At 67.0% G+C, this 57,160-nt stretch carries 53 protein-coding genes and 3 tRNA genes (2 of these 56 running past the window's edge); 43 read left to right on the top strand and 13 right to left on the bottom strand.

The features are described from left to right. The 4 genes in view from ACIP5T_RS07540 to ACIP5T_RS07525 are tightly spaced (at most 14 nt apart) and all read left to right on the top strand, a layout consistent with a single transcriptional unit that may run on beyond the window. Positions 1–641: the 3' portion of a carbohydrate ABC transporter permease gene (locus ACIP5T_RS07540; RefSeq protein WP_042539064.1), read on the top strand. It extends 337 nt beyond the left edge of the window; only the last 641 of its 978 coding nucleotides appear in the window; its start codon lies beyond the left edge, outside the window; the stop codon is at positions 639–641. Beyond that, on the top strand, positions 638–1,471 hold the full coding sequence (locus tag ACIP5T_RS07535; protein WP_400861964.1) for a carbohydrate ABC transporter permease: 834 nt from the start codon (positions 638–640) through the stop codon (positions 1,469–1,471). The genes ACIP5T_RS07540 and ACIP5T_RS07535 overlap by 4 nt, the downstream gene beginning before the upstream one ends. Continuing rightward, entirely contained in the window at positions 1,468–2,979 is a 1,512-nt protein-coding gene (locus ACIP5T_RS07530) for a glycoside hydrolase family 3 protein (protein WP_400861963.1), read from the top strand. Before ACIP5T_RS07535 ends, ACIP5T_RS07530 begins: the two co-directional genes overlap by 4 nt. A 14-nt stretch (positions 2,980–2,993) precedes the next feature. Further along, the gene (locus ACIP5T_RS07525; protein WP_400861962.1) at positions 2,994–3,860 is read left to right on the top strand and encodes a MurR/RpiR family transcriptional regulator; all 867 of its coding nucleotides are present in this window, start codon (positions 2,994–2,996) and stop codon (positions 3,858–3,860) included. Positions 3,861–3,926: 66 nt separating this feature from the next. Here ACIP5T_RS07525 and ACIP5T_RS07520 read toward each other — a convergent pair whose 3' ends face one another. Then, complete coding sequence (locus ACIP5T_RS07520) at positions 3,927–4,847, bottom strand: sugar kinase (RefSeq protein WP_400861961.1); 921 nt, start codon at positions 4,845–4,847, stop codon at positions 3,927–3,929. Positions 4,848–5,013: 166 nt separating this feature from the next. On the opposite strand from ACIP5T_RS07520, the gene ACIP5T_RS07515 reads away from it, so the two are divergent. From ACIP5T_RS07515 to rpoC, 6 genes are all read left to right on the top strand, one after another. Beyond that, positions 5,014–6,687, top strand: coding sequence for an ABC transporter substrate-binding protein (locus ACIP5T_RS07515; RefSeq protein WP_400861960.1), 1,674 nt, complete (start codon positions 5,014–5,016; stop codon positions 6,685–6,687). 86 nt (positions 6,688–6,773) lie between these two features. After that, entirely contained in the window at positions 6,774–7,778 is a 1,005-nt protein-coding gene (locus tag ACIP5T_RS07510) for an ABC transporter permease (protein WP_079112336.1), read from the top strand. A 34-nt stretch (positions 7,779–7,812) separates the two neighbouring features. Further along, entirely contained in the window at positions 7,813–8,778 is a 966-nt protein-coding gene (locus ACIP5T_RS07505) for an ABC transporter permease (RefSeq protein ID WP_400861959.1), read from the top strand. Beyond that, positions 8,775–10,478, top strand: a complete 1,704-nt coding sequence (locus ACIP5T_RS07500; RefSeq protein ID WP_400861957.1) for an ABC transporter ATP-binding protein — start codon at positions 8,775–8,777, stop codon at positions 10,476–10,478. The genes ACIP5T_RS07505 and ACIP5T_RS07500 overlap by 4 nt, the downstream gene beginning before the upstream one ends. Before the next feature lie 230 nt (positions 10,479–10,708). Next, complete coding sequence (locus ACIP5T_RS07495; protein WP_400861956.1) at positions 10,709–14,212, top strand: DNA-directed RNA polymerase subunit beta; 3,504 nt, start codon at positions 10,709–10,711, stop codon at positions 14,210–14,212. 85 nt (positions 14,213–14,297) lie between these two features. After that, positions 14,298–18,173, top strand: coding sequence for a DNA-directed RNA polymerase subunit beta' (gene rpoC, locus ACIP5T_RS07490; RefSeq protein ID WP_400861955.1), 3,876 nt, complete (start codon positions 14,298–14,300; stop codon positions 18,171–18,173). A gap of 69 nt (positions 18,174–18,242) precedes the next feature. On the opposite strand, the gene ACIP5T_RS07485 is transcribed toward rpoC, so the two are convergent. Then, positions 18,243–18,830 (bottom strand): hypothetical protein, encoded by a 588-nt coding sequence (locus ACIP5T_RS07485; protein ID WP_400861954.1) that lies wholly within the window; start codon positions 18,828–18,830, stop codon positions 18,243–18,245. Positions 18,831–18,915: 85 nt separating this feature from the next. Here ACIP5T_RS07485 and ACIP5T_RS07480 point away from each other — a divergent pair, with 85 nt between their 5' ends. The 4 genes from ACIP5T_RS07480 to ACIP5T_RS07465 all read left to right on the top strand — a co-directional run bounded on the left by ACIP5T_RS07480 (position 18,916) and on the right by ACIP5T_RS07465 (position 21,019). After that, the gene (locus tag ACIP5T_RS07480) at positions 18,916–19,845 is read left to right on the top strand and encodes a carbohydrate kinase family protein (protein WP_400861953.1); all 930 of its coding nucleotides are present in this window, start codon (positions 18,916–18,918) and stop codon (positions 19,843–19,845) included. Between the two features lie 86 nt (positions 19,846–19,931). After that, a tRNA-Tyr gene (locus ACIP5T_RS07475) sits at positions 19,932–20,016 on the top strand. A 60-nt stretch (positions 20,017–20,076) separates the two neighbouring features. Next, positions 20,077–20,493 carry a hypothetical protein gene (locus ACIP5T_RS07470; RefSeq protein WP_400861952.1) on the top strand — a complete coding sequence of 139 codons (417 nt, stop codon included), beginning with the start codon at positions 20,077–20,079 and terminating at the stop codon, positions 20,491–20,493. A gap of 52 nt (positions 20,494–20,545) precedes the next feature. Further along, positions 20,546–21,019 (top strand): heme-binding protein, encoded by a 474-nt coding sequence (locus tag ACIP5T_RS07465; RefSeq protein ID WP_400861950.1) that lies wholly within the window; start codon positions 20,546–20,548, stop codon positions 21,017–21,019. A 28-nt stretch (positions 21,020–21,047) separates the two neighbouring features. Here ACIP5T_RS07465 and ACIP5T_RS07460 read toward each other — a convergent pair whose 3' ends face one another. From ACIP5T_RS07460 to ACIP5T_RS07445, 4 genes are read right to left on the bottom strand one after another with little or no spacing between them, the layout of a single operon-like run. Further along, entirely contained in the window at positions 21,048–22,025 is a 978-nt protein-coding gene (locus tag ACIP5T_RS07460; protein WP_400861949.1) for a GNAT family N-acetyltransferase, read from the bottom strand. Positions 22,026–22,082: 57 nt separating this feature from the next. Further along, positions 22,083–22,559 (bottom strand): hypothetical protein, encoded by a 477-nt coding sequence (locus tag ACIP5T_RS07455; protein ID WP_400861947.1) that lies wholly within the window; start codon positions 22,557–22,559, stop codon positions 22,083–22,085. 44 nt (positions 22,560–22,603) lie between these two features. Then, on the bottom strand, positions 22,604–23,122 hold the full coding sequence (locus ACIP5T_RS07450) for a gluconokinase (RefSeq protein ID WP_400861946.1): 519 nt from the start codon (positions 23,120–23,122) through the stop codon (positions 22,604–22,606). 7 nt (positions 23,123–23,129) lie between these two features. After that, entirely contained in the window at positions 23,130–24,539 is a 1,410-nt protein-coding gene (locus tag ACIP5T_RS07445) for a GntP family permease (protein ID WP_400861945.1), read from the bottom strand. A gap of 137 nt (positions 24,540–24,676) precedes the next feature. On the opposite strand from ACIP5T_RS07445, the gene ACIP5T_RS07440 reads away from it, so the two are divergent. The 9 genes from ACIP5T_RS07440 to ACIP5T_RS07400 all read left to right on the top strand — a co-directional run bounded on the left by ACIP5T_RS07440 (position 24,677) and on the right by ACIP5T_RS07400 (position 33,257). After that, the gene (locus ACIP5T_RS07440) at positions 24,677–25,384 is read left to right on the top strand and encodes a FadR/GntR family transcriptional regulator (protein ID WP_400861944.1); all 708 of its coding nucleotides are present in this window, start codon (positions 24,677–24,679) and stop codon (positions 25,382–25,384) included. A 176-nt stretch (positions 25,385–25,560) separates the two neighbouring features. Beyond that, positions 25,561–28,152 (top strand): LuxR C-terminal-related transcriptional regulator, encoded by a 2,592-nt coding sequence (locus ACIP5T_RS07435; protein ID WP_400861942.1) that lies wholly within the window; start codon positions 25,561–25,563, stop codon positions 28,150–28,152. Positions 28,153–28,408: 256 nt separating this feature from the next. Continuing rightward, positions 28,409–28,900, top strand: coding sequence for an FBP domain-containing protein (locus ACIP5T_RS07430; protein WP_400861941.1), 492 nt, complete (start codon positions 28,409–28,411; stop codon positions 28,898–28,900). 46 nt (positions 28,901–28,946) lie between these two features. Beyond that, entirely contained in the window at positions 28,947–29,741 is a 795-nt protein-coding gene (locus tag ACIP5T_RS07425) for an enoyl-CoA hydratase/isomerase family protein (RefSeq protein WP_400861939.1), read from the top strand. 112 nt (positions 29,742–29,853) lie between these two features. Beyond that, entirely contained in the window at positions 29,854–30,819 is a 966-nt protein-coding gene (locus ACIP5T_RS07420) for a hypothetical protein (protein ID WP_400861938.1), read from the top strand. After that, positions 30,816–31,610 (top strand): inositol monophosphatase family protein, encoded by a 795-nt coding sequence (locus ACIP5T_RS07415; RefSeq protein ID WP_400861937.1) that lies wholly within the window; start codon positions 30,816–30,818, stop codon positions 31,608–31,610. Before ACIP5T_RS07420 ends, ACIP5T_RS07415 begins: the two co-directional genes overlap by 4 nt. A gap of 122 nt (positions 31,611–31,732) precedes the next feature. Next, positions 31,733–33,010 carry a peptidoglycan DD-metalloendopeptidase family protein gene (locus ACIP5T_RS07410; protein WP_400861936.1) on the top strand — a complete coding sequence of 426 codons (1,278 nt, stop codon included), beginning with the start codon at positions 31,733–31,735 and terminating at the stop codon, positions 33,008–33,010. A 67-nt stretch (positions 33,011–33,077) separates the two neighbouring features. Next, a tRNA-Thr gene (locus tag ACIP5T_RS07405) sits at positions 33,078–33,149 on the top strand. A gap of 34 nt (positions 33,150–33,183) precedes the next feature. Next, positions 33,184–33,257 (top strand) — tRNA-Met (locus tag ACIP5T_RS07400). Between the two features lie 219 nt (positions 33,258–33,476). On the opposite strand, the gene ACIP5T_RS07395 is transcribed toward ACIP5T_RS07400, so the two are convergent. Beyond that, on the bottom strand, positions 33,477–34,013 hold the full coding sequence (locus tag ACIP5T_RS07395) for a hypothetical protein (protein ID WP_400861935.1): 537 nt from the start codon (positions 34,011–34,013) through the stop codon (positions 33,477–33,479). 89 nt (positions 34,014–34,102) lie between these two features. Continuing rightward, positions 34,103–34,651 (bottom strand): GNAT family N-acetyltransferase, encoded by a 549-nt coding sequence (locus tag ACIP5T_RS07390; protein ID WP_400861933.1) that lies wholly within the window; start codon positions 34,649–34,651, stop codon positions 34,103–34,105. Positions 34,652–34,778: 127 nt separating this feature from the next. On the opposite strand from ACIP5T_RS07390, the gene ACIP5T_RS07385 reads away from it, so the two are divergent. Then, a complete protein-coding gene (locus ACIP5T_RS07385) occupies positions 34,779–34,961 on the top strand; it encodes a hypothetical protein (RefSeq protein WP_400861931.1) in 183 nt (60 codons plus the stop codon). Between the two features lie 66 nt (positions 34,962–35,027). Here the strand turns inward: ACIP5T_RS07385 and ACIP5T_RS07380 are convergent, their stop codons facing one another. Continuing rightward, complete coding sequence (locus ACIP5T_RS07380) at positions 35,028–36,704, bottom strand: MDR family MFS transporter (protein WP_400861929.1); 1,677 nt, start codon at positions 36,702–36,704, stop codon at positions 35,028–35,030. Next, positions 36,705–37,316, bottom strand: coding sequence for a TetR/AcrR family transcriptional regulator (locus ACIP5T_RS07375; RefSeq protein ID WP_400861927.1), 612 nt, complete (start codon positions 37,314–37,316; stop codon positions 36,705–36,707). Between the two features lie 105 nt (positions 37,317–37,421). Between ACIP5T_RS07375 and ACIP5T_RS07370 the strand changes: the two genes are divergently transcribed. The 7 genes from ACIP5T_RS07370 (at position 37,422) to ACIP5T_RS07340 (ending at position 42,948) form a co-directional block, all read left to right on the top strand. Continuing rightward, the gene (locus ACIP5T_RS07370; protein ID WP_400861925.1) at positions 37,422–38,030 is read left to right on the top strand and encodes a TetR/AcrR family transcriptional regulator; all 609 of its coding nucleotides are present in this window, start codon (positions 37,422–37,424) and stop codon (positions 38,028–38,030) included. Continuing rightward, positions 38,027–39,463 carry an MFS transporter gene (locus tag ACIP5T_RS07365; protein WP_400861923.1) on the top strand — a complete coding sequence of 479 codons (1,437 nt, stop codon included), beginning with the start codon at positions 38,027–38,029 and terminating at the stop codon, positions 39,461–39,463. Before ACIP5T_RS07370 ends, ACIP5T_RS07365 begins: the two co-directional genes overlap by 4 nt. A 3-nt stretch (positions 39,464–39,466) precedes the next feature. Further along, positions 39,467–40,660 carry a M20 family metallopeptidase gene (locus tag ACIP5T_RS07360; RefSeq protein ID WP_400861921.1) on the top strand — a complete coding sequence of 398 codons (1,194 nt, stop codon included), beginning with the start codon at positions 39,467–39,469 and terminating at the stop codon, positions 40,658–40,660. A gap of 157 nt (positions 40,661–40,817) precedes the next feature. Then, positions 40,818–41,288, top strand: coding sequence for an Asp23/Gls24 family envelope stress response protein (locus ACIP5T_RS07355; RefSeq protein ID WP_400861920.1), 471 nt, complete (start codon positions 40,818–40,820; stop codon positions 41,286–41,288). Between the two features lie 123 nt (positions 41,289–41,411). Continuing rightward, positions 41,412–41,978 (top strand): RNA polymerase sigma factor, encoded by a 567-nt coding sequence (locus ACIP5T_RS07350; protein ID WP_400861918.1) that lies wholly within the window; start codon positions 41,412–41,414, stop codon positions 41,976–41,978. After that, positions 41,975–42,598 (top strand): Asp23/Gls24 family envelope stress response protein, encoded by a 624-nt coding sequence (locus ACIP5T_RS07345; protein WP_400861916.1) that lies wholly within the window; start codon positions 41,975–41,977, stop codon positions 42,596–42,598. The genes ACIP5T_RS07350 and ACIP5T_RS07345 overlap by 4 nt, the downstream gene beginning before the upstream one ends. Beyond that, positions 42,595–42,948, top strand: coding sequence for a hypothetical protein (locus ACIP5T_RS07340; protein ID WP_400861915.1), 354 nt, complete (start codon positions 42,595–42,597; stop codon positions 42,946–42,948). The genes ACIP5T_RS07345 and ACIP5T_RS07340 overlap by 4 nt, the downstream gene beginning before the upstream one ends. 72 nt (positions 42,949–43,020) lie before the next feature. On the opposite strand, the gene ACIP5T_RS07335 is transcribed toward ACIP5T_RS07340, so the two are convergent. Beyond that, a complete protein-coding gene (locus ACIP5T_RS07335; RefSeq protein ID WP_400861914.1) occupies positions 43,021–43,866 on the bottom strand; it encodes an SDR family oxidoreductase in 846 nt (281 codons plus the stop codon). A 94-nt stretch (positions 43,867–43,960) separates the two neighbouring features. On the opposite strand from ACIP5T_RS07335, the gene ACIP5T_RS07330 reads away from it, so the two are divergent. The 4 genes from ACIP5T_RS07330 to ACIP5T_RS07315 all read left to right on the top strand — a co-directional run bounded on the left by ACIP5T_RS07330 (position 43,961) and on the right by ACIP5T_RS07315 (position 47,857). After that, complete coding sequence (locus ACIP5T_RS07330; RefSeq protein ID WP_290159738.1) at positions 43,961–44,326, top strand: helix-turn-helix domain-containing protein; 366 nt, start codon at positions 43,961–43,963, stop codon at positions 44,324–44,326. Between the two features lie 99 nt (positions 44,327–44,425). Continuing rightward, positions 44,426–45,964, top strand: coding sequence for an APC family permease (locus tag ACIP5T_RS07325; protein WP_400861913.1), 1,539 nt, complete (start codon positions 44,426–44,428; stop codon positions 45,962–45,964). Between the two features lie 55 nt (positions 45,965–46,019). Continuing rightward, complete coding sequence (truA, locus tag ACIP5T_RS07320; protein WP_400861911.1) at positions 46,020–46,868, top strand: tRNA pseudouridine(38-40) synthase TruA; 849 nt, start codon at positions 46,020–46,022, stop codon at positions 46,866–46,868. Between the two features lie 95 nt (positions 46,869–46,963). After that, a complete protein-coding gene (locus ACIP5T_RS07315; protein WP_400861909.1) occupies positions 46,964–47,857 on the top strand; it encodes a hypothetical protein in 894 nt (297 codons plus the stop codon). Between the two features lie 16 nt (positions 47,858–47,873). Here the strand turns inward: ACIP5T_RS07315 and ACIP5T_RS07310 are convergent, their stop codons facing one another. After that, positions 47,874–49,187 carry a M20/M25/M40 family metallo-hydrolase gene (locus ACIP5T_RS07310; protein ID WP_400861907.1) on the bottom strand — a complete coding sequence of 438 codons (1,314 nt, stop codon included), beginning with the start codon at positions 49,185–49,187 and terminating at the stop codon, positions 47,874–47,876. 136 nt (positions 49,188–49,323) lie between these two features. Between ACIP5T_RS07310 and ACIP5T_RS07305 the strand changes: the two genes are divergently transcribed. The 7 genes from ACIP5T_RS07305 to glmM all read left to right on the top strand — a co-directional run bounded on the left by ACIP5T_RS07305 (position 49,324) and on the right by glmM (position 55,240). Beyond that, complete coding sequence (locus ACIP5T_RS07305) at positions 49,324–50,235, top strand: MetQ/NlpA family ABC transporter substrate-binding protein (protein WP_400861905.1); 912 nt, start codon at positions 49,324–49,326, stop codon at positions 50,233–50,235. A 17-nt stretch (positions 50,236–50,252) separates the two neighbouring features. Continuing rightward, the gene (locus ACIP5T_RS07300) at positions 50,253–51,311 is read left to right on the top strand and encodes a methionine ABC transporter ATP-binding protein (RefSeq protein WP_400861903.1); all 1,059 of its coding nucleotides are present in this window, start codon (positions 50,253–50,255) and stop codon (positions 51,309–51,311) included. A gap of 74 nt (positions 51,312–51,385) precedes the next feature. Next, positions 51,386–51,985 carry a methionine ABC transporter permease gene (locus ACIP5T_RS07295; protein ID WP_400864668.1) on the top strand — a complete coding sequence of 200 codons (600 nt, stop codon included), beginning with the start codon at positions 51,386–51,388 and terminating at the stop codon, positions 51,983–51,985. Positions 51,986–52,060: 75 nt separating this feature from the next. After that, entirely contained in the window at positions 52,061–52,729 is a 669-nt protein-coding gene (locus tag ACIP5T_RS07290) for an endonuclease/exonuclease/phosphatase family protein (RefSeq protein ID WP_400861901.1), read from the top strand. A gap of 178 nt (positions 52,730–52,907) precedes the next feature. Then, positions 52,908–53,354, top strand: a complete 447-nt coding sequence (gene rplM / locus ACIP5T_RS07285) for a 50S ribosomal protein L13 (RefSeq protein WP_042539156.1) — start codon at positions 52,908–52,910, stop codon at positions 53,352–53,354. A 27-nt stretch (positions 53,355–53,381) separates the two neighbouring features. Further along, the gene (gene rpsI / locus ACIP5T_RS07280) at positions 53,382–53,867 is read left to right on the top strand and encodes a 30S ribosomal protein S9 (protein WP_042539158.1); all 486 of its coding nucleotides are present in this window, start codon (positions 53,382–53,384) and stop codon (positions 53,865–53,867) included. Between the two features lie 14 nt (positions 53,868–53,881). After that, the gene (gene glmM, locus ACIP5T_RS07275; RefSeq protein ID WP_400861899.1) at positions 53,882–55,240 is read left to right on the top strand and encodes a phosphoglucosamine mutase; all 1,359 of its coding nucleotides are present in this window, start codon (positions 53,882–53,884) and stop codon (positions 55,238–55,240) included. A gap of 35 nt (positions 55,241–55,275) precedes the next feature. Here glmM and ACIP5T_RS07270 read toward each other — a convergent pair whose 3' ends face one another. Continuing rightward, complete coding sequence (locus ACIP5T_RS07270; protein ID WP_400861897.1) at positions 55,276–56,220, bottom strand: Ppx/GppA phosphatase family protein; 945 nt, start codon at positions 56,218–56,220, stop codon at positions 55,276–55,278. A 36-nt stretch (positions 56,221–56,256) separates the two neighbouring features. Between ACIP5T_RS07270 and coaA the strand changes: the two genes are divergently transcribed. Next, positions 56,257–57,160: the 5' portion of a type I pantothenate kinase gene (gene coaA, locus ACIP5T_RS07265; RefSeq protein WP_042539164.1), read on the top strand. Its footprint extends 41 nt past the window's final position; only the first 904 of its 945 coding nucleotides appear in the window; the start codon lies at positions 56,257–56,259; its stop codon lies beyond the right edge, outside the window.

Below are 57,160 nucleotides of genomic sequence, written 5' to 3'. Positions count from 1 at the left end.
CGGTGGCGGTCGGCACGCTGGTCGCTCTCCTGCTCGCGAAGCTGGGCACGGTCTGGCGCACCATCGTCTCGAGCTGCATCATGGTCGCGTGGGCCATGCCCGCCGTCACCGGCACCTACGTCTGGACGTTCATCTTCGACGCCGACCGCGGCATCTTCAACACCACGCTGCAGAACCTCGGTCTGATGGACGAGCCGGTCAACTGGTTCACCAACCAGTGGTCGTTCTACGCGATCGTGCTGCTGAACGTCGTGCACCACGGATTCCCGTTCGTGGCGATCACGGTGCTCGCCGGTCTTCTCGGCGTCTCGAAGGAGATGCTCGAGGCGGCGGCACTCGACGGAGCGAACGCCTGGATGCGCTTCTGGAAGATCATCTTCCCGACGCTCAAGCCCGTCTTCTCGGTCGTCATCATCCTGTCGACGATCTGGGACTTCAAGGTCTTCGCGCAGGTCTATCTGATGCCGGGCGGAGGAGGCGGCAACCGATCGGTGCTCAACCTCGGCGTCTGGTCGTACGTCGAGTCCTTCGGTCAGAACCGCTACGGGTTCGGTGCCGCCCTCGCCGTGCTGCTCACCCTCGTCCTGATCGGAATCACGATCGTGTACATCCGCTCCCTCATGAAGGAGGACGAGCTGTGAACCCCCGCCCGTCCGCCATGTCGCGCCTCGGCACCGGCATCGCGATCGCCGCCGTCCTGATCTTCACGCTGTTCCCCGTGTACTGGATGGTCTCCAGCGCGTTCGACGGCAAGGCCTCCAGCGGCGGCCAGTCGCTGCTGCCTCAGGAGTTCACGTTCGACAACTTCGCCTTCGTCCTCACGGACGGCGGCTTCGGCACCTACCTGCGCAACTCGGCGATCGTCGCGCTGGTCACGGTGCTCGTCAGTGCGCTGGTGTGCCTGCTCGCGGCCGTCGCCGTCGCGCGCTTCCGCTTCAAGTTCCGCACGACCGTCCTCATGATGATCCTCGTCGTGCAGATGGTGCCGCTCGAGGCTCTCGTCATCCCCCTCTTCCTGCAGGTCAAGAGCCTGGGGCTGCTCAACAGCATCCTCGGTCTGATGGTCGTCTACGTCGCGCTCTCGCTCGCCTTCGGGATCTGGATGCTGCGCGGCTTCGTCGCCGCAGTGCCGGTCGAGCTCGAAGAGGCCGCGTACATCGACGGCGCCAGCTGGTGGCGGATGTTCCGCTCGATCCTGCTGCCGCTCGTGATGCCCGGCCTCGTGGCGACGAGCATCTTCAGCTTCATCACCGCATGGAACGAGTTCATCTTCGCCATGACGATCCTCGGCAGCGAGACCGACCAGTACACGGTCTCGATCGGTCTGAAGTCGTTCTTCGGTCTGCACTCCAACGACTGGGGCAGCATCATGGCCGCGTCGACGATCATCACGATCCCCGTCATGGTCTTCTTCGTGATCGTGCAGCGTCGCCTCTCGGCAGGCATGGTCGCCGGAGCGGTGAAGGGATGACGGACGAGCTCGTCCGCCTCGCCAACGGGGTGCTGTGGCCAGGGTTCCTCGGCACCGAGGCGCCGGACTGGCTGCTCGCCGAGCTGCGCGACGGCCTGGCGGGTGCGGTGTACTTCAGCCAGAACGTCGGCGAGGGGCTGTCTGCGCTGAGCGACGAGATCCTCCGCGCGAACCCCGACGCCCTGATCGGCATCGACGAGGAGGGCGGCAACGTCACGCGTCTCGAGTCCACGGCCGGTTCCACGCTCCCGGGGGCGGCGCAGCTCGGAATCGTCGACGACATCGAGGCGACGAGGGAGTCCGGAGCCGAGCTGGCTCGACGAGTCGCCTCGGTCGGCGCCAACGTGGTGCTCGGGCCCGTCGCCGATGTGAACACGGATCCCCGAAATCCTGTGATCGGCGTCCGGTCCTTCGGCAGCGATGCAGAGCTCGTCGCCCGACACGTGCAGGCGGCGGTCGACGGCCTCCAGAGCAACGCGGTCGCCGCGTGCGTCAAGCACTTCCCCGGCCACGGTGACACGCATCTCGATTCGCACCACGCGCTTCCCGAGATCTCGCTCGGCATCGAGGAGTTCGAACGCGTGCACCTCGAGCCGTTCCGCGCGGCGATCGCCGCGGGAGTCGATGCCATCATGACCGCGCACATCGTCGTTCCGGAGTGGGGGGCAGAGCCGGCGACGCTGAATCCGCGCGTGCTCGGAATGCTGCGCGACTGGGGCTTCGACGGTGTCATCATCTCGGACGCCCTCGATATGGCGGCGATCCGCGAGACCGTCGGCATCGGCCGAGGCGCCGCACGGGCTCTGGCCGCCGGCACCGATCTGCTGTGCATCGGCAACCCGACGAACCGCGGCGAAGCCACGCTCCCGGACCAGGACCGGCAGGACTTCCTCGCCGCGCGCGACGGCATCATCGCGGCGGTGGGCGACGGCTCGCTGTCACGCGAACGCCTCGCCGCTGCGGCCCAGCGCGTCGCCCGCCTGGCCGAGACCCTGCGCACCCGTGCCACGACCGAGACTTCCGTCGAGTACGACGGATTGGAGATCGTCCGACGTGCGATCACCGGAGCGACCGCGGATGCCGAGGTGCTCGCGGTGGTCGATGCCCGCCGTCGTTCGACCCTCGCTGTCGACAGTGCCTCTGCGTACGTGGCCGCGACACTCGCCGCGGACGGTCACCGTGAACGTGTCGACGTCGCGCGCGCGTCGATCGAAGAGCAGGACGCCGCTCTCGAGCGAGCCGTTCTGGCCGAGGGGCTGACGGTGATCCTGCTGGATCGACCTGATGCCGACGAGGCGCAGCGCTCATTGGTCGAGCGCGCTGCGGTGCGCGATCCGGAGGCGGTCGTCGTCAACGTCGGGCTCACGGGCCAGCGACCTCTGCCGCTTCCCGTCGTGGAGGTCGGATCTGCGAGCAGAATCGGTGCGCGGGCCGCCAGAGACCGACTGACCGGCGGGTCCTCGCGCCGCGCCGATCAGTCGCCCGCCAGCGCAGATCCGCCCGACTGAGGCAGGATGACACCGTGGACGACGATGTTCTCGCGCTGGTGCGCCGATCCGTTCCTCGACTGAGTGCTGCAGAAGCACGGGTCGCGGAGACGATCCTCGGCGACCCCACGCTCGTCGTCGATCTCGCCATCAACGACCTCGCCCAGCTCTGCCACACGTCTCTGTCGACCGTGGCCCGATTCGCTCAGTCGCTCGGCTTCAGCGGGTATCGGGAACTGCGGGTGGCGGTGGCTCGCACGGTCACGCTCGCGCAGGCGCAACGGGCGCGTTTCGGTCTCGACACCACCGCGATCGACCCGGACGACGAGCCGTCGGCGATCGCCGCGAAGCTCGCCGCTCAGGAGATCGACGCGATCGAGAAGACGGCGCTCGGGCTCGACGCGGACGCACTCGATCGGGTCGCGAGGGCCGTCGTGGCCGCCCGCCACGTCGATCTGTTCGGCCAGGCGGCCTCGTCGCTGACCGCGCAGGACCTGCAGCAGAAGCTCGCGCGCATCGGCTGCTCCGTCGCGCACTCCGCTGATCCGCATCTGGCTCTGACGACGGCGTCGTTGCGGACCTCGGACGACGTCGTCATCGCGTTCTCGCACGGAGGCGAGACCCAGGAGGTCGTCCGCGCCGTCGAGATCGCCCGAGACGCGGGCGCGCTGTCAGTGGCCATCACGAGCGCCCCCGACTCGACGCTCGCGCTCGCTGCCGACATCGCGCTGATCACGTATGCACAGGAGTCGCCGTTCCGGATGGCCGCGATGTCGAGCCGCATCGCGCAGCTGGCCCTGGTCGACATCCTGTTCGTGCGCGTCGTCCAGCACCGGGGTGAACCCGTGGTCATCCCCCTGCAGCTCACGCACGATGCTGCAGCGTCTCGTCGCCGCCGTTAGCAGGAACCGGGCTGGCGCTCGCGCCGGCGGATGGCGTCCTCGTCATAGGCGGGATCCGACGGGGGATCAGTCGATGTGATCGCGGGTGCTGACCAGCGCTCGTGTGGCGATCCTGTGCGCGCGGGCGAGGCTGCCCGTGAGGGAGAGCCCGGTCAGCACGCCGGCGAGGAAGCCGGCGGCGAATGCGTCTCCTGCGCCGATCGATTCCACGACCGGCACGTCGAGCGACCTGCTGTCGGTGCGCTCGGCACCGTCGAACGCGACGGCGCCGTCCGGGCTCGTGGCGAGCAGATAGCGCGGCTCGGGGAACAGCTCGCGCAGTCGGTCGGGCTCGGCGGTGCCGAACACCGACTCTGCGTCGGGTCGAGTGCAGAATGCGATGTCGGCGCGACGCACGTAGTCCGAGATCACTGCGCGTCCCTCGTCCTCGCGTCCGCGCCAGAGCGCAGGGCGCCAGTTCACGTCGAAGCTGAGCAGCCGACCGTCGCGGGGCGCGTCGAACAGCGCATCCTGCGCTGCACGAGCGGACTCGGAGAGGGCAGGAGTGATCCCCGAGGTGTGCACGAGCGCCGCCTGGGCGAGAAGAGCGGATGCTGCGGGGGAGCCGAGTGTCGCGGGCGACAGCGCCGCGGCCGCCGAGCCCGAGCGGTAGTAGTGCATCGTCCCGTCGATCGAGCCGTCCGGGCGCGGCGACAGCTCCTTGACGTAGAGACCGGTGGGCGCCTCCGCGTCGACGTCGACGGCTGAATCGTCGACGTCGTGCCTGCGCAGCTCGGCCGTGAGGAATCGTCCGAAGCCGTCGTCGCCCACACGGGACACGACAGCAGTGCGGATGCCTGCCGAGGTCAGTGCGATCGCGGTGTTCCATTCCGCCCCGGCGAGCGAGCGATGGAAGGTGCGCACGTCCTCGAGGGGAGCGGCAGTGGCGGGGACGAAGGAGACCAGGCCCTCGCCGACGCAGACGGCGAGGGGAGATGTGTCGGGCACGTTCTGGAGGCTACCTGATCGACCACGGCCCCGGACATCCGTAACAGGAATGCAACCTGGAGGTGTTTGCATCGGTATGCGCACTGGGTAGCGTCGAGGCATCACCGTTCCGGAGTCGACGATGTCTTCGGGACGCGCAAGTTGCGCTCGACAGGAAGGTCACACAATGCACCACTCAGTCATGCGTCGGCGAGGACTCCTCGCCGTCACCGGAGCCGCACTCGCGGCGCTGGTCCTCTCGGGATGCGTCGCCAGCGAGCGCGGCGACGACGGCGGAGAGGCTGCCGGCGATGTCGACGGCACCTTCGTGTTCGCCGCATCCTCGGACCCGGCCAGCCTCGACCCGGCATTCGCCCAGGACGGCGAGAGCTTCCGCGTCTCGCGCCAGATGTTCGAGGGGCTCGTGGGCACCGAACCGGGCACGGCCGACCCGGCACCGCTCCTCGCCGAGTCGTGGGAGTCATCCGAAGACGGCATGAGCCACACCTTCACCCTGAAGGAAGATGTCACCTTCCACGACGGCACACCGTTCAACGCCGAGGCCGTGTGCGCGAACTTCGACCGCTGGTACAACTGGACCGGCCTCGCGGCATCAGAGGCATTCGGCTACTACTACAACAAGCTCTTCAAGGGCTACGCCGACAGCCCGGCGGACGCCGTCTACAAGTCCTGCACCCCTGACGGCGACTACTCCGTCACGATCGACCTGAACAAGCCGTTCGCCGGCTTCGTCGCGTCGCTGTCGCTGCCGTCCTTCTCGATGCAGAGCCCGTCGGCGCTGCAGGAGTTCGGCGCCGACGACGTCAGCGGTTCCGCCGAGGCTCCCGTGCTCTCCGAGTACGCGATGGGTCACCCGGTCGGCACCGGCCCGTACCAGTTCGACGAATGGGCGCCGGGCGAGCAGGTCACGCTCAAGGCCTACGGCGACTACTGGGGCGATGCTGGACAGATCGACGAGATCATCTTCCGCACGATCGATGACCCGACCGCTCGTCGCCAGGCGCTCGAGTCGGGATCGATCGACGGCTACGACCTCGTCGGTCCCGCCGACACCAAGGCGCTCGAGGATGACGGCTTCACCATGGTGTCCCGTCCTCCGTTCACGATCCTCTACCTCGCCTTCAACCAGGCCGTGCCCGAGCTGCAGGACCCCAAGGTCCGCGAGGCGCTCTCGTACGCGGTCGACAAGGATGCGCTGATCAGCCAGGTCCTGCCCGAGGGCACCGAGAAGGCGATCGAGTTCGTGCCCGACACGGTCAACGGCTACAACCCCGACGTCACGACCTACGACTTCGACCCCGAGAAGGCCAAGTCGCTGCTCGCAGAGGCAGGCTACGACGAGGCCAACCCGCTGAAGCTGACCTTCAACTACCCGGTCAACGTCTCGCGTCCGTACATGCCGGACCCCGAGCAGATCTTCACGGTGCTCTCGTCGCAGCTCGCCGAGGTCGGCGTCGAGACCACCCCGGTCTCGGAAGAATGGGTCGAGTACCTCGACCGCACCACCGGAACGTCCGACCACGGCATCCACCTGCTCGGCTGGACCGGCGACTACAACGACACCGACAACTTCGTCGGCGTCTTCTTCGGCCAGCAGAGCTCTGAGTGGGGCTTCGACAACCCTGAGCTGTTCCAGAAGCTGAACGAGGCTCGCGGTGTCTCCAACCTCGAGGACCAGACGGCCCTCTACGAGGAGATCAACGAGATGGTCGCGCAGTTCATCCCCGGTGTCCCGATCGCGCACCCGGCACCGACACTGGCGTTCGACCCTCGCGTCGAGAGCTATCCCGCCAGCCCGGTGAACGACGAGGTCTTCACGGACATCGTCCTCACCGAGTAGGTCTGACCGACTGAGTTGCCCACCCGGGTCTCCGCGCTCGCCGCGGAGACCCGGGCCCGGCGTACCTTCTGATCAACGGAGACCTTTTGCTGCGCACCATCGGCAGGCGACTGCTTTTCCTCATTCCCACCCTGATCGGCCTCAGCATCCTGCTGTTCGCCTGGGTCAGAGCCCTGCCAGGCGGCCCGGCCGTCGCTCTTCTCGGCGAGAAGGCGACTCCGGAGGCCGTCGCCAGGGTCAACGAGCTCTACGGCTTCAACAAGCCGATCCTGGAGCAGTACTTCATCTGGGTCGGACGCCTCCTCCAGGGCGACTTCGGAACGTCCATCCAGACGAACCGGCCCGTGACGGAGGAGTTCTTCCGCCGATTCCCCGCGACGATCGAGCTCAGCGTGCTGGCGCTCATCTTCGCGGTCGGCGTCGGCATCCCGCTCGGCTACTGGGCGGCTCGTCGCCACGGCAAGTTCACCGACCATGCGTCTGTGGTGCTGAGCCTCGTGGGCATCACCATCCCGGTGTTCTTCCTCGCCTTCATCCTCAAGTACGTGTTCGCCGTGCAGCTCGGGTGGCTGCCGTCGGACGGGCGCCAGAACCCCCGAATAGATGCCACGCATCCGACGGGTTTCTACGTCTGGGACGGCATCATCACCGGCGAGTTCGACGCCTCCTGGGACGCGCTCATGCATCTCGTCCTCCCGGCGCTCGCACTCGGCACCATCCCGCTCGCGATCATCGTCCGCATCACCAGGGCGAGTGTCCTGGAGGTCCAGAACGCCGACTATGTGCGCACCGGTCGGGCGAAGGGCGTCGGCTCGTCGACGCTGCGCAGTCGCTTCATCCTGCGCAACGCGATGCTGCCGGTGATCACGACGATCGGTCTGCAGACCGGGCTCCTGATCTCGGGGGCGGTGCTCACCGAGACGGTCTTCGCGTTCCCCGGGATCGGATCCTTCCTCGCGAGGGCGATCTTCACACGCGACTTCCCGGTGCTCCAGGGGTTCATCATCTTCATCGCGATCGCCTACGCGCTGATCAACCTGGCGGTCGACGTGTCGTACAGCTTCATCGATCCGAGAGTGCGGGTGCAGTGATGACCCGTCTCGTTCTCCGAAAGGGGGTGGCGTCATGACCATCTCGCTCCCACCCGCACAAGGCCCGTCGGCAGCGAGCGGCTCGGTCGTCGACACCGTCGCCGTCAACCAGGCCGGCCTCAAGGAGGGGCCCGGCGGATTCTGGCGCGACGTGTTCCGCCGCCTCCGTCGGAATCCGACCGCGTGGATCGGCGCCGGCATCGTCCTGGTGTTCATCCTGGTGTCAGTGCTCGCGCCCGTGCTCGCTCCGTACCCCGAGACCGCGCTGCCCGGCGCGAAATACATCACCCCGACGCACATTCCCGGCCCGGGCGAGCTGCCGGAGTTCCCGCTCGGCCTCGACCGCTTCGGCGGCGATGTGCTCTCCAAGCTCATCTGGGGTGCGCAGGCGTCGTTGCTGATCGGTGTCATCTCGACGGCACTCGGTCTGATCGGCGGAATGATCCTCGGTCTTCTCGCCGGCACGTTCGGCGGATGGGTCGACACGCTCATCATGCGCATCGTCGACATCATCCTGTCGGTGCCGAACCTGCTGCTGGCCGTCTCGATCGCTGCGATCCTCGGTCAGACGCAGTTCGCGGTGATGATCGCGATCGGTGCGTCGCAGGTGCCGATCTTCGCGCGCCTGCTGCGCGCGTCGATGCTGCAGCAGCGATCGAGCGACTACGTGCTGTCGGCCCAGACACTGGGTCTCGGCCGCGGTCAGATCACGATGTCGCACGTGCTGCCCAATGCGATCGGCCCGGTCATCGTGCAGGGGACGCTCACACTCGCCACCGCTGTCATCGATGCGGCGGCGCTGTCGTTCCTCGGCCTCGGCGGCGGTCGACCCGAGACGGCCGAGTGGGGGCGCATGCTCACCTACGCGCAGGCCGAGCTCGCCATCGCGCCGTGGCTGGCATTCCTGCCCGGTATCTGCATCGCGGTCACCGCACTCGGCTTCACCCTGTTCGGTGAGGCTCTGCGCGAGGCCATGGACCCGAGGACGAGAGCACGATGAACGCTGCGAAAGAGAACCGCGTGCCTGACGCGCCCCTGCTGTCGGTCGAGGGCCTGGCCGTCGACTTCGCGACCATGGACGGCGTCGTGCACGCGGTCGAAGGTGTCGACCTCGAGATCGCCCCTGGCGAGACCGTCGCGATCGTGGGGGAGTCCGGGTCGGGCAAGTCGACGACCGCGATGGCCATCATCGGGCTGCTCGCCGGCGGCGGTCGCGTCGCCGCGGGAAGCATCCGCCTCGACGGCCGTGACATCACGCGCGCCTCCGAGAACGAGCTGCGCACGATCAGGGGGCGAGACATCGGCCTCGTGCCGCAAGACCCGATGTCCAATCTGAACCCGGTCGCCAAGATCGGCACCCAGGTCGCCGAGACCCTCCTCGCGCACGGTCTCGCCACGAGGCAGAACGTGAAGGAGAAGGTCGTCGAGGCGCTCACCGCCGCGGGCCTGCCCGACCCCGAGCGTCGTGCGAAGCAGTATCCGCACGAGTTCTCGGGCGGCATGCGCCAGCGCGCGCTGATCGCGATCGGTCTGGCGTGCAAGCCGCGCCTGCTGATCGCAGACGAGCCGACCAGTGCGCTCGACGTCACCGTGCAGCACACCATCCTCGACCAGATCGGTCAGATGACGCGCGAGCTCGGCACGGCCGTGCTGCTCATCACGCACGACCTCGGTCTCGCGGCCGAGCGCGCCGAACGCGTCGTCGTGATGCACCGTGGCAGGGTCGTCGAGCAGGGGCCGGCGAAGCAGATCCTCGAGTCGCCGCAGCATCCGTACACCCAGTCGCTGGTTGCAGCCGCACCGTCGGTCGCGGCGGCACGCCTGCGGCCGGAGGCCTTCCGCGTCGAGGAGCGTCCCGTCGATGCGACGGATGCTCCTGCGACGGCGGATGCGGTGACACCCAGCGGTGCGGCGGACAACATCGTCGAGTTCGAGCACCTCACCAAGGTGTATCCGGTCCGAGGCCAGAAAGAGGACTTCGTCGCTGTGAACGATGTCTCCCTCGCGATCCCGCGCGGCGAGACGGTCGCGATCGTGGGGGAGTCCGGTTCGGGCAAGACCACCACGGCGCGGATGCTGCTGAAGATCATCGAGCCGACGAGCGGCCTGATCCGCTACGGGGGCAAGGACATCGCCACCCTCGACCGAGCGGAGACCAAGGACTTCCGCCAGCGGGTGCAGCCGATCTTCCAGGATCCGTACTCGAGCCTCAACCCGATGTTCACGATCGAGCGCCTGATCTCCGAGCCGCTCGATTTCTACAAGCGCGGAAGCAGCGCCGACAGGCGCAAGCGCGTCCGTCAGCTGATCGACGACGTGGCGCTGCCTCAGTCGATGCTCCGGCGGTATCCGTCGGAGCTCTCCGGCGGTCAGCGGCAGCGTGTCGCGATCGCCAGGGCGCTCGCCCTCTCGCCCGATCTGATCGTGTGCGACGAGCCGGTGTCGGCGCTGGACGTGCTCGTGCAGGATCAGATCCTCACTCTGCTAGGCGACCTGCAGACCGAATACGGGCTCAGCTATCTGTTCATCTCGCACGACCTCGCCGTCGTGCGGCTGATCAGCGACTACGTGTGCGTCATGAAGGACGGCTCGCTCGTGGAGGCCGCTTCGTCGGAGGAGATCTTCACGAACCCTCGTGATCCGTACACGCGACGCCTGCTGTCGTCGATCCCGGGGAACGAACTCAACATCGCCTCCTGAGTCGATCCGCGCCGGACCTTCCGGGCCTTCTTCGGGTGCCAATACCGCAGCATCCGAAGAAGGTCAAGGATTGAGCTTGCCATGTCGCAAGATCATGCGTATAGTTGGTAGTTGCGCTCGCTTCTCCCTGCCCTCATATGGTGGTCGGCATTTCGTTGAGCATCCGGGCGCACACTCACCTGACGACAAAGGAATCGAGAAGCCCTGCGGGGCTCACGGAGGTTATTCCCTTGGCTGCTGCTCGCAACGCATCCACCACCACCACCACTAAGAACGGACGCGGAGCATCCCGTCTTTCGTTCGCCAAGATCTCCGACACGCTGACGGTCCCTGACCTTCTCGCTCTGCAGACCGAATCCTTCGGATGGCTCGTCGGCAACGACGCCTGGAAGGCTCGTGTCGCAGAGGCCAAGAAGGCCGGCCGCACAGACGTGAACGAGAACAGCGGCCTCGGCGAGATCTTCGAGGAGATCTCCCCGATCGAGGACCTCGGCGAGACGATGCAGCTGTCGTTCACGAACCCGTACCTCGAGCCGGAGAAGTACTCGATCGAGGAGTGCAAGGAGCGTGGCAAGACCTACGCCGCTCCGCTGTACGTCGAGGCCGAGTTCATGAACCACCTCACCGGTGAGATCAAGACCCAGACGGTCTTCATGGGCGACTTCCCGCTGCAGACCGACAAGGGAACGTTCATCATCAACGGCTCCGAGCGCGTCGTCGTCTCGCAGCTCGTGCGTTCGCCCGGTGTCTACTTCGACAAGACCCCCGACAAGACGTCCGACAAGGACATCGTGTCGGCGCGCGTCATCCCGAGCCGTGGTGCATGGCTCGAGTTCGAGATCGACAAGCGCGACCAGGTCGGCGTGCGCGTCGATCGCAAGCGCAAGCAGTCGGTCACCGTCTTCCTCAAGGCGCTGGGCATGACCAGCGAAGAGATCCTCACGGAGTTCGCCGGCTACACCTCGATCGAGGAGACGCTCGCGAAGGACACCATCGTCACGAAGGAAGATGCGCTCCGCGACATCTACCGCAAGCTGCGTCCGGGCGAGCAGGTCGCCGCCGAGGCCGCACGTGCGCTGCTCGACAACTTCTACTTCAACCCGAAGCGCTACGACCTGGCGAAGGTGGGTCGTTACAAGATCAACCACAAGCTCGGTCTCGATGCACCGCTGACCGACTCCGTGCTCACGGTTCAGGACATCGTCGCGACGATCAAGTACCTCGTGCGTCTGCACGCGGGAACGGAAGAGACCTTCCCCGGCATCCGCTCGGGCAAGAAGGCCGACATCCGCATCGCGACCGATGACATCGACAACTTCGGCAACCGTCGCATCCGCGCGGTCGGCGAGCTGATCCAGAACCAGGTCCGCACCGGTCTCTCCCGCATGGAGCGCGTCGTCCGCGAGCGCATGACCACGCAGGACATCGAGGCGATCACGCCGCAGACCCTGATCAACGTGCGCCCCGTCGTCGCCGCGATCAAGGAGTTCTTCGGAACGTCGCAGCTGTCGCAGTTCATGGATCAGAACAACCCGCTCGCGGGTCTGACCAACAAGCGCCGTCTCTCGGCTCTCGGACCCGGTGGTCTGAGCCGTGACCGTGCAGGTGTCGAGGTCCGTGACGTCCACCCGTCGCACTACGGCCGTATGTGCCCCATCGAGACTCCTGAAGGCCCGAACATCGGTCTGATCGGTGCTCTCGCGACCTTCGCGCGCATCAACTCGTTCGGCTTCATCGAGACCCCGTACCGCAAGGTCACGGGCGGCGTCGTCACCGAGGACATCGACTACCTGACGGCTTCGGAAGAGGTCGACTTCAACATCGCGCAGGCCAACGCCCCGCTCGACAAGAACGGTCGCTTCATCGAGAGCCACGTCCTGGCCCGCCCCAAGGGCGGCAGCGGCGAGGTCGACATGTTCCTCCCGGAGGACATCGGATACATCGACGTCTCGCCGCGCCAGATGGTGTCGGTCGCGACCTCGCTCGTGCCGTTCCTCGAGCACGACGATGCACAGCGCGCCCTCATGGGTGCCAACATGCAGCGTCAGGCTGTGCCGCTGCTGCGCAGCGACTCGCCGCTCGTCGGAACCGGTATGGAGGGCTACACCGCCATCGACGCCGGCGACGTGCTCACGGCTGAGAAGCCGGGTGTCGTCACCGAGGTCTCTGCAGACCGCGTCACCGTCATGCTCGACGAGGGCGGCACGCAGGACTACCACCTGCGCAAGTTCGACCGCTCGAACCAGGGCACGTCGTACAACCAGAAGGTCGTCGTCAACGAGGGCGACCGCGTCGAGGTCGGAGAGGTCATCGCTGATGGCCCCGCCACCGAGAACGGCGAGCTGGCACTCGGAAAGAACCTCCTCGTCGCGTTCATGACGTGGGAAGGCTACAACTTCGAGGACGCGATCATCCTCAGCCAGGACCTCGTGAAGGACGACACCCTCTCCTCGATCCACATCGAGGAATACGAGGTCGACGCCCGCGACACGAAGCTCGGCAAGGAGGAGATCACCCGTGATCTCCCGAACGTCAGCCCTGAGCTGCTGAAGGATCTCGACGAGCGCGGCATCATCCGCATCGGCGCAGAGGTCCGCCCCGGCGACATCCTCGTGGGCAAGGTCACGCCGAAGGGCGAGACCGAGCTGTCGGCGGAAGAGCGTCTGCTCCGCGCGATCTTCAACGAGAAGAGCCGCGAGGTCCGTGACACCTCCCTGAAGGTGCCCCACGGTGAGCAGGGCACGATCATCGCCGTCAAGGAGTTCAACGCGGAAGACGGCGACGACGAGCTCGGCTCGGGCGTCAACCGCCGCGTCGTGGTCTACATCGCCCAGAAGCGCAAGATCACCGAGGGTGACAAGCTCGCCGGTCGTCACGGCAACAAGGGTGTCATCGCGAAGATCCTCCCGATCGAGGACATGCCGTTCCTCGCGGACGGAACTCCGGTCGACATCGTGCTGAACCCGCTCGGCATCCCGGGTCGAATGAACTTCGGCCAGGTGCTCGAGACCCACCTCGGGTGGATCGCGAAGCAGGGCTGGAAGGTCGAGGGAAACCCCGAGTGGGCTACCAAGCTCCCGAAGGATGCCTTCGAAGCCGCCCCCGGCACCAAGGTCGCCACCCCCGTGTTCGACGGTGCGAGCGAGGAGGAGATCGCCGGTCTCCTCGACGCGACCATCCCGACGCGCGACGGCGTCCGTCTGATCGACTCCACCGGAAAGGCCCAGATGTTCGACGGCCGTTCCGGCGAGCCGTTCCCGGCGCCGATCTCGGTGGGCTACATGTACATCCTGAAGCTCCACCACCTGGTCGACGACAAGATCCACGCGCGTTCGACTGGTCCGTACTCGATGATCACCCAGCAGCCGCTCGGTGGTAAGGCGCAGTTCGGTGGCCAGCGATTCGGTGAGATGGAGGTGTGGGCCCTCGAGGCCTACGGTGCCGCTTACGCGCTCCAGGAGCTCCTCACGATCAAGTCCGACGACATCCTCGGCCGCGTCAAGGTGTACGAGGCGATCGTCAAGGGCGAGAACATCCAGGAGCCCGGCATCCCCGAGTCCTTCAAGGTGCTCATGAAGGAGATGCAGTCGCTCTGCCTGAACGTCGAGGTCCTCTCGGCAGACGGCACGCTCGTCAACCTGCGTGACACGGACGACGAGGCCTTCCGCGCAGCGGAAGAGCTCGGCATCAACATCTCCAGCCGCTTCGAGGCCGCCTCGATCGACGAGATCTAAGGTTCAGGCCGCCGACTGAGCGTCATGCCCGGTCGGCGGCCCACCTCCCCGATTTCTTCAGAAGAATTCCTACACAGGAGAATTTGTGCTCGAGTCAAACACTTTCGATGAGCTTCGCATCGGCCTGGCCACCGCGGACCACATCCGCGCCTGGTCCTACGGCGAGGTCAAGAAGCCTGAAACCATCAACTACCGCACCCTGAAGCCGGAGAAGGACGGTCTCTTCGGAGAGCAGATCTTCGGCCCGTCCCGCGACTGGGAGTGCGCCTGCGGAAAGTACAAGCGTGTCCGCTTCAAGGGCATCGTCTGCGAGCGCTGCGGCGTCGAGGTCACCAAGTCCTCGGTCCGTCGTGAGCGCATGGGTCACATCGAGCTCGCCGCTCCCGTCACCCACATCTGGTACTTCAAGGGTGTTCCCTCGCGTCTCGGCTACCTGCTCGACATGGCGCCGAAGGACCTCGAGAAGGTCATCTACTTCGCCGCCTACATGGTCATCTCGGTCGACGAGGATGCTCGTCACCGCGACCTGGGCACGCAGGAGAACAACATCCGTCTCGAGCTGAAGACGCTCGGAGACCGTCGCGACGCGAAGATCGCCGAGCGCCTGGCTCGCCTGGAGGAGGAGCTCGCTTCCCTCGAGGCGGAGGGCGCCAAGGCCGACGCGAAGAAGAAGGTCAAGGACGCCGCCGAGAAGGAGATGTCGCTCATCCGCAAGGGTGCCGACGAGGCGATCGCCAAGCTCGAGCGCGTGTGGGAAGACTTCCGCACCCTCGAGGTCGGTGCACTGCGCCCCGAGGATGACGTCTTCCACGAGCTGCAGGACCGCTTCGGTCAGTACTTCGAGGCCTACATGGGCGCCGAGTCGATCCAGCGTCGCCTCGCGGCGTTCGACCTGGCCGCTGAGGCGGAGAGCCTGCACCTGCAGATCTCCGAGGGCAAGGGCCAGCGCAAGATCCGTGCGATCAAGCGTCTGAAGGTCGTCAACTCGTTCCTGGAGACCGGCATGAGCCCGGCCGCCATGGTCCTCGACGTCGTTCCGGTGATCCCGCCGGAGCTGCGCCCGATGGTGCAGCTCGACGGTGGCCGCTTCGCGACCTCCGACCTCAACGACCTCTACCGTCGTGTGATCAACCGCAACAACCGTCTTCGTCGTCTGATCGACCTCGGCGCCCCCGAGATCATCGTCAACAACGAGAAGCGGATGCTGCAGGAGGCCGTCGACGCACTGTTCGACAACGGCCGTCGTGGTCGCCCCGTCACCGGTACCGGCAACCGCGCCCTGAAGTCCCTCAGCGACATGCTGAAGGGCAAGCAGGGTCGTTTCCGCCAGAACCTGCTCGGCAAGCGCGTCGACTACTCGGGCCGTTCGGTCATCATCGTCGGCCCGCAGCTGAAGCTGCACCAGTGCGGTCTGCCCAAGCAGATGGCTCTGGAGCTCTTCAAGCCGTTCGTGATCAAGCGCCTGATCGACCTCGGTCACTCGCAGAACATCAAGGCAGCCAAGCGCGCTGTCGAGCGCACGCGTCCCGAGGTCTGGGACGTGCTCGAGGAGATCATCCGCGAGCGTCCGGTGCTGCTCAACCGTGCACCCACCCTGCACCGTCTCGGCATCCAGGCCTTCGAGCCTCAGCTCGTCGAAGGCAAGGCCATCCAGCTGCACCCGCTCGTCTGCGCGGCGTTCAACGCCGACTTCGACGGTGACCAGATGGCTGTCCACCTGCCGCTGTCGGTCGAGGCTCAGGCCGAGGCCCGCGTGCTGATGCTGGCGTCGAACAACATCCTGAAGCCGTCCGACGGCCGCCCGGTCACCCTGCCTTCGCAGGACATGATCATCGGTCTGCACCACCTGACCACGGTCAAGGTCGGCGCAGCCGGTGAGGGCCGTGCCTTCGGTTCGGTGGGCGAGGCGATCCTGGCGAAGGACGAGGGCACCCTCGACCTGCAGGCCAAGGTCCGCATCCGCATCCCGGGTCTGACGTTCCTCGAGGGCGAAGCTCCCGAGGGCTACGAGCGTCATGGTCTCGTCGATGCATCGCTCGGACAGGCGATCTTCAACGACACGCTTCCCAAGGGATACCCGTTCGTCCGCGAGCAGGCTGACAAGAACAAGCTGTCGCAGATCGTCAACAAGCTGGCCGAGGAGTACCCCAAGGTCGAGACGGCTGCGTCGCTGGACCGTATCAAGGACGCCGGTTTCTACTGGGCAACTCGCTCCGGTGTGACCGTCGCTCTGAGCGACATCCTGACGCCGCCGAACAAGGCTGAGATCGTCGCCGGTTACGAGAAGCAGGCCGCGAAGGTCCAGTCCCAGTACGAGAAGGGCCTGACGACCGACACCGAGCGTCGCCAGGAGCTCATCAAGATCTGGACCGAGGCCACGGACGAGGTTCAGGCCGCGATGCGGGCGAACTTCCCCGAAGACAACACCATCAACCGCATGGTGTCGTCGGGTGCTCGTGGTAACTGGCTGCAGATCCGGAACATCGCCGGTATGCGTGGTCTCGTCAACAACCCCAAGGGTGAGATCATCCCGCGTCCGATCATCTCCTCGTACCGCGAGGGGCTGTCGGTAGCGGAGTACTTCATCGCGACGCACGGTACCCGTAAGGGTCTCGCCGACACCGCTCTGCGTACCGCCGACTCGGGTTACCTGACCCGTCGTCTGGTGGATGTCTCGCAGGACGTCATCATCCGCGAAGAGGACTGCGGCACGTCGAAGGGCCTCGAGCTCCCGATCGCCGCTCCGAACTCGCAGGGCGAGCTGGTGCGCGACGCGAACGTCGAGAACTCGGTGTTCGCTCGTACGCTGGCCTCCGACGTGGTCGACAGCAAGGGCGAGGTCCTCGCTTCTGCCGGTGACGACGTGGGTGACGTGCTGATCGACAAGCTGGTCGGACTCGGGGTCGAGAGCATCAAGGTGCGCTCCGTCCTGACCTGCGACTCCGCTGTCGGTGTCTGCGCACAGTGCTACGGCCGTTCGCTCGCGACGGGTAAGACCGTCGACATCGGAGAGGCCGTCGGCATCATCGCGGCCCAGTCGATCGGTGAGCCCGGTACCCAGCTGACGATGCGTACCTTCCACACCGGTGGTTCGGCTTCGGCCGATGACATCACGCAGGGTCTGCCCCGCGTGCAGGAGCTCTTCGAGGCGCGTACCCCCAAGGCTGCGTCGCCTATCGCAGAGGCCGACGGTCGCATCACGATCGACGAGACGGACAAGGCCAAGAGGCTCATCCTGACGCCCGACAACGGTGACGAGGAAGTGATCTACCCGGTCCTGAAGCGTGCGACGCTTCTGGTCGAGGACGGTCAGCACGTCAGCGTCGGTCAGCCGCTCCTGGTCGGCACGCTCGACCCCAAGGAGGTCATGCGTGTCATGGGTGCCCGCGAGGTGCAGCGTTACCTCGTCGGTGGCGTCCAGGGCGTGTACCGCTCGCAGGGTGTGCCGATCCACGACAAGCACATCGAGGTCATCGTCCGTCAGATGCTCCGCAAGGTCACCGTCGTCGATCACGCCGACACGACCCTGCTTCCGGGTGAGATGGTCGACCTCAAGCGCTACCAGGCGATCAACCGCGAGGCTGTGGCAGAGGGCAAGCGCCCGGCGTCCGGCCGTTCGGAGCTGATGGGTATCACGAAGGCGTCGCTCGCGACGGAGTCGTGGCTGTCGGCCGCCTCCTTCCAGGAGACGACCCGCGTGCTCACCGAGGCTGCGATGCAGGGCAAGCGCGACCCGCTGGTCGGTCTCAAGGAGAACGTCATCATCGGTAAGCTCATCCCCGCCGGAACCGGTCTCTCGAAGTACCGCGACGTCACGGTCGAGGCGACGGAAGAAGCCAAGAGCGAGCGCTACCCGAACCGGATCTTCGCATCCGACGGCGCGTACGCTGACGGCGACTTCGGCTACGTCGACTTCGACGCGTTCTCGACGGACGACATCACGCCGGGTACGTACAACTGACGTACTGAGTGAGTGAGAAGGCCCCGGGCGTTTCGCCCGGGGCCTTCTTCGTGCCCGGATGCGAGCGGGTCACTCGAAGAGGTGGGCCACGATGCTCGAGGTGTAGCCCTCGGGGGCCAAGTTGGAGTATTCGGAGTCGATCAGCACGTCGTCACGCCAGAACAGGGTGCGCCCGTCGGTGACCGGGTACTGGGTGTTCGGCCAGGTCTTCTCGCAGCGGGTGCCGCCGTCCGGAGTGAAGCAGGTGAAGCCCTCATCGGCGACGAGAGCGTTCAGCATGTCGAGGGCCGGACCGCGGTTCATCAGAGAGATCGTCGTGACGAGACGGGTGGTGTCGGCCTTCGGGTCCGCCCAGATGCACGTCAGCGCGCCGTCGTCGCCCACTCCGGAGGGTCCGAAGGCCGCATCGTTGAGAGGGATGCCGTCGAGCTGCGCCAGCACGTCCTCCGAGAGGATGGCGCGGCAGTCCGTCGGCAACGCGATCGGCGTGGTCGTCGGTGTCGGCGAGGTCGTCGGGTTGGCCGACTCGTCGGGCGACGAACTCGACGGCTTCGGGGATTCGCTCGAACCTCCGGATCCCGAGCCGGCCGGACCGCAGCCGGTGAGCACTGCGACGAGCAGAAGAGCCGCAGCTCCGGCGGCGAATCGAGCGTTCATGCGCTCACCGTAGCGCTGCGCCCTGCCCACGCCGGGAGGCTGACCGAACCGTCGCCGAAGCCGCTCTCGCGGTAGTGTCGGCAGAATGAGTGATGATTCCTCCCGTGTGCCCGGTGCAGTCGTCGTCGGAGACGCGCTGATCGACGAGATCCACGACGACGGCGGTGTGCGAGAGCTGGTGGGCGGCGCGGCGCTGAACGTCGCCGTCGGTCTTCGCCGGCTGGGCGTTCCGACGACCCTGATCGCGATGGTCGGAGAGGACGAAGCGGGCGCGCACATCCGCGAGTACCTCGCGGATCACGATGTGCGGCTGATCTCGAGTGAGGCGCCGCTCGGCTCATCTCGTGCGATCGTCCAGCGCGGGGCCGACGGCGAGCCCGTGTATGTCTTCAACGAGGCCGCGCGGAGGCGCAGCATCCGGTACTCCGATGAGGCGGGTCGAGCGATCGCCGATTCGAGTCTCGTGGCCGTCAGCTGCTTTCCCTTCGACGTCCCCGCCGAGGTCGATGCGTTCCTCGAGGCCGTCGGCGATGCTCGTCTCGCTGTCGACCCGAATCCGCGTTCGGGGATGCTGACTGACCGCGCAGAGTTCGTGCGGGGCTTCGAGCGTGCGGCCGCCGGGGCATCGATCGTGAAGGTCGGCGCAGATGATGCGTCGCTCCTGTACGACGGGGATCTCGACGCTCTCAGGGCGCGGCTGCGCGCACTCGGGGTCAGTGCCGTTCTCGCGACAGCGGGCGCCGATGGTGCGGCTCTCGAGTCGGATGCCGGAATCGTCACGGCGCCGATCTCGACGCTGCCTGGACGCGTCGTCGACACCGTCGGGGCCGGAGATGCGACTCTCGCCGCCGTGGCCGCAGGGCTCGCGCACGGCACGCCGTCTGACGTCGACGGGTGGCAGCAGCTGCTCGATCGAGCGATGGACGTGGCCGCTGCGACGTGCCGCGCCGAGGGCGGGCTGCTGCGGACTCCGGAGTCCCTGGCCGACCCTGACCAGGGCGTCTTCGGGAGCTGAGCGCTCGATTTCTCACGCCTGCCCTTGGCAGGTATGATTATCTATCGTGCCCCCGGTTGGCTGTCGAAGTTGGACGGGTGCGCTCTGGCGAGTTACCCAAGCGGCCAAAGGGATCTGACTGTAAATCAGACTGCTCAGCATTCGGGGGTTCGAATCCCTCACTCGCCACCACTGAAAGCCCCGGAACGCCTCAGGCGCCCGGGGCTTCGTCATCTCCGGTGAGCGGGCAGTATGGATGCGGGGATCGATCATCCGGGGAGTGCTGCGGACCAAGAGGAACTGAGCGCGCTGCGCAGGTGGGGCACCAGTGCCCTGCAGTACTTCCTCTGTCTGCTGCCCCTCGGGGCGGCCGCGGCGGTGTTCTTCCTCGTGAGCGGCAGCGTCAGGGTCGCGCGGCACGAAGAGCTTCGCGACGCGGTGTTCGGATGGCCGTTCGGATGGGTGACCCAGGACCTCTCGCGGTACCAGCCGACGGAGTACCCGGCGACGATCACGTTCGAGTATCAGCGGGCGTGGCACGATCCGATCGACACCTCGTACGACTGGTGGCTGTTCGCCGCGAACAGCGCGATCCTGAGCGTCATCCTGACGGCGATGCTGCTGATCGGACTCGGAGTGCTCAGGGCGCGGCGCGCGCTTCGGGAGTAGCGCAGTGCGGCGGCTACAGTCTCAAGCGAACCATCTACGAGAGGCACCGCCGATGACCGACCAGACGAGGCTCGCACAGTTGGAGAGGGAGCACGTCGAACTGGTCCTGCGTCGGTTCGACCGCGCGGACGCGTGGCGGCTCGGGCGCTCCATCGCAGAGCGGGCGCTGGCTCAGGGGGCTCCGGTTGCGGTCGATGTGCGCACGGCTTCGGGCGTCCTGTTCCACGCATCGCTGCCGGGAGCGACGGCCGACAACGACGTCTGGGTGCAGAAGAAGGCCGCGACCGCCCTGCGGTTCGAGACCAGCACCGCGTTGCTCGAAGAACGGGTCGCCAGCGGTGAGCGCGACATGCACGAGCCGGGATGGCTCGACCCCGTCACGTATGCCGTCGCCGGCGGGTCGGTGCCTGTCCGAGTCGACGGCGTGGGCGTCGTCGCGGTCGCGACGGTGTCGGGGCTTCCCTCAGCCGACGATCACGACCTCGTCGTCGAGGGGATCACGGCGCTGGGGCTGCTCGTGGGGTGACGTGTGAGTCGCAGGCGGTGACAGCGACTCACCCCGGGTTCACGGTTCTCTGGAAGATCGCTTCGAACTCGACAGGCACAAAGCCGAGCATGCTGTTGATCGAGCGCATCCAGATGTTCTGATCGTCGGTGCTGGTCCTCACGCGACCGACTCCGTGCAGCGCGCGAGCAGTCTGAAGGTTCGCGAGTTTCACGGCGGCACCCAGCGCATGCCCCCTGTGGTCTTTCAGGACGAGTGTTCCTTCGATCCGAGCGTGTCCACCCTGCGTCTCAGAGGTGACGAGGCAGGTCCATGCCGCCACCTCGCCGCTGGCATCCACTGCGACCGTCTCCACAGCGGTCGAGCCCTGTGCGTTCCACAGCTCGATCTCCTCGAGGTACTCGGCCGCCGTGACCGGTGATTCGAGCCAGGCCAGCTCTCCGTTCGGTGCCTCTGCATCGACCAGACCCTTGATCCGGCCGACCTCCTCGCGGAGGCCTTCGGGCACACCGTCGATATGGCTGGTGACCGTGTAGCCCGCCACCGCCGACTGCTCGGGCAGCGATACGGCGCGAAGATCCAGTTCGACGACCGTCTCCGTTGTGGCAGACGCGAATCCCAGGGGTTCGAGGAAGCCTCGCGCGAGCGTCGAGATCGCGTCGCGCGTCGGCCTGTACGCCCTCGCGACGAACCGGGCGACCACCGGAGGGCTCTGCTCTTCAGCCGCACGCACCAACGCGCTCCCGATTCCACGATGCTGGAGATCAGGAAGCACCCACGCGAAGATCCATGCGGTGTCAGGCACGCTGTCATGCGTCACGCTCGCGCCGAATCCGACCAGTCGCTCGTCGTCCCACGCTCCGAGAAGTCGGGTGGTCCATCCGTCGTCAGCACGCCACCCGAGAGTCCGTGCGTCTGCGCCCGCACCCCGCCAGCCCGGTCGCGCGTGCTCGTTCGCGGCGGTCTCGACGAAGTAGGCGCTGCGCATAGCGCGGTCATCTGAGACGTCCAGCGATCGAATCTCCATGTCCTCAACCATACGAACCCACGAGGGAGCGGCAGTGCGATCAGTGGCTTCCCGCGGTCAGCGGCGGATCTCGATCTCCGCGAACGGATAGTGGCAGTCGCCGGTGGCACCGGCTTGCTCGCAGTCCTGATCGGGCGCAAGCATCAGCAGCGCCGGTCCCGTGAGATCGGGTGGCAGATCGACCGAGACGCTGGTCGCTCCGATCTCGAGGCGTGAGCCGGTGCTCGTGTCGCCATCGGCAGTGCGGACGATCAGTTCTCCCGCCCACTGCTCGTCGATGCGGCACTCGGCAGGATCGACGGATACGGAGACGGTCTGGCCCGACCGTGGCGATGCCGAATCGATCGTCAGCATCAGCGCCAGCCCCTCGCACGCCCGTGAGGCAGCCGGGGGAGCGCTCGCTCCGATACCCGTGCTTCTCGCATCACTCGTCGGATCGTGCGGGGTGTCGGGGGCGGCGGCCTGCGGCGAGCATCCCGCGAGCCCGGCACTGAGCATCAGCGCCACGAGCACTGCTGGGGACGGGTGCCGCATCGGGTTCCTCATGACTCTTGAGTGTCGCGAGCCGAGGAATCGTCTCAGTAGTCGGGGTGCAGGCGTAGCCGGGAGGCGATCTGCGCAGCCTGCTCGGCGGGGGTGAGCGCGATGTCGATCTCGATCGCCCTCTCGTCGTCCTCGAGCGGTTCCAGCGTGGCGAACTGCGAGTCGAGCAGCGTCGCGGGCATGAAATGACCCTGGCGGCGCAGCATCCTGTCGAGGATCAGCTCGCGCTCACCGGCGAAATGCACGAAGGTGACGGCGTCGCGGCGAAGCACGTCACGATAGCTGCGGCGCAGCGCCGAGCACGTCACGATGCCGGGTTCGCCGGCCTCGATGCGTGCGTCGATCCACTCGGCGATGCGGTCGAGCCAGGGCCAGCGGTCGTCGTCGTTGAGCGCATGGCCGGCGGCCATCTTGGCGACGTTCGCCTCGGGGTGCAGATCGTCGCCCTCTTCGAAGGCCCAGCCGAGGCGGCCGGCGAGCATGGCCGCGACAGTGGACTTGCCGGTGCTGGCGACGCCCATGAAGACCAGGACAGGTGCGTTTACGGACATCATGGCGCGCTCAGACGAAGATGCTCAGGACGAGGACCCCGGCGAGACCGGTGACCGAGATGAGGCACTCGAGCACCGTCCACGACTTCAGGGTCTGCGGGATGCTGAGGCCGAAGTACTCCTTGATGAGCCAGAAGCCCGCGTCGTTGACGTGCGACAGGAAGACCGATCCAGATCCGATCGCGAGCACGAGCAGCGCGACCATGGGGGAGTCGAGGGTCTCGGTGAGCGGCTGCAGGATGCCGGCGGCGGTGATCGTCGCGACGGTCGCCGATCCGGTGGCGATGCGGATGACGACGGCCACCAGCCAGGCGAGGATCAGCACCGAGACCGAGGATCCGGAGACGAACTCGGCGATCACGTTGCCGATGCCGGTATCGACCAGCACCTGCTTGAAACCGCCGCCCGCGCCGACGATCAGCAGGATGCCGGCGATCGGGCCGAGCGACGATCCCACGATGTCGTTGATCTTGCTGCGGTCGAAGCCGGCGCCGTGTCCGAGGATGAAGAAGCCGGCGAGCACCGCGATGAGCAGTGCGATGACCGGGGTGCCGAGGAAGTCGAGTGCGAGCTTCCAGGGGGCGTCCGAGCCTGCGGCCGAGATGTCGGCGACAGCCTTCGCGAGCATGAGGAACACCGGCAGCAGGATGCTGAAGAGCGTGGCGCCGAACGAGGGGCGACGACGCTGCTCGACACCCTCGTCCTCCTCGGTGACGAACAGCTCGGGCACCGGCACATCGACCCAGCGCTCGGCGAAGCGTGCGAAGAGGGGGCCCGAGATGATCACGGCGGGAATCGCCACGATCACACCGAAGGCGAGGGTGAGGCCGAGGTTGGCGCCGAGGGCATCGATCGCCGCGAGAGGGCCGGGGTGCGGCGGGACGAGGCCGTGCATGGCGGAGAGGCCGGCGAGCGTGGGGATCGCGATGCGCATGAGCGGGGCGCCGGAGCGCCGCGCGACGAGGATGATGACCGGTACGAGGAGCACGAGGCCGACCTCGAAGAACATGGGGAGGCCGATGACGGCGCCGATGAGTCCCATGACCCAGGGCAGCGAACGTGCGCTGGCCCGGCTGACGAGTGTGTCGACGATGCGGTCGGCGCCGCCGGAATCCGCGAGGAGCTTGCCGTAGATCGCGCCGAGCGCGATCAGGATGCCGACCCCACCCATGGTGGTGCCGAAGCCAGTCGAGAAGCTGGTGACCGACGAGGCGATGTCCATGCCGGCGATCGCGCCGGTGGCGAGCGCGCCGATGGTGAGCGACAGGAAGGGATGCAGCTTCACCCAGGTGATGAGGACGATGATGATCGCGATCCCCAGCACTGCGGCGGTGATCAGCTGACCGGCGGGGCGGTCAGGGGCTGCGGTGTCGGCGACTGCCGTCATGAGCGCGTCGGCGGCGGGGGTGAAGAGTGCCATGAGCTTCCTTGATCCGGGCGTGGTTTACGACCTTATGCCGTACATAATAAGCACGCATACCACGTCATGCGCAACATAAACGAAACATTGATGTGAGATGTCCCACGTCACCGATTCGCGACGGGCATACTCGACATATGACCGTCGCCGGCCCTGCAAGCCCCGTTCACGACTCGCTCGTCGCCGAGCTCGGTCGCGCGATCGTCGATGGCGAACATCCGCCGGGCTCGCGGATGCTGACGGTCGAGGTGGCTCAGCAGAGGGGCGTGTCCCGTTCTGCAGCACGCGAAGCGGTGCGGGTCCTGGAGTCCTACGGCCTGGTCTGGGTGCGGCGCAAGTCCGGCGTCGAGGTGCGGCCGCGCGCCGACTGGAATGTCTACGCGCCGGAGGTGATCGCATGGCGGCTCGCGGGTCCGGGGCGTGACGAGCAGCTCCGCGAGCTCAGCCAGCTGCGTTCAGTGATCGAACCTCTCGCTGCGCGCCTCGCTGCAGGCATGGCCACCTCGGAGCAGAAGGTCGATCTCGTGTCACTCGTCGTCGCGATGGGCGAGGAAGATCATGAGGCGGATCGCGAGCGGTATCTCACGGCCGACATCCGGTTCCACCGCCTCCTCCTCGAGGCATCCGGCAACGGGATGCTTTCCGCCCTCGGAGGCACGGTGGAGGCGGTCCTCCGCGGACGCACCGCCCACTCGCTCATGCCGCACGTGGCGAACCGGAACGCTGTGCAGTGGCACCGGGATGTCGCGTTCGCGGTGGCGAGCGGCGACGCGGATGCGGCGTCCGCTGCCATGCGCAACATCGTCTCGGAAGCCGATGAGGCCATGCAGCGCGCCGCCGAATAGGCCTGCTCGCCGCGGCTCCCGACCGATATCTCGGTATACGTCTGCTCGCGCAGTATTCCGCGCTCGGTCGCGGATCTACGATCGGATCGCGGAGAGTCGCGCGCTCTCGGGGGAGGCGACCGATGGGGCAGGGGCCAGGTGGACGTGCGCAAGATCGAGCGCGTCTTCCCCTGCACATGATCGAGCGCCCGAGGCTGACGGAGATCCTCGATCGCGGTCATGCCCTCACTGTCGTCAGCGGCCCGGCGGGCGGCGGGAAATCGGTTCTGCTCAGCCAGTGGGCGGCGGCGCAGCACTCGCGAGAGGCCGCTTCGGTCAGGCTCGGGTTCGACGAGAGCATCACGAATGAGCACCTCCTGCTTCGCGAGATCCTGATGCAACTCGTCGTCCAGGACCTGATCGCCGATCGGAGCGCCGCACGCTCGGCGCTTCGCGGGTTCGACAGTGTCCGGGATCCGGCGGGCGAGCTCGGACGCCTTCTCGCCGATCTCATTCGACCATGCATGATCCTGATGGACAACGCGGAGAGGGTCGACGAGAGAGCGCTTCTGACGGTGAGTCTCGACCTGCTCGAAATCGCACCGATGCTGCGGATCGTCGTGGCGACGCGTCGGTCGACCGTCGCCCGGACGCTGCAGATGCTCGCCTCCGCGGATGTCTGCATCGTCGGCCCCGCACATCTCCTCTTCACGTGCGACGAGGCTCGCGACGTGGTGCAACGTGTGTCCGGCCAGACGATCGCCCCTGGCGCGCTCGGCGAGGAGAGCACGCTGCCGCTCGCCGCTCGAGCGCTGGGGCTGACGCTCGCAACGCACCGCGTCCCCGTCGAGATCGCTGCCGTCGACGTGCAGGGACTGGGCGACGCTCTGATGGCCAGCCTGATCGGTGCAGACGTTCCTGCGGATTTCGAGGAGTTTCTTCTCAGAACGTCGGTGCCTGGTGGTGTGACGACCGAGATCGCCCAGCGCCTCGGATGGCCCGACGGCGGACGTGAGCACCTCGATCGTGCCGAGCTGTACGGCCTGGGCATGTGGGAGTCGGGTGATGAGGGTTTCGTCTTCGTCTACACGCCGCTGCTTCGGGAAGCGCTCATCCGCAGGCTCGATCAGCGGCCTGCCGAGACCGTGGCGCCGATCCGCCGAACCGTCGCGCTCTGGGCCGCCGAGCACGGTCGCCATCTCGAAGCGCTGACGAATGCGATGCGAGCGAAGGACTATGTTCTCGCGTCACGCCTGGGGCGCAAGTCCTGGTTCATCCTCACTCGCACGAGCCCGCAGGACGTCGACTCGTTGCTGAGACGAGAGAGCCCCCTCGTGCTCGCGCGTCATCCGCTGCTCGGCATGCTGCTCGCGCTGGTGCTGCTGCGGCTCGGGCATCGACTGCGCGCCTTCGCCTATTTCCAGAGCGCCGCCCTGTCGCTGCGCCGGCGCGGGCTCGACGACGATCCCGTCGAGCGATTCTGGATGCTCAGCGCGAAGACACTGGCGGAGCGCTTCGCCGGACAGTTCCGGCGATCGGGGGACACGGCGGACCTCGTCATGAAGGTCTTCGACGCGATGGATGCCGAACAACGCGCGCAGTGCGCGGGGTTCGCAGCGCTGCTGCTGAGCAACTGCGGGCTGAGCTACCTGCAGCTCGGGCGGATCTCGGATGCCATCGAGGTTCTCGAACTCGGCATGACCATACAGGTCGCGCATACGGTGATGATCCTCGAAGACGGCGTCGGATTGCGGATGCCCGATGATGACGGCGGCTGGTATCACTGCGCTGCGACGCTCGCCGGTGTCTATGCTCTGCGAGGACGACTCTCCGACGCCAGACGGGTCCTCGACGCGATCGACGACGCCGACCCGCCGCCGGTCTGGCGTGTCGAGCAGTTCGGGATACTCGAGCAGATCGCTCATGCGGTGATCGCGGTCGCGGCGCTCGACCTCGACGAGGCTCGGCGCCGGACGGACTCGATCGCGCATCACCTGGGCACCACCGAGCTCTGGCCGTACCTCGTCTGCATCCGGAGCGAGATCGACCTGCGCGTAGGGCGCAAGGCAGAGGCATCCTTCGCCATCACCCATGCGCTGGGGAGGGGAGTCAACTCGGCGGTCTCCGGCTATGGATCATCGAGGCTGACGGTCACTCAGGCGATGACATCCCTGGCGCTCGGCGATCAAGCAGCGGCTCGCCGGAACGTGGCCGCGCTGCCCGCGGACGATCCATCTCGAAGCGCCATAGAGGCTTTCACCGCTCTGCTCGCCAGAGACGACGCGCTCTCCTTCGCGGCCGCCGAGACCGCACAGTCCGAAGCAGGCACGGATCTCGGTCCGTTCTGTCTGGCCGCCGTGACGTCGGCGGCTGCTGCTGCCCGGCTGGGCAAACGCGAGGCGTCTGCCCGTGCGATGTCTCGTGCGGTCGCGGTCCTGCGAGAGGAACGTTCTCAGGCTCCGCTGGTGATGTTCGACCGAGCCGTCCTGGGTGAGGTGCGCGAAGTCTGTGCGCCGGCCGAGCAGGACTTCCTCGATTCGTACCTCGCGCGCGCATCGGACGTCTGCCCGTTCCCGGCATTGCCGCCCCCGGTCAGGCTCACGGCGCGGGAGCTCGCCGTGATGCGCGAGCTCCGAAAGACCTCGTCCACCGATGCACTCGCCGCGGCACTCTTCGTCTCGCCGAACACGGTGAAGGTCCAACGCCGGAGCGCATATCGCAAGCTCCGAGCGTCGAACCGCGAACAGGCGCTTCTACGCGCCGCCGAGCTCGGCCTGCTCGACGACTGAGAGACCGGTCGATGAGGCGCACCTCGCGTTCGGGTGTTGCGCGGTGCGCCTCAGAGTCGGGAGCGTGGGGAGGGATGAACCTGGGGGTTCGTGCTCTCGTCGACCTGTGTTCACGATAGGGGCGCGCTGACCTGCGTCCCCCGCGGGTGATTCGCAGACGCGGTATCTCACCCCGGAATTCACCCTGGTTCCTCCGATGCGGAGTCTGAATCCCCCAGCGCGCTCCGATCGCTCGAGGCGTTCATAGACTGGTCGAATGCGAGCGCTCACCGAGGCAGACATCCGTGCGTCCTTCGTCAACGCGGATGCGGACGAGCTGAGGGTGATGGAGATGCCGCTCGACCTCGTGCTGGTCGACTGGGACTACCTCGACTTCTTCGCATGGCGCGATCCGAGTGCGGGGCGTCGCGGATATGTCCTGACCCAGCATGACGGGGAGATCTCCGGAGTCGTCCTTCGAGTCTCAGACCCCGGCCGTGGGCGCTCGGGAATGTGCAACATCTGCCACACGATGCAGCCGGGAAACCAGGTGGCGCTCTTCTCGGCGCGACGTGCGGGCGAGGCCGGGGAGCGAGGCGACTCGGTGGGCACCTACATCTGCGCGGATCTGTCGTGCCACGAGAACGTGAGGCTCGCGCACCCGCTCGCCCCGAACGAGGTCAGGGCACCGGGGCAGGTGGACTTCCGTCTCGACGGGACCAGGCGACGTATGGAGGCCTTCGTGGGACGAGTGAGGCAGCCCGCCTGATCGCGGTTAGCCTGGTGGCATACGTCCTGTGCTCGAAGGAGAAGCCATGAACGACGCCATCCTGTTCGCTGTCGATGAGGGACTGGCCAGGCTCACGCTGAACCGCCCGGCGAGACTCAATGCCTTCAACGCAGACCTCGCGCACGCCTGGCGGGATGCGACGGCGGAGGCCACGTCCCGGTCGGACGTCAAGGCGATCCTGGTCGACGCGGCCGGTCCGGCGTTCTGCGCGGGCGGCGACGTGATCGACATGGCGACGACGATGGGGTCGGCCGACGACATCACCGCGCTCGCGGAGGTCATCAACACCGGCATCCGCTCGCTGACGGAGTCCGCGGTGCCCGTCGTCGCCGCAGCGCACGGGACGACGGCGGGCGGTGGGCTCGGCATCCTGCTCAGCAGCGACTATGCCGTCGTCGGCGCACGATCTCGTCTCGGCAGCCTGTACGCGAACATCGGGCTGACCCCCGACCTCTCGGTCTCGGCCCAGCTCGCCAGGGCGGTCGGGCAACGTCGGGCGCTGCAACTGGTGCTGCAGGACCGCATGCTGTCCGCCGCGGAAGCGGTGGAATGGGGCCTCGTCGCCGAGAGCGTCGAAGGCGCGGACTCGGCGGACGAAGCCGACCTGGTCAGATCCCGCGCCGAGGAGGTCGCGCGCTTCTGGTTGGCCGGGGCGGCAGAGGCCTACGGGCATGCGAAGCGACTCGTGCGGTCGCAGCCCGAGCGAACGTTCGCGGAGCAGCTGAGCGAGGAGGCTCGATCGATCGGAGCCGCCATGGCGACGCCGGACGCTCAGGCCCGGATCGCCGCGTTCGCAGCCTCGTCCGCGCGCAAGCGCTGATCATCGGGCCGGATCCGATTCGACGGATGTGTCCACGGATCGCGCTGTCGCTCCTGCCCCCGCGTCGGTGCATGCAAGGATGAACGCAACGCCGCCCAACGAGAGGAACGCGATGACGCAGCCGGAGATCGCCCAGGAGCCCCCTGCGCTGGTCGAGAAGAAGAACATGTCCCTGCTGATCAGGGGAGCGATCTGGATCGCCATCGGTGCGCTCATCGCCGCCGCGCTCGTCTGCGTCGTGTGGGTGCTGGTCGGTGATCAGGACGGGCTGATCGGCCGAGCCTTCCTCACCATCCTCCTGCTCGCCGCGTTCGCAGGAATCGCGATCCTCGAAGCGGGGCTCGCACCGAACCGTCCCGATTGGCTCGCGCTGTCGAGCATGGTCAGCTGGATCGTCGCTCTGCTCGTCGGAGCCGTCAAGATCTGGCTTCCCGAGGACGATCAGTTCTTCACCGGTGCAGAGCGCTTCTTCCAGCTGCTCCTGGTCGTGGGAATCCTGCAGCTCGCACTGCTGCATGTGCGGCTGTTCACTCCGGCCGCACAGCGCCACGTGACGACGTTCACCCGCATCATCTACATTGCGACGATCGTGTTCCTCGGCGGACTCGTGGGAATGCTGATCTTCTTCCTCACCTTCCCGCACACCTTCGAGTACGGCGAGCTCTATTGGCGCATCGTCGTCGCGCTCACGATCCTCGCGGCGGTGGGAACCACATTGATCCCCCTGCTGAACGCGCTGTTCGCGCCCCGTAAGCCTGCGGGCGCTCGTGCTGCCGTCGCTCACGGCGTCGCCTCCGCTCCCGCCTGGCCGACCTACGCCGACGGTCTCACTCCACTGCCGGTGCTGCCTGACGGGTCGCCGGACTGGAACGCCTATTACACGGGGCATCCGTCGAGTCAGCAGCCTCAGGCCCCGCAGCACGCGCTGCCCGTCGCTCCGGCTCCGCAGCCGTTCCCGGTCGCACCCTTCCCGGCTGCCCCCGAGCCGTACTCGCAGGTGCAGCCTGCGCCTCCGGTGCCGCAGGCGCCAGAGGCTCCCGCTGCCTACCCGCCGGCCCCGCCCTTCCCGCCCCAGTGAGCCTCGAACGCGAGCTCGTCGACCTCGCCTCTCGAATCGCACGCGAAGCCGGTGACCTGGCACGCACGCGTCGGACCGAGGGCGTGCACCTCGCCGCGACGAAGTCCACGCTCGCAGACATCGTGACCGAAGCCGACCGTGAGGTCGAAGCGCTCATCCGGGAACGGCTGCGCGTCGCTCGACCCGGTGACGGCTTCCTCGGTGAGGAGTCGGAGGCCGAGCGGGGCGAGAGCGGAATCACCTGGGTCGTCGACCCGATCGACGGCACGGTGAACTACGCCTACGGCATCCCCTCCTACGCGGTGAGCATCGCGGCGGTGCGTGGCAGCGCTGTGGCGGGGGAGTGGGAGGCGCTCGCCGCGGCCGTCTACGCCCCGGCATCCGAAGAGCTCTTCACCGCGGCACGGGGACACGGCGCGTTTCTGGGTGAGGTGAAGCTCGCGGTCACGGACGAGACGCCGGCCGGAGCACTGCTGGCCACCGGATTCGGCTACGACCCGGCGACGCACGACGGCGACCTCGCCACCGTGCGCAGGATCATGCCGATCGCCCGGGATCTCCGACGGGCCGGTTCGGCGGCGCTGGATCTCGCCTTCGTGGCCGCCGGACGCCTGGACGGCTACTTCGAACGCGGCCTGAAACCCTGGGATCATGCGGCGGGTGCTCTGCTCGTCACCGAAGCGGGTGGCGGCGTCTCCCTGATCGACCTCGACTCGGCGAGACCGATGCTCATCGCGGGCGGAACCGAGGTCCACCGTCGAGTGCTCGATATTCTTCGAGATGAAACGTGAACGATTCATGGCATTCACAGGTGGATCAGGCTAGGGTTTATCCGATCGTTACTTTCATCGGCCCGAATCGGTGAAGGTCGTAAGCGCCCCCGAGCTTGACGTTAAACCCGAGAGAATCTGACTTGCCCTTCGAGAATTCACAGGCTGCCTCTGCGCCCACGCGCCGTTCCAGCCGTCCCCGCACTGCGGCCTTCGAGGCCTCCGCGGCAGGAGTGACGGAAGCCGTCTCCGAAGCTGCACCCGTCTCCGAATCCGCGTCCGTCGCGTTCGAGACCCCGACTTCGCGCCGCGCGGCCCGCCAGCGACTGAACACCGCAGAGGTGTTCATCGCAGCGACCGCCGTCGCCGCCGCGTCAGCAGCATCCGACTCCGCAGACGTCGTCCCGGTCGAGCCGACTGAGGCTCCCGAGATCGTCGTCGAGCCGGTCGTCGCCGAGTCTGAGGCCGCGCCCGCATCGGTCGACCAGGACGAGTCCGAGCCGGTGCGCTCTGAGCGCGACGACGCCGGCCGCGATCGTTCGAGCACCGACGACGCCTTCGAGACCGCGGCCCGCGCGTTCCGTCGCGTCGCCTCGGAGAGCGCGTCCGAGCCGACAGCCGAGCCTGAGGGCGCTGCCGCTGAAGAGACGCCTGTCGAGCATGTCGCCCGCCGCCGCCGCCCGTCGGCGCGCAAGTTCCTGACGGTCGGAGCGACCGTCGGCGTGATGAGCCTCGCCGGACTGCTCGCGGTCGGAATGACTCTTCCCGCTGAGGCCGTCGCCGCAGTGCAGGGATCGCCCTCGCTCGCGGCCACGTCTCTCGTCGCCGCATCGGGCGCCAAGTCGGCGGACACCGCCGACGATGAGATCCAGGCGTTCGTCACCTCCTCCGATGTGCAGAACGAGTCGCTTGCGCGCTCCGACAGCTTCTCGACCGTCTCCCTGATCCAGGTGGCATCCGAAGAGGGCATCAACTACTCCAACGAGGTCTTCACGAACGACGCCGAAGCCGCCATCCAGTGGCCCTTCAAGGTCGGCGTGGGAATGAGCTCGGGATACGGCATGCGCTGGGGCCGTCTGCACGAGGGCATCGACTTCGTCCCCGGCGAAGGCGCGCCCATCCAGGCGATCGCCGACGGCGTCGTGCGCACCGCCACAGAGCAGGGTGGCGCCTACGGTGTGACCGTCTACATCGATCACGTGATCGACGGACAGATCGTCACCAGCCACTACTCGCACATGCAGTACGGGTCGCTGCAGGTCAAGGCCGGGCAGACCGTGAAGGTCGGCGACATCGTCGGGCACACCGGAAACACCGGCCGTTCCTACGGCGCGCACCTGCACTTCGAGATCATCATCAACGGCGGGACGATCGACCCGCTGCCCTGGTTGCGCGAGAACGCGGGTCGCACCTCGTATTGACACCTCGATTTCATGAGGACGCCACAGTGATGGTATTCTCGTGTGGTTGCCCCGCGAGGGGCAGCACGCCCCGATAGCTCAGTGGCAGAGCACTTCCATGGTAAGGAAGGGGTCGTCAGTTCAATCCTGACTCGGGGCTCACAGCGTTCGTATCTGCGATGCGGATGCGGTGTGGCAGGGTAGCTCAGCTGGTCAGAGCGCACGACTCATAATCGTGAGGTCGCGGGTTCAAGCCCCGCTCCTGCTACAGATGAAAACCCCCGGGATTCCCGGGGGTTTTTGCGTATTCGGCGGGTTGCATGGAGCGGTGGCGGCAGGGGGTGTGCCAGTTTGTGCCGGACGCGGCTCGAGGTGAACGATCGCTAGCCCCAGTCGGTGGCTGCGCGATAGACTTGAGATACGGCGGGCAGTAGCCCTCGGAGCCTGGCAGTCTTCCGGACGGTAGACGAGCCAGGCTCACGTGTTTCTAGAGTCGGATGACCCGTGAATCGACGATCGCGTCGACCCGACGGATCCAGTCGCCGCCGTTGGAATAGCACCAAGCGACGGCGTCACTCACCCAGAGCAGCGGATGCTCGTGAGGCGCGACGTGTCGGTACTGCAATTCTGATGATCCGGCGCGACGCATCACTTCCGCGATCAGTCGACGGTCCGCTCGCTCAAGAGATTCGTCTCGTTCGATGATCAGTAGTTCGGCACCGCTCTTGACCGCCTCCGCAACAAGTGCGCCGAGAGACAGCGGTCGAGCCTCTTTGTCAGGTCTACGTTTCACAATCCAGACGGAGACACGCACATCGAGCGCACACATGCTCGAGAGGATCTGTCGTCGCCGGCTGTCGCTTTCGCTCTTGAAGTGGATGCGCCGCTGGCCTGGCTTGAGAAGGTCGCGCAGGGCTCGCTCGGACCGGCGTAGGTCTCCGATAGCAGTTGCGGTTGCCGCAACGTAGTATCCGCGCGCCTTGGACTCGTCGACATAGACGCGGTCGGCTGGGCGGAAGGTCACGGGTCAACCGTAGACTCAGGCTCGGACGTGCAAGCGGGCGCGAGACTATCGCAGTCATCCAGGGGATAGTGGAGCTGTGAGAACTTTCATTACTCGTTCAGGCGAGCGATGAGCTGCGCATACATGTACATATCCCGCGGCTGACCGTCGATCCTCTGCCAGGCTTTGAGAAGACCCTCGCGCTCGTAGCCTGCGCTCTCGGCCACGCGCCAGGAGCCTTCGTTGGCCGGCTCCACATAGAGCTCGAGACGGTCGAGGCGTTCGAGAGTCGATGCCCACGACGTCAGGGTGGCGAGAGCGTCGGCTGCATAACCGCGTCGGCGGTGGGATGCAGCGACCCAGTAGCCGATGCTCGCACGCGTGCTGCCGACGGGGAAGAGGCCGATGTGGCCGACCGCCCGGTCATCGAGGTCTGCGATCGCGAACGCGTACCCCGCGCCCGACTCGAGCCTCTGATGCTGACGATGGATGAATGCCAGGGCGGCGGTCTCGTCGGACGTCCGCGGGACCGTGGTCACGAGCGGGATGAGCGTGTCGCGCGATGCCTCCTGGACCAGGGCGGTGTCCGTGTCCCGCCATGCGCGGAGCCGCACATGTGTGCCGGAAAGGGTCGGAAGGACGAGAGGGACATCGCTCATGATCCGATGGTCGCATGGCGACCATCCGATCGAACGCGGCGCGGCGCGGGGGATGTCAAGGGGATGCCGTCTCGGCGCTCGTCTCAGTCACACTGATGGTCCGATACCCCGGACGATAGGAGCGATCATGTCAGACCCCCAGGCAGGACCCGACGAAGGTGCCGAGATCGACGCGACGGGCGTGGACGCCGACTTCGTGACGAACGACCCGGATCCCGAGATCGACCCCGCGACTCCGGGCGAGGATCAGAGGGCCGACGGAGACAACGCCGATCACCCCGACGAGCTCGAGGTCGGCGACCTCCCCTGACCCTGCAGCGAACACGGGCCCGCTCCTCGATGTGAGGAGCGGGCCCGTGTTTCTGTGGGAGCGACGTCAGCGAGCGCTCGGCGGCGCGTCGCTGTCGACCGCGACGCGGCCCTCACCATCCGGTCCGGCGGTGCTCCGGATGACCGTGCCTCGTTGCTCGGCTTCCAGGCGCTCGGCCTCCTCGCCGCTGATGGCCTCGCCCCGGGCGACGAGCCCGGCTTGATCCGACAGCGGAATCTGCTTGAGGAACAGCGACAGCACCAGCGCGAGAACGATGAACGGCACGAGGAACCAGAACACCGGTGCGAGAGCATCCGCGTAGGCCGTGACGATTCCATCTCGCACCTCATCCGGAAGCGCGTTGAGCGTCGCCGGGTCGATCGTCGACGCGGCCTGCGACGCATCTTCCGGCGATGCGCCGGCATCGGCGAAGACGCCGAGCAGGTTCTCGGTCAGACGCGTGGTGAAGATGGTGCCGAACACTGCGGTGCCGAGCGACGCTCCGACCTCGCGGAAGTAGTTGTTCGTGCTCGTCGCGGTGCCGATCTCGCCGGCGGGGACGGCGTTCTGCACGACCAGGACGACGACCTGCATGATCAGGCCGAGCCCGGCGCCGAACACGAACAGGAAGGTGCAGATCAGCCAGATCGGCGTCTCGGCGGAGAGGGTGGTCATCGACACCATCGCGATGCCGGTGAGGATCGTGCCGACGATCGGATAGACCTTGTACTTCCCGGTCTTCGAGATCGCGATGCCGGAGAAGATCGAGGTGCCGATCAATCCCACCATCATCGGGATCATCAGCAGACCGGATGCCGCGGCTGATGTGCCGGACGACATCTGCAGGAATGTGGGCACGAACCCGATCGCCGCGAACATGCCGATGCCGAGCACGAGTCCGATCGCGGTCGCGTTGACGAAGATCGGATTGCGGAACAGGCTCAGCGGGATGATCGGGTCCTGCACCTTGGCCTCGGTGAGGACGAAAGCTGTCGCGGCGACGATGAGCCCGGCGCCCCACGCCCAGGTCGCGAGGGAATCCCAGCCGAACTCCTTGTCCCCTCCGAAATCGGTGAAGAAGATCAGGCAGGTGGTCGCGATCGACAGGAAGATCACGCCGAAGATGTCGATCGGCTTCTCTGCCTTCTTGCTCGGCAGCTTCAGCGCCACGAGGGCGATGATGAAGGCGGCGATGCCGACCGGGATGTTGATGTAGAACGCCCACTGCCACGTCATGTGGTCGACGAAGAAGCCGCCGAGGAGCGGGCCGGCGACGGCGGACAGACCGAACACGGCACCGAGCGGGCCCATGTACTTGCCGCGCTCGTTCGCGGGGACGATGTCGGCGATGATCGCCTGAGACAGGATCATCAACCCACCGCCACCGAGCCCCTGCAGGGCGCGGAACGTGACGAACATCCAGAAGTCGGTCGCGAAGGCGCAGCCGACCGAGGCGAGCGTGAACAGGGCGATCGCGACGAGGAAGAGGTTGCGGCGGCCGAGGACGTCGCCGAATTTGCCGTAGATGGGCATGACGATGGTCGTCGCCAGCAGGTAGGCGGTGGTGATCCAGACCTGGTGGTCGACGCCCCCGAGCTGTCCGACGATGGTCGGCATGGCGGTCGAGACGATCGTCTGGTCGAGGCTCGAGAGCAGCATCCCGGCGATCAGGGCGCTGAAGATGATCCAGATGCGCCGCTTCGTGAGCAGGAAGGGTGCATCCTTGGTGGCAGTGGCGGACATTCAGTCGGCTTTCTGTGACGGTGCGAACACGGTGCGAGCGATCTCGAGCCGGCGGCTGACGAGGTCGCTGAAGGAATCGGTCGAGTGGTGGTGCAGCAACTGGTCCATGCACAGGCGCACCAGCGCGCCGACCGAATGGACGAGGACCTCGGCGCGCAGCTCGGCATCGTCGCCCTCGCCGGTGCGCTGCACGATGATCGTCATGTCACGCCGCTCGTTCTTCGCGATCTGCTCGAACACCGCTTTGAGCAGCCGAGGCTCCTGCTCGATCACCGCGAAGAGGGCAGGAGCGTCATCGAGCGGATTGAAGAGCTCGAAGCGGGCGATCGTGAGCCGGATGAAGTCGTCGAGCAGGTCGCCGTTCTGCCTGGCGAACTCCGCCTCCAGCTTCTCCTGCCGCGGGTCGACCGCGGCGAAGCCGAAGACCGCGTTCTCCTTGCTCTCGAAGTAGTTGAAGAACGTCCTCCGCGATACACCGACCTCGGCGCAGAGCTCTTCGACCGTGAACCCGGCGAATCCCTGCTCGGCGGTCAGGCGTCGGGCGGCGTCGGTCAGAGCGCGCGACGTCTCGCGCTTGCGCTGGTCTCGCAGTGAATCTGCACTCTCGCTCATAGAGTGCAATATTGCACTTCAAACCTAAGAGTGCACTGTGAGTGCTGCTCATTTCGTGGCCGATCCGTAACACTTACGAAACACGCCGTATCGTATCGTTGGGCCATGGCATCCGATCAGACCGAGAAGTCCGGCCGTCCCACCGATGAGGACCTGACGCGACGCATCCTGGAGAGCGCCGGCGAACTCCTTGGTCGGCGCGGGTATCAGGCGCTCAGCGTCGAGCAGGTCGCGAAGGCGGTCGGCTGCGGCAAGACCGCGATCTACCGCCGATACGCCGACAAAGGCGCGCTCGTCGCCGCCGTCCTGCGGTCCCAGGTCGAGATCGGGGCGATGCCCGACCTGGGGAGCGTCCGCGCCGATCTGCTCGAACACGTGCTGCAGAACCAGCGCAACCAGGAGATCTCTCCCGAGCAGGGCCACGGGCTGCGCGCCATGTTCGAGCCCGATGTCTTCCCCACTCTGTGGGACTCCTTCTTCCAGCACCGCCGTCGGCAGGGCGTCGAGATCATCGATCGCGCCATCGCCCGAGGCGAACTCCCGGAGGACGTCCACCACGACATCCTCCTCGACACGATCGCCGGGCTCACCCTGTACCGGCAGTCCGTCAAGCGCATACACATCGATCAGCGCCACTACGTCGACATCATCGACGCTCTCGTCAGCACCCCGCCGCGTCGCCTTGCAGACGCCGATGAACAGGCCTCCCCTTGACCACTGACACCCCACCCCTCACCGCATCCCTGCCGAAGGTGAGCGCCCGCGCCGTCGTCGGCTTCCTCGTCTTCTGCGAACTCGCCAGCGGATTCGTCCAGGGGTTCTACGCCCCTCTGCTGGGCGAGATCGCCGGCCATCTGCGGGTCTCCGACTCCGACATCACGTGGTTCCTCACCGTCCAGACACTGGCCGCGGCCGTGTGCGTGCCTCTGCTCTCCAAGCTCGGAGACATCTTCGGGCATCGTCGAATGCTGCGGATCGCCGTGGTCGCGGTGCTCATCGGCACGCTGGTCACCGCATTCCTGCCGAGCTACCCCCTGGTGCTCGCCGCTCGCATCCTGGTGGGACCGCTCGCCGTCTGGCTGCCCCTCGAGATCGCCCTCGTGCACAACCGCATCAAGGGCGAGACCGCGCGCACCTCGATCGGCCTGCTCGTCTCCTGCCTCACGGGAGGCGCGATCCTCGGAATGATCTCGGCCGGAGTGTTCTCGGCTCTGCTGCCGACCCTGACCCTGACCCTGCTCGTGCCCGTGCTGTTCGTCGCGGTCAGCGTCTACGCGGTGTTCTTCAAGGTCCCGGAGTCCACGACCCGGACGGGCGCGAAGATCGACGTCGTCGGCTTCATCGGCATCGGCCTCGCGATGGTTCTGCTGCTGTTCGGCCTCCGTCTCGCATCCAGCGACGGGTTCGGCTCCGCGTCGACCATCGTCACGCTCGCCGCCGCAGCCGTGATTTTCGTGTTGTGGGTGCTGTGGGAGCTGCGCGTGGCTTCTCCGGCCATCGACGTGCGACTGATCGTCTCGCCCCGTCTCGGCCCCGTCTACCTGACGGCGTTCCTCTTTGGCATGGTCATGTTCGGTGCGCAGGCGCCGTCGACCACCTTCCTCACGGCCGATCCGGACGTGTCCGGGTACGGCTTCGCGGCGACGGCCGGGACGGCTTCGGCGGTCACGGCGGTCGTGACGATCCTCGCCACGGTCGGGGCGGCGACGTTCGCGCCGATCGCCCGTCGGATCGGCATTCGAGCGGTCCTCGTCACGGGCGCGGTGCTCGCGGCATCCGGATCTCTCATCCAGATTGCGTTCCACGATGAGCTCTGGCAGATCTTCGTGATCTCGGCGATCAACGGCATCGGCATGGGGTTCCTTCTCGGAGCGCTCCCCGCGCTCGTCGCCGAACTGGCCCCGAGCGACTCGACCGGCATCGCGACGGGCGTGTACAACTCGCTGCGCACCCTCGGAGGCTCCGCGGCCGGTGCGGTGTTCGCGGTGCTGCTCGCGGGATTCACGGCGTCCGGATCCCTCAGCTCGTCGATCGGCGGCTACATCACGATCTGGAGCGTCTGCGCGGGTGCCTTCATCATCGCCGCCCTCGCCCTCGCCTTCATGCGGATGCCGCGCGAGACCGACTCCTCCCTCACGAAAGGCTGACCCTTGAGCACCCCAGATTTCGCAGCGGATGCCGTCGCGATCCTGCCCGACCTGGTATCCCTGCGCCGTGCCCTGCATGCCGACCCCGAGCTCGGCCTCGACCTCCCTCGCACGCAGCAGAAGGTGCTCGATGCACTCGGCGGTCTGCCGCTGGAGCTCACCACCGGCACCCGCACCACCTCGGTGGTGGCGGTTCTGCGCGGAGGGCTGCCGGGGCCCGCAGTGCTGCTGCGCGGCGACATGGACGCCCTGCCGATCGACGAGACGACAGGCCTCGACTTCGCGTCCGTCAACGGCAACATGCATGCGTGCGGTCACGACCTGCACACGGCCGGACTCGTCGGAGCGGCGAAGCTGCTCGCTGCCCGGCGGGATGAGCTGCGCGGCTCGGTCATCTTCATGTTCCAGCCCGGAGAAGAAGGGCACGGGGGAGCGAAGGTCATGATCGAGGAGGGTCTACTCGAGGCTGCGGGTGAGCGCCCGGTCGCCGCCTACGCGATCCATGTCGCCCCTGGACCCCGCGGGGTCTTCGCGACCAGGAGCGGAGCGGTGGCGGCCGGGTCGAACCAGCTCTTCGTGACCGTGCAGGGGAGGGGCGGGCACGGATCGCAGCCGCACCAGACGCTCGACCCGGTTCCCGCAGCGGCCGAGATCGTTCTGGCGCTCCAGAGCTTCGTCACGCGCCGCTTCGACGCGTTCGACCCCGTCGTGCTGTCGGTGACCCGGCTCTCGACAGGAGACGGCGCGGTCAACGTCATCCCCGAGCAGGTCGAGCTGGCGGCGACCGTCCGCAACATGTCGCCCGCCTCGCTCGCGATCCTCCAGGAGGGTCTTCCCCGGGTGATCGACGGGGTCGCGGCCGCGCACGGTCTCACGGCCGACATCCGCTTCGACACGATGTACCCGGTGACCGTGAACGACCCGGCGGAGACGAGCGAGACGGTCGATGTGCTGCGGGATGTCTTCGGCGAGCAGCGCGTCGTCATCATGCCGACGCCCATGATGGGTTCGGAGGACTTCGCCTTCGTCCTCGATGAGGTGCCCGGCACGTTCATCGCGTTGATGACCTCGCCTCCCGATGCCGACCCGAGCACCATCGAATGGAATCATTCGCCACGGGTGGTGTTCGACGATGCAGTGCTCGGCGACCAGGCCGCCGCCCTCGCAGCGGTCGCGTTCGCACGCACCGCGCGCTGAGCCCCATCCCGAAGAAGGCCGTTCCCTTGCGGGGGAGCGGCCTTCTTCATGAATTCAGACCAATCTGTGACGAATCGTTCGTAGCATCCGTCTTAGTGGTGTCGCTGCACCGCGACCCGCCCGGTGAGGGCGGAACACACTGACGAAGGAGCACCCGATGACGAACGTCTCGAACGCACAGCAGCCCAAGGCCCAGGTCGCCCCGGCAGGTTCCACCGTCGCCTCGACGGGTGCGACGATCATCGAGAACGGCGTGGTCGCGAAGATCGCCGGCATCGCGGCTCGCGAGGTGCCAGGCGTCTACGCACTCGGTGGCGGAGCCGCGCGCGCGGTCGGCGCCATCCGCGACGCCCTCAACTCCACGGACCTCACCCAGGGGGTCAGCGTCGAGGTCGGCGAGACCCAGGTCGCGGTCGATGTGACGATCGTCGCCGAGTACCCGGCGTCGCTGCAGAAGGTCGCAGACGACGTGCGTGCGGCGATCTCCGTCGCGATGAGCGAGTTCGTCGGCAAGCAGGCTGTCGAGGTCAACGTCACCATCAACGATGTGCACATCCCGTCTGACGACGACTCGAACGACGACGCGGTCGCTGCAGATGACGGCAGCGCGGAGACACGTGTCCTGTGACCCATCGAGATGCGAACGATCGATCGGATCAGCATCTCGTGACCTCGCGATCGGATCGTCGATCCGATCCGATCGGGGGTCCGCTCCGAATCCGTTCGGGGGCATGGAAAAGGGAGTCGACGCATGGCTGGGGAACGATTTCGCTCTGCACTCGAGCAGGCTGACGACCGGATCGTCGCCGGTCGGGCGATGGACGGCGACGTCGCCGCCTTCGCGGTGCTGGTGCGCAGGTACACGCCGATGATGCGCGCGTACACCCAGCGGATGCTGAACGCCTCGGCCGATGTCGACGACATCGTTCAGGAGACGTTCGTGACCGCATGGCAGCGGTTCTCCGAGCTCGACGACCCGGGCAAGGTCAAGAGCTGGCTGATGCGCATCGTGAGCCGCAAGGCGGTGGACCGCATCCGCGCGCTGCGACCGATGGTCGACGTGGATGACGTGGAACAGGCCGCCCCGGCGCAGGGTGCGCCTGCACGCATCGTCGAGGCCCGCGCGGGTATCGAGGCGCTGGGAGCCGCGCTGCAGGAGCTTCCGGCGGCCCAGCGCGAGTGCTGGGTGCTCAGAGAGATGGGCGGGTACTCGTACGACGAGATCGCGGCCGAGCTCGACATCTCGGTGTCGACGGCCCGCGGTCTTCTCGCGAGAGCCCGAAAGTTCATGATCGTGCGAATGGAGGCCTGGCGATGACCGATGATCAGGCGACCCCCGACGTCCGTCAGCTCGGACTCGAGCCGAGTGATCTCGATGGACACACGCTCGAAGAGCTGAGTGACTATCTCGACGCAGGCAGGCTTCCTGCAGACCCGTCGATCGAAGGCTCGCCCGGATGCCAGCTCGCTCTCGACGCGCTCGAGCGGCTTCGCGGTCTGGGCGGCCAGCTGATCGAAGCGGACGCCGCGGCAAGCCCGGAGGTCGACGACAGCTGGGTCGATCGCATCCTCTCGGGGATCGCGCTGGATGCTCGTGCAGGACGCCGCATCCCGTTCGCGGAGCCCGACCCGTCGGTCGACTTCGGCATCACAGAGGGTGCGGTTCGGGGACTCATCCGCTCGGCGGAGAATGCCGTACCGGGCATCCTGGTCGGGCACTCGACCCTCGACGGAGACGTCACCGTCGTGGGTGAGCCGATCCGCATCTCGATCGAGGTCAACGCCGTCTACGGCGAATCGATCCCGACGGCGGTCGCACGGCTTCGCGCCGAGGTCGCAGAGCGTCTGCGCCGGCAGACGTCCCTCACCGTGACGTCGATCGATGTCACAGTGCGGGACATCCAGCGGATCAGCAGTGCGGCGGAGGAGGCCTCATGAGCACGACAGCCCTACCGGGATTCGCCGAGCGGATCGAGACGGCGGTGTTGGCGACGCCCGGCGTGCGCAGCGTCTACCGGGCAGGTTCGCTCGTGTCGAACCTCGTCGGGGAGGGGGCCGTGGCGATCGGCATCAGCCGGATCGACGAGCCTCTCGTGGCGGTGCGGATCTCAGACGAGATCGCCTCGGTCGAGGCATCTCTCGGCGTCGAATACTCCGCGAGCGCTCTCGAGCTGCTTCGAGATGTCCGCGCGGCCATCGGCAAGGTCCTCGCGGAAGACGGTCTGGGGACCGTCGAGATCGTGCTCACGATCGCGTATGTCCATCCTCGGGAGGCAGCGTCGGACTGAGTCCGCGTGAGCACGCGAGGGGGCCGATCTTGGGTGAAGATCGGCCCCCTTCGTCAGGTGAACGTCCGGTGATCAGGCGATCGAGCGAAGGCCGTCGACGAGGGGTGTGGTCGGCCGCCCGATGAGACGGGCCAGCGTGCCGTCGGTGTCGGAGAGCGCGCCCGAGGCGATGCCGGCATCCAGAGCGACGACGAAGCCCGCCGTGCCCTCGTCGAGACCGGCTGCCTGCAGACCCGCGAGCTGCTCGTCAGCGGTCAGCGGCTTGTACTCGACGTCGCGACCCGTGACCTCGGCGATGGCCCCGGCGAGGTCGGTGTAGTTCCACGCGACATCGCCGCCGAGCTCGTACACCTGGCCGATGTGGCCGTCCTCGAGCAGGACGACGGCTGCGGCTTCGGCGAAGTCCTTGCGGCTGGCTGACGCGACGCGTCCGTCTCCGGCGCCGGAGGCGAGCACACCGGTCTCGGCTGCGCGGGCGACGTCGGCGGCGTAGTTCTCGGTGTACCAGTTGTTGCGCAGGATCACCGCGGGGAGACCCGACGCCGCGATGAGCTCTTCGGTCGCCTTGTGCTCGGGGGCGAGCACGAGGTCGCTCGTCGTCGCCTTGGGGGCGCTCGTGTAGACGAACTTCGTGACTCCGGCGGCCTTGGCCGCGTCGATGACGGCCTGGTGCTGCGCGACGCGCTGCCCGACCTCCGACCCCGAGACCAGGAGCACCGAGTCGACGCCGTCGAGCGCCGCGGCGATCGACGAGGGATCGGTGTAGTCCAGACGCGCTGCTCGCACGCCGAGGTCCTCGGCCTTGGCGACGTCGCGCGCGCCGGCGATGATCGACTGCGGGTCGGCGCCTCGCTCGAGGAGGCTGGCGATGACGAGGCGTCCGAGGTTGCCGGTCGCGCCGGTGACGAGGATGGTCATGGGGTGTCCTTTCGTAGGTGACATGAGCGACAACCTCGCCATCGGTACCGAACATTCCAGGCTGCGGGTACCCACTTTGAAGTAAGGTACGTACATGACGGTTAGTTATGCGCAGATCCGGGAAGCGACCCCGCAGATCTTCGAACCCGGGTGCAGCACTCGAGTGATACTCGACCACGTGATGAGCAAGTGGGGCGTGCTGGTGCTCTCCTCGCTCTCCGACGGCACTCGTCGCTGGGGCGAACTGCGCCGCGAGGTCGGCGGCATCAGCGAGAAGATGCTCGCCTCCACCCTGCGCACCCTGGCGGACGACGGGCTCGTGCGCCGCGAATCCTTCCCGACGGTGCCGCCGCATGTCGAGTACAGCCTGACGCCGCTCGGTCGCGATCTCATGGAGCGCATGCTGCCGCTCGTCGAGTGGGTCGCCGACCATGCCGATGGAATGATCGATCGCGATTAGCTCGACGGAATTCGTCGTAGAGGAATACCCCTCGCCACGGAATCCGTCGGTGTAAGAAAAGGATTGACGCGATATACGTGGTGGCCGTATGTTCTGAGCATGTCAGCTACGACGCCGATCCATCTCGAACGCCCCGACGGCAAGGGGCTCGCCGCAGGCACACTCGGTCTGTGGGGCTCCACCGTGATCGGCCTGGCCTCGACGGCCCCCGTGTACTCGCTGGTGGCGACGCTCGGCTACGTGGTGCTGGCCGTCGGCGCACAGGCGCCGATCGCGTTCATCATCGCGTTCGTGCCGATGCTGTTGATCGCCTTCGCCTACCGTGAGCTGAACAACGCGGTCCCCGACTGCGGCACGACGTTCACATGGGGGACGAAGGCGTTCGGCCCGTGGGTGGGCTGGATGGGCGGCTGGGGTGTCGCGGTCGCCGGCATGGTCGTGCTCGCCAACCTGGCCCAGATCGCGTCGGTCTACTTCTGGTCGCTGATCGGGTTCGATCTCGAGAACGACGACTGGCGGATCGTTCTCGTCGCGGTGCTGTTCATCGCCGCGATGACCTGGGTCAGCTGGCGCGGCGTCGAGATCGGCGAGCGCATCCAGAACGTTCTGCTGGGCATCCAGTACCTCGCACTGGCGATCTTCGTCGTCGCCGCTCTCTGGCAGTTCTTCGCCGGGACCGCGCCGAACCCGACGCCGTTCGAGATGGAGTGGCTGAACCCGTTCGCGTTCACCAGCTGGCCCGGCTTCACCGAGTCGATCCTGCTGGCTCTCTTCATCTACTGGGGCTGGGACACCTGCCTCGCGCTCAACGAGGAGACCAAGGATCCCAAGAGGATCCCCGGCCGCGCAGCGCTGCTGACGACCGTCATCCTTCTCGTCACCTACGTCGGTGTCACGATCGCCGCGATGATGTACGCCGGTCTCGGGGCTGAGGGCACCGGGCTCGGCAACGAGGCCAACGCCGACGACTTCTTCCTGGCGATCAAGGACGGCCTGCTCGGCCCGTTCGGCTGGGTGCTCGTGGTCGCAGTCGTGCTCTCGGCCATCTCCTCGACGCAGACCACGATCCTCCCCACCGCTCGCGGCACTCTCGCGATGGGCGTGTACCGGGCTCTGCCGGCCAAGTTCAAGGACGTGCACCCGACCTACAAGACGCCGTCGTTCTCGACCATCGTCATGGGGGTCGTGGCCGTCGCCTACTACATCGGCATGACCCTGATCAGCGACGACATCCTCCAGGACTCGATCCTGTCGCTCGGTCTGGCGATCGCGTTCTACTACGCCATCACCGGATTCGCCTGCGCCTGGTACTTCCGCAAGGACCTCACCCGCTCGGCTCGCGAGTTCTTCTTCAAGGGGCTGTTCCCTGTGCTGGGCGCGGCGATGCTCACCTGGGCCTTCGTGCAGTCGGCGATCGACATGTGGGACGTGGACTACGGCTACACGGTCCTCTTCGGCATCGGCGGCACCTTCGTGATCGGCATCGGAGCGCTCGCCTTCGGCCTCGTCCTCATGTTCATCTGGTATCTGTTCCCGCGGTCGAAGAGGTTCTTCCGCGGCGAGAGCCTCAACCGCGACACCCAGGTGATGGTGCCCGACGAGCCGGGCCTGATCCGCTCGATCGACGGTGGCATCTGAGCTCCGGCATCCGGTGAGAGCCGGATCGCGTGCGGCCACGCCCTAGGCTTTATCCGTGCGCATCCGGCTCGACATCGCCTATGACGGCACCCACTTCCGCGGGTGGGCGAAGCAGCCGACCCTGCGAACGGTGCAGGGGACGCTCGAGGCGGCGCTCGCGCGCATCGTCGGCTCCGACGTGCAGTTCGTCGTCGCCGGGCGCACGGATGCCGGGGTGCACGCTCTGGGCCAGGTGGCGCACGTCGACCTCGACGAGGCGCAGTGGTCGCGCATCGAGTCGCGTCAGGGCCGTGCGCCGCAGGATCCGGCGGCGTCGATCGCGCGGCGCATGCGCGGTGTGCTCGGGGCCTACCCCGACGCGACCGTCACGCGCTCCTCGATCGCTCCTGAGGGCTTCGACGCCCGCTTCTCGGCGGTCTGGCGACGCTATCGATATCGGCTCGCCGACTCGACCTCCGGGTACGACCCTCTTCGGCGCCACGACACGACCGCGCATCGGGGTGTTCTCGACGGACAGGCGATGGATGCCGCCGCGCGGACCCTCATCGGCCTTCATGACTTCGCCGCATACTGCAAGCCTCGCGAGGAGGCCACGACCATCCGGACCCTCCTCGACTACGGATGGTCGCGAGACTCAGAGGGAGTGCTCGTCGCCGAGGTGAAGGCTGACGCGTTCTGCCACAGCATGGTTCGGGCACTGGTGGGCGCGTGCGTCGCCGTGGGTGAGGGGCGGCTCGATGTCGACGATCTGGTCGTGCTGCGCGACGCACTCACCCGCACCAGCGAGTTCAAGGTGCTGGCGGCCAGGGGGCTGACGCTCACCGAGGTCGGATACCCCGCGGATGAGCTCCTGTCGACCAGAGCGGAGCAGACGCGCGCTCGCCGCGACGGCACGAGCGCATGACTCGGCGGGGACGATTCCCTGCAGGCCGAGGGGGCGACGCTGCTGAACCGTATGCTGATATTACGGAGGCCATCTTCACACTGCGGCGGGGGACTGTGACGGAGCGGATCGGCGAACAGGGCGGCACATTCGCGGCTGCGCTCCGGGCGGCGATCTCCGACCGGGGAATCACCCTCGCGCGCCTGCGGGACCAGCTGATCGATGACGGCAACCCGGTATCCATGGCGACGCTGAGCTACTGGCGTTCCGGTGATCGGCAGCCCGAAGGGCCGCAGTCGTTGAGCGTCGTCGACGGCATCGAGGACCGTCTCGGTCTGCATCGAGGCCATCTCGGGGGCCTGCTGATCCCGACTTCGCGTCTGGGACCGATCGCACCTCCGCGGCTTCCCTTCGACGAGGAGCGCGAACAGCGGGAGACCGAGGAGACCCTGCGAGAGCTGCGTGCGGCTCCGCAGGACGCGCTCCGCGACCTCTCGACCCACATGACGGTGTTCGTCGGCGCCGACGGCGCGGTGGAGAAGACGACCATGCGCTCGCTCGTGCAGGCGACGAGAGGCACGATCACCGAGGTGCCCCTCATCGACGTGGCACCGATCGAGACCGATGTGATGTCCGTGATCTCCGATGTCGTCGGCGGGAGGATCGATCGAGAGCATCTGCACCGGGGCCGGCTCGTGTCCGGCGTGGTCATCGCGCTCGACGAGCCGATCACCACCGGCGGAACGACGCTGTTCGAGTTCACCGAGACCTTCCCGCCCGGATATCCGCCCCGGCAGTCGGCCTGGCATGCGACGTCGAGATCGGCTCGCGAGAGCCTCATCTGGGTGCGCTTCCATCCCGACGCACTCCCCAGCTGGTGCGAGGAGTACATCGAGACGGACGAGGAGTACGTGTCGTCGATGCGCTCCGTGCGCAGCGGATCCGTCCACCTCGCCAGGCACGGATTCGGCCCTGGCGTGATGGGGATCCGATGGGGATACGACGCCTGACTCCGGGCAGCGATGTTCAGGCGTCGCGGAGGATCCGCACAGTGGTCCGGGCGCTGAAAAACAGACTCTCGACCGGCACGCACTCGTCGGCGGAGTGGAACTGCCCGTAGACATCGAAGTCCTCCGGCACACGCAGCGGGACGAAGCCGTAGCCGTCGACGCCCAGTCGAGCGAAGTGCTTGTTGTCCGTCGAAGCGGGCAGCAGATAGGGGACGACGACGCCGGCAGGGTCTTCCGCGCGGATCGCTTCGGAGATCACATCCTGAAACGGAGTGTCGAGAGGAGAGTCGATGGGGGAGAGCCAGGCCGACCAGGTGACCTCGACGTCGGGGCCGGCGAGGCGGGCCACCTGCGCGCGAAGGTCGTCCTCCCGCTCCGGCAACGCGCGGAGGTCGAGAGAGGCGCGCGCCGTCGCCGGGATGATGTTGCTCTTGTCGCCTGCGCGGAGCACGGTCGGAGCCACAGTCTGGCGGGCGGATGCCGCGATCACTCGCCCGACGAATCCCAGATCCTCGAGCTGTTCGTCGAGGTCGTCGTCGGTGAAGGACACTCCGCGGTGCTCGCCGAACACCTCGAGGAACCGCTCCAGCGCGGGCGTGCGCACGACGGGGAAGCGGTGCTCGCCGATACGGGCGACCGCGGCCGCCAGGCGCGTCACAGGGTCTGTCGGTCGGGGGCGTGAGGCATGACCGGCCTCGCCTCGCGCCGTGACCGTGGCCCCGCCGACGCCCTTCTCGGCGGTGGCCAGCAGGTAGGCCCTGCGCCCCTCCGCGAGCGGCACCGAGAAGCCGCCGACCTCGCTGATCGCCTGCGTGGCACCGACGAGCAGATCGGGGCGGTTGTCGACGATCCAGGACGCGCCCCATCGGCCCCCTGCCTCCTCATCGGCGAGAAAGGCGAAGATCAGATCTCGGCGCGGGCGGATGCCGGAGCGTGCGAACTCGCGCGCTGCGGCCAGGATCACTCCCGCGAAGTTCTTCATGTCCACCGCGCCCCTGCCGTACAGCAGACCGCCGTCGATCTCGCCTCCGAACGGATCATGAGCCCAGTCGCGGGCATCGACGGGGACGACGTCGAGGTGGGCGTGCACGATGAGCGCCCCGGCGTCGGGATCACTGCCCTCGATGCGGGCGATGACGCTGCCGCGTCCGGGAACGGGCTCGACGAAGGTGGTCGCGATGCCGGCATCCTCGAGCCGCTCCTGCACGAGACGAGCGGCTCGCGTCTCGCCGTCGCCGATGGTCTCCGGCTCGCCCGTGTTGACGCTGTCGATGCGGATCAGTGCTCGGACGAAGTCGAGAGCCTCGTCCTCCAGCAGGCTGCGGGTCACCCCTCTCACGGTAGTGATCCGGACGCCATGCACTGCCTTCGTATTACGCGAGATGACCCCGATTACGCGGGGTTACCGCGGCCACGGGCCCCGAGCGCCGGGCGTGCTTCACTCTCGTCTTGTGAATGACTCCCGTGTGAAGAACAAGATCCTGTCCGTTCTCGGTGTGCTCGCCGCCGGCGCCCTGACCCTGTCGATGGCCGCCTGCTCCGGTGCTGCCGAGCCCGCATCGGGCAGCAGCGCTGACGACGCCGAGAGCAGCAAGATCGTGATCGGCGCTGACGACGGCACCGAGGCGCACTGGACGATCCTCAAGGACAAGCTGGCCGAGGAGGGCATCGAGCTCGAGGTCCGCACCATCAGCGACGGCGTGCAGCTGAACCAGGGTGTGCAGGACGGCGAGCTGGACGTCAACCTCTTCCAGCACCTCATCTTCCTCTCGCAGTTCAACGTGAACAACGGCGGCACCCTGGTGCCGATCGGCGCCACCGCGGTCTACCCGCTCGCGATCTACTCCGAGGAGTACAAGAGCGTCGAGGAGCTTCCCGAGGGCGCGACCGTCGCGGTTCCGAACAACCCGACCAACCTGGCCCGCGCGCTGCTGAACCTCCAGCGCGCCGGTCTCGTCGAACTCGAGGACGGCGGCGACAGCCTCTCCACACCCGATGACATCGTCTCGAGCACCGTCGAAGTGCTCCCGGTCGACGCGAACCAGACGGTGACCGCTCTGAAGGACGGCAGCGCACAGGCTGCGATCGTCAACAACACGCAGGCGCAGAAGGGCGGTCTCGGCGACGAGCTCATCATCTTCAAGGAAGACCTCGACGACCCCGAGCTCGCCCCGTACATCAACGCCTTCGTCGTTCGTGACGATCAGAAGGACGACCCGCGCTGGGCCACGCTGCTCGAGGCGTACCACAGCGCCGAGGTCGAGGAATCGGTGACCGAGCTCAACCAGGGCAACCTGCAGTTCAAGGGCGACTGGAGCGCGGAGGACCTCCAGTCCGAGCTCTCCGACCTCGAAGACCAGCTGCGCGACTCGCAGTGACGAGCGACGGCGGACCCATGACGGTGATCAGTTTCGACGGGGTGTCCAAAGGATTCCCCGCCACCCGGCGGGGGTCCGCCGTCTCCGCGCTCGAGGACGTCGACCTGCAGGTCGAGCGCGGATCGATCGTGGGAGTGATCGGCTACTCGGGCGCGGGAAAATCCACCCTCGTGCGGCTGGTCAACGGCCTGGAGAAGCCATCCGCCGGAGTCGTCGACGTGCTCGGCGTGGACGTCGGCTCGGCGTCGGCGAGCGAACTGCGGGGCCTCCGCGGGCGGATCGGAATGATCTTCCAGCAGTTCAACCTGTTCAACTCCCGCACCGTGCGAGGCAACGTGGCGTATCCGCTCAAGGTGGCCGGGTGGAAGAAGCAGGACATCGGCCCTCGTGTCGCGGAGCTGCTCGACTTCGTCGGCATCGGCGACAAGGCGCACAGCTATCCGCGGGCGCTCTCGGGCGGGCAGAAGCAGCGAGTCGGCATCGCGAGGGCGATCGCCGCGAACCCCGAGCTGCTGCTGGCCGACGAGGCGACGAGCGCACTCGATCCTCAGACCACGGGGGAGGTGCTCGCTCTCCTCCGCCGGATCAACCGCACGCTCGGCATCACGATCGTGGTGATCACCCACCAGATCTCCGTCGTCCACGAGCTGTGCGACCAGGTGATCGTGATGGACGGCGGCAGGGTCGTCGACAGCGGCGACACCTATCGGGTGTTCGCGCATCCGCGAGCGGCGCTGACCGAACGCTTCGTCGCGGCCGTCACCCAGGGGGTGCCGACCGGCGACACCCTCGACGCGCTCCTGGTCGGCGGCGGATCGCTGATCAGCGCCGACGTCAACGAGTTCACCAGCGAGCACGCCGCCGATGTCTTCGAGCACCACGGCGTGCGGCACACTGTCGTGTTCGGCGGAGTCACCGACATCCGAGGTCGCCAACTTGGCACCCTCACCTACCGGGTGCACGCCGAGGACGACGTGCTCGCCTCCGTCGTGGCAGAACTCTCCACCCGCACGAGAGCGCAGCTGCTCCGGCCGTCGGATGCGGCTCCCACCCGCGGGACGGAGGTGGCCTCGTGAACCACGTGCACACCGCCACCGACTGGGGCAGCCTGACCCCGGTGCTGCTGCAGTCGATCCAGGAGACCGTCTACATGGTCGCCGTGACGCTGGTGATCGGCGGTGCAGCCGGTCTCCTGATCGGCGCGGTGCTCTACGCCACGCGCCCGGGCAATCTGTTCGCCAACAGGGCCGTGTTCGGGGTGCTGAATCTGCTGATCAACGTCATCCGCCCCATCCCGTTCATCATCTTCCTCACCGCGGTCGGACCCGTCACGAAGGCGGTCGCCGGAACGACGCTCGGCACCCAGGCGGCCATCGTGCCGATGACGATCATGGCCGCTGTCGTGATCGGCAGGGTCGTCGAGCAGAACCTCGTCGCGGTCGATCCCGGGATCGTCGAGGCGGCTCTCGCGATCGGGGCCAAGCGGTTCGCGATCCTCTTCGGGCTCGTGATCCCCGAAGCGCTGGCTCCGCTGATCCTCGGATACACGTTCATGTTCATCGCGGTCGTGGACATGTCTGCGATGGCGGGCTACATCGGGGGCGGCGGCCTCGGCAACTTCGCGATCATCTACGGATATCAGCAGTTCAACCAGGAGGCGACCTGGGTCACCGTGGCGATCATCATCGTGATCGTCCAGATCGGACAGCTCTTCGGCAACTGGCTCGCCCAGCGCGTGCTGCGCCGCTAGCGGAACACAGGCGTTCACTGCAAGTGTCTGCGATCTTCACCGGAATCCAAGCCTGAGCCACTACCGTGAGATGCGATGAAGGTCATCTCGTACAACCTGCAGAAGCACCGCGCCGCAGGAGAGCTCGCGGCACTGGTCTCGGCGCACGATCCTGACATCCTGTGCCTCCAGGAGTGCGATGTCGTCGACCTGCCCGAGAACATCGGCGACCTCACCCTCGCGGATGCGACGCAGGGGAACCGCCTCGGACTCGCGATGTTCTACCGCGCGAGCGAGTTCCACCTGCAGGGCATCCGCACGATCGAGCTGAAGAAGTCACTGCACGACCGCATCGCCAAGCCCGCGCACGAACGGGTTCTGGGAGCGCGGCTCAGGAACATCGACGCAGGACGCGACTTCATCGCGGCGTCGTTCCACGCGGCGCCGCTGACGGCCCTGAACTCCCTGCGCCGGCACCAGATCCGGGCCGCCCTCACCGAGCTCGCGACCCTCGGCGAAGGGCTGCCGCAGCTGATGGTCGGCGACTACAACTACCCGGTGTTCAAGGAGAACCTCGGTCAGACGATCCGTGAGCACGGATACGCGCTGACGTTGAGCGACGACCACACCTACACCCGCTACCGGGTGTTCCGTGGTCACTACGACTTCGCCACCTCGGTCGGCTTCGAGATCCAACGGGTCACCACCCTCCCGCAGGGGATGAGCGACCACCGTCCGATCCTCGTGACGACGCAGTTCGACTGATCGCCGATCAGCCCGGTTTGGGAGAACGTCCGGAATGACGTAAGCTGTCACTTTGGTACTCGACTGCCGAGCACTAACGAACGTGAGCCCTCCACTGGCGTGTTCATCCCTGTAGGGAAGAACCACCCCGGAGTGGGATTCACGAACTTCTCCGTTCGAACAAGAAAGCAGCACTATCGTGACGCGCACTTACTCCCCGAAGGCTGGCGAGGTCCAGCGTGACTGGGTCGTCATCGACGCCACTGACGTCGTTCTCGGCCGCCTGGCCTCGCACGCCGCTACGCTCCTGCGCGGCAAGCACAAGCCCACCTTCGCCAACCACATCGACTCGGGTGACTTCGTCATCATCGTGAACGCAGACAAGGTCGCGCTCACCGGTCAGAAGCTCCAGAAGAAGCTGGCCTACCGCCACTCGGGTTACCCGGGCGGCCTGAAGTCGGTCACCTACGCCGAGCTCCTCGAGAAGAACCCGATCCGCGCTGTCGAGAAGGCCATCCGTGGCATGCTCCCCAAGAACAGCCTGGGCCGTCAGCAGCTGTCGAAGCTCAAGGTGTACGTCGGTGCCGAGCACCCGCACGCCGCCCAGCAGCCGCAGACGTACACCCTCGACCAGGTCGCCCAGTAAGCGCCGTAAAGACTTAAGGACATACTCGTGGCTGACATCCAGGACACCACCGAAAACCCCCAGAACTTCTCGACGTCGACTCCCGAGACCGACGCAGTCGAGGCGGCTCCCCGCCCCGTGCTCAGCGTCCCGGGTGCCGCTGTCGGCCGTCGCAAGCAGGCCATCGCCCGCGTGCGTCTCGTCCCCGGCTCGGGAACGATCACGGTCAACGGCCGCACGCTCGAGGACTACTTCCCGAACAAGCTGCACCAGCAGCTGATCAACGACCCGTTCACGATCCTCAACCTCGCCGGCGGCTACGACGTCATCGCGCGCATCTCCGGTGGTGGCCCCTCGGGTCAGGCCGGCGCGCTGCGTCTGGGCATCGCCCGTTCGCTCAACGGCATCGACGAGGAGAACAACCGTCCGACCCTGAAGAAGGCCGGCTTCCTCTCGCGCGACGCGCGTGTCAAGGAGCGTAAGAAGGCTGGACTCAAGAAGGCCCGTAAGGCGCCTCAGTACTCGAAGCGTTAAGGTCAACCGCTCCGATGCCGATCTTTGGCACGGACGGTGTGCGAGGACTCGCCAATGGCATCCTCACCGCCGACCTCGCGCTCACCCTGGCCCAGGCGACTGCTGTCGTCCTGGGCCAGGGCCGTACTGCGGAGGCTCGCAAAGCCGAAGGCAAGCGACTCACCGCAGTCGTGGCCCGCGACCCCCGCGTCTCCGGTCACTTCCTGACTGCAGCTGTCGCCGCAGGACTCGCGTCCTCGGGCGTCGACGTGCTCGAGGCCGGGGTCATCCCGACCCCTGCGCTCGCGTTCCTCGTCGCCGACCGTGACGCTGACTTCGGTGTGATGATCTCCGCCTCGCACAACGCGGCGCCCGACAACGGGATCAAGATCTTCGCCCGGGGCGGCGTGAAGCTGCCCGATGTGGTCGAACAGCGCATCGAAGAGGCGATGGCGGGCGAGAAGCTCCGTCCCACGGGCGCGGGAGTCGGCCGGATCGACCGATTCTCCGACGCTGAAGACCGCTACGTGGTGCACCTGCTCGGCTCGCTGCCGAACCGCCTGAACGGCATCAAGGTCGTGCTCGACTGCGCCAACGGCGCGGCATCCGGTGTGTCTCCCGAGACGTTCCGTGACGCAGGCGCCGAGGTCACCGTGATCGGCGCCGACCCCGACGGCTGGAACATCAACGACGGCGTCGGATCGACGCACCTCGACAAGCTCGCCGAGGCGGTCGTCCGACTCGGCGCCGATGTCGGGATCGCCCACGACGGCGACGCCGACCGCTGCCTCGCGGTCGACGCGCAGGGCAACATCATCGACGGTGACCAGATCATGGCCATCCTCGCGGTGTCGATGAAGCAACGTGGGCATCTGACCGACGACACGCTCGTCGCCACCGTCATGAGCAACCTCGGCCTGCACGTCGCCATGCGCGAGCACGGGATCACCGTGCGCCAGACGGCCGTCGGCGACAGGTACGTCCTCGAGGACATGGACAGGGGCGGCTACGCCCTGGGGGGCGAGCAGTCGGGTCACGTGATCATGAGCGAGTACGCCACCACCGGTGACGGTCTGCTCACGGGTCTTCACCTGGTCGCCGAGATGGCTCGTCAGAACAAGACGATCGCCGAGCTCGCCGCCGTGATGAAGGTCTACCCGCAGGTGCTCATCAACGTGCGCGACGTCGACAAGGACGCCGTGGACGCCGACCCCGTCGTGCAGCAGACCGTCGCCGAGGTCGCCGCCGAACTCGGCGAGACCGGTCGAGTGCTGCTCCGCAAGTCCGGAACCGAGGCCCTCGTCAGGGTCATGGTCGAGGCGGCTGACGCCGAATCCGCTCGGTCGTACGCCGATCGGCTCGTCGCCGTCGTGCGAGAGCGACTCTCCCTCTGAGCCGTCGAGCGCGCCGTGCGAGCCCGACCTGCAGGTCAGCCGCGCGGCGCGCTCCAGTTCAGCTGCTCGATGTATCGCAGCAGGACGCCCTCGCGCAGCGCCCACGGCGACACCTCGAGCTCATCGACGTCGAGAGCCGTCATCGCCGTGTGCAGCGACACCGCCGCGGCGACGATCTGGAAGGTGCGATCCGCGGTGATGCCGGGAAGCTCCTGTCTCGCGGACGCGGGCAGCCGCGCCAGCCGCGGGATCCACGACCCCAGTGACGCACGCGGCAGCACCATGCGCTGGATCCCCGACCACCCTGGCACCGGGTAGCCCGCGAGCCTGGCGAGCGATCGGATCGCCTTCGACGAGCCGACGACGTGATCGGGGCGCGGCAGCGCCGTGAAACGCGGGAGCACCTCGGCGAGGGTCGCGGTCGCGTGCTCCCGAAGTCGCTCGACGTCGTCTTCACCCGGCGGATCATGCGGCAGGAACTGCACCGTCATCCGGCCGGCTCCGAGCGGGACCGATGCTGCGGCATCCGGCAGCTCGTCACCGCCCGCCGCGACTTCGAGCGATCCGCCGCCGATGTCGAGGAGCAGCAGTTGTCCGGCCGACCAGCCGAACCAGCGCCGTACGGCGAGGAAGGTGAGTTCGGCCTCGGTCTCTCCGTCGAGAACCTGGAGCGGCTGACCGAGGGCCGCCTCGATGCGGGCGATCACGTCGGCTCCGTTCCGGGCGTCACGCACCGCGCTCGTCGCGGTGGCGAGCAGCTCGTCGACCCGCTCGGACTCAGCCACGTCGCGAGCCCGAGTGACGGCAGCCTCGAGTGCGCGCACTCCGTCTTCGGAGATCGATCCGTCGTCGGTGAGGTAGCGCATCAGGCGCAGGACGGTGCGGTCGCTGGTGGTCGCCAGAGGTCGACCGCCGGGGCGAACATCGGCGGCGAGCATGTGGACGGTGTTGGAACCGATGTCGAGTACTCCCAGGCGCACGGATAGAGACTACTCGTGCGCCGTTACGATGTATCCGTGACCACCGCCGATCCCACGCTGCCTCTGTCTCCATATCGCGAGATCGGTCGTGACGAATGGGCACGATTGGCGGCGGGCCTCGATCAGCCGCTCACCGAGACCGAGGTCGTAGAGCTGCGCGGCATCGGCGACCGCCTCGACCTCGCCGAGGTGCGCGAGGTCTATCTGCCCCTGAGCCGGCTGCTCAGCCTCTACGCGACGGCCACGAAGCGACTGGGGGCCGCGACGAGCTCGTTCCTGCAGGAGGACGACTCGACGACCCCGTTCGTGGTGGGCGTCGCAGGCTCCGTCGCCGTCGGCAAGTCGACCATCGCCCGTCTGCTGCGAGAGCTGATGAGTCGGTGGCCGGGCACCCCTCGGGTCGAACTCGTCACGACAGACGGGTTCCTGCACTCGAACGCCGAGCTCGAACGCAGAGGCCTGATGGACCGCAAGGGCTTCCCCGAGTCGTACGACCGGCGAGCGCTGCTCGAGTTCCTCACCGAGGTGAAGAGCGGGGCCGCAGAGGTGCGGGCGCCCTTCTACTCGCACATGCGCTACGACATCGTCCCTGATGCGCACGTGGTCGTGCGGCGCCCCGACGTCGTCATCGTCGAGGGGCTGAACGTCCTGCAGCCGCCGCCCGCACCCAACGATGTGGCCGTGAGCGATCTCTTCGACTTCTCGATCTTCGTCGACGCCGACACCTCGCACATCGAGAAGTGGTACGTCGACCGCTTCCTCGCCCTGCGTCAGGGAGCCTTCTCGAACCCGTCGTCGTACTTCAACGTCTTCGCCCATCTCACCGACGAGGAGGCGATCACGACGGCACTCGGCTATTGGAACGAGATCAACATGCCGAACCTCGTCGAGAACGTGATGCCGACCAAGCACCGAGCGCGTCTCGTGCTCAACAAGGGCG

This window comes from Microbacterium sp. NPDC088619 (assembly GCF_044752825.1).
In the GTDB taxonomy this organism is placed as follows: Bacteria; Actinomycetota; Actinomycetes; order Actinomycetales; family Microbacteriaceae; genus Microbacterium.
Note: the sequence above shows the minus strand (reverse complement) of the source record. Positions and strands in the feature narration are given on the sequence as shown.

What these genes read in the sequence shown, in the direction of transcription:
- ACIP5T_RS07530 (WP_400861963.1), top strand. Translation starts at nt 1,468, where the DNA reads ATGACGGACGAGCTCGTCCGCCTCGCCAACGGGGTGCTGTGGCCAGGG.
- ACIP5T_RS07515 (WP_400861960.1), top strand. Translation starts at nt 5,014, where the DNA reads ATGCACCACTCAGTCATGCGTCGGCGAGGACTCCTCGCCGTCACCGGA.
- ACIP5T_RS07505 (WP_400861959.1), top strand. Translation starts at nt 7,813, where the DNA reads ATGACCATCTCGCTCCCACCCGCACAAGGCCCGTCGGCAGCGAGCGGC.
- ACIP5T_RS07500 (WP_400861957.1), top strand. Translation starts at nt 8,775, where the DNA reads ATGAACGCTGCGAAAGAGAACCGCGTGCCTGACGCGCCCCTGCTGTCG.
- ACIP5T_RS07485 (WP_400861954.1), bottom strand. Translation starts at nt 18,830, where the DNA reads ATGAACGCTCGATTCGCCGCCGGAGCTGCGGCTCTTCTGCTCGTCGCA.
- ACIP5T_RS07480 (WP_400861953.1), top strand. Translation starts at nt 18,916, where the DNA reads ATGAGTGATGATTCCTCCCGTGTGCCCGGTGCAGTCGTCGTCGGAGAC.
- ACIP5T_RS07470 (WP_400861952.1), top strand. Translation starts at nt 20,077, where the DNA reads ATGGATGCGGGGATCGATCATCCGGGGAGTGCTGCGGACCAAGAGGAA.
- ACIP5T_RS07465 (WP_400861950.1), top strand. Translation starts at nt 20,546, where the DNA reads ATGACCGACCAGACGAGGCTCGCACAGTTGGAGAGGGAGCACGTCGAA.
- ACIP5T_RS07460 (WP_400861949.1), bottom strand. Translation starts at nt 22,025, where the DNA reads ATGGAGATTCGATCGCTGGACGTCTCAGATGACCGCGCTATGCGCAGC.
- ACIP5T_RS07455 (WP_400861947.1), bottom strand. Translation starts at nt 22,559, where the DNA reads ATGCGGCACCCGTCCCCAGCAGTGCTCGTGGCGCTGATGCTCAGTGCC.
- ACIP5T_RS07450 (WP_400861946.1), bottom strand. Translation starts at nt 23,122, where the DNA reads ATGATGTCCGTAAACGCACCTGTCCTGGTCTTCATGGGCGTCGCCAGC.
- ACIP5T_RS07445 (WP_400861945.1), bottom strand. Translation starts at nt 24,539, where the DNA reads ATGGCACTCTTCACCCCCGCCGCCGACGCGCTCATGACGGCAGTCGCC.
- ACIP5T_RS07440 (WP_400861944.1), top strand. Translation starts at nt 24,677, where the DNA reads ATGACCGTCGCCGGCCCTGCAAGCCCCGTTCACGACTCGCTCGTCGCC.
- ACIP5T_RS07435 (WP_400861942.1), top strand. Translation starts at nt 25,561, where the DNA reads ATGATCGAGCGCCCGAGGCTGACGGAGATCCTCGATCGCGGTCATGCC.
- ACIP5T_RS07430 (WP_400861941.1), top strand. Translation starts at nt 28,409, where the DNA reads ATGCGAGCGCTCACCGAGGCAGACATCCGTGCGTCCTTCGTCAACGCG.
- ACIP5T_RS07425 (WP_400861939.1), top strand. Translation starts at nt 28,947, where the DNA reads ATGAACGACGCCATCCTGTTCGCTGTCGATGAGGGACTGGCCAGGCTC.
- ACIP5T_RS07420 (WP_400861938.1), top strand. Translation starts at nt 29,854, where the DNA reads ATGACGCAGCCGGAGATCGCCCAGGAGCCCCCTGCGCTGGTCGAGAAG.
- ACIP5T_RS07390 (WP_400861933.1), bottom strand. Translation starts at nt 34,651, where the DNA reads ATGAGCGATGTCCCTCTCGTCCTTCCGACCCTTTCCGGCACACATGTG.
- ACIP5T_RS07385 (WP_400861931.1), top strand. Translation starts at nt 34,779, where the DNA reads ATGTCAGACCCCCAGGCAGGACCCGACGAAGGTGCCGAGATCGACGCG.
- ACIP5T_RS07380 (WP_400861929.1), bottom strand. Translation starts at nt 36,704, where the DNA reads ATGTCCGCCACTGCCACCAAGGATGCACCCTTCCTGCTCACGAAGCGG.
- ACIP5T_RS07375 (WP_400861927.1), bottom strand. Translation starts at nt 37,316, where the DNA reads ATGAGCGAGAGTGCAGATTCACTGCGAGACCAGCGCAAGCGCGAGACG.
- ACIP5T_RS07370 (WP_400861925.1), top strand. Translation starts at nt 37,422, where the DNA reads ATGGCATCCGATCAGACCGAGAAGTCCGGCCGTCCCACCGATGAGGAC.
- ACIP5T_RS07355 (WP_400861920.1), top strand. Translation starts at nt 40,818, where the DNA reads ATGACGAACGTCTCGAACGCACAGCAGCCCAAGGCCCAGGTCGCCCCG.
- ACIP5T_RS07350 (WP_400861918.1), top strand. Translation starts at nt 41,412, where the DNA reads ATGGCTGGGGAACGATTTCGCTCTGCACTCGAGCAGGCTGACGACCGG.
- ACIP5T_RS07345 (WP_400861916.1), top strand. Translation starts at nt 41,975, where the DNA reads ATGACCGATGATCAGGCGACCCCCGACGTCCGTCAGCTCGGACTCGAG.
- ACIP5T_RS07340 (WP_400861915.1), top strand. Translation starts at nt 42,595, where the DNA reads ATGAGCACGACAGCCCTACCGGGATTCGCCGAGCGGATCGAGACGGCG.
- ACIP5T_RS07335 (WP_400861914.1), bottom strand. Translation starts at nt 43,866, where the DNA reads ATGACCATCCTCGTCACCGGCGCGACCGGCAACCTCGGACGCCTCGTC.
- ACIP5T_RS07330 (WP_290159738.1), top strand. Translation starts at nt 43,961, where the DNA reads ATGACGGTTAGTTATGCGCAGATCCGGGAAGCGACCCCGCAGATCTTC.
- ACIP5T_RS07325 (WP_400861913.1), top strand. Translation starts at nt 44,426, where the DNA reads ATGTCAGCTACGACGCCGATCCATCTCGAACGCCCCGACGGCAAGGGG.
- ACIP5T_RS07300 (WP_400861903.1), top strand. Translation starts at nt 50,253, where the DNA reads ATGACGGTGATCAGTTTCGACGGGGTGTCCAAAGGATTCCCCGCCACC.
- ACIP5T_RS07295 (WP_400864668.1), top strand. Translation starts at nt 51,386, where the DNA reads ATGGTCGCCGTGACGCTGGTGATCGGCGGTGCAGCCGGTCTCCTGATC.
- ACIP5T_RS07290 (WP_400861901.1), top strand. Translation starts at nt 52,061, where the DNA reads ATGAAGGTCATCTCGTACAACCTGCAGAAGCACCGCGCCGCAGGAGAG.
- glmM (WP_400861899.1), top strand. Translation starts at nt 53,882, where the DNA reads ATGCCGATCTTTGGCACGGACGGTGTGCGAGGACTCGCCAATGGCATC.